Below are 57,671 nucleotides of genomic sequence, written 5' to 3'. Positions count from 1 at the left end.
ATCTCCCCAATATCCACTTGGCTACGGTTGCAAAGTTGCTCAGTGACGATAGAGGCAACTTGAAGACAATAATCGTCATCCTTAACATCCACCGCAGCGGCAGCGCGCTTTACGGCTTCTTGAATCCTCGGAAGGTCAAAATTGACCTGACAACCATCTCTTTTAATGACAACCGTTCCCACTGTCTCTCTCCTTTTTAAGTTATCCACAGTGATAACGGCGTTATCCGTTATCTTCCTACTGAGCGTTTTTCTGTGGATAAAATGTGAATAAATACTACATATTGTGTCTATGTTGGTAATTAAAGCACAATATATAGGTTATTGCTTTTTTTTAGCTGACATTAGTTTGATCCAAAACAAAGAAAATAATTAAGTGCCTGAATATCCAAAGCGGGGCGCTGAAAATAAATAATTTTATGGGTAATAAAAAAGTTTCACTTAAGTTTCGACGCGGTTAATGGATGTGACGCAGTATTTGAGAAAGGCAATAAGCAGGAATAAGGGGATTGGGGAGAACAACACCCCACAGATATCATGGGGTGTCTATATTGAATTAAGCGTTATTTGCGAACGGCAATGGCTTCAATTTCAATTTTCACGTCTTTTGGCAGACGAGCAACTTCAACACAAGAACGTGCTGGGAATGGTGCGTTGTGTTGTTTGAAGAATTCTTCATAGGTTGCATTGACTGTTGCAAAGTCATTTAAGTCTTTAACGAATACAGTGGTTTTAACGATATCTGCTGCGGTTAAGCCTGCTTTTTCTAAGATTGCTTTGACGTTAGCCAGTGATTGGCGAGTCTGTGCAGCGATATCTTCAGGCACTTCCCCTGTTTTTGGATCAACAGGGATTTGGCCTGAAGTGATAACCATGCTACCCAAATCAACGCCTTGAACGTATGGGCCAATGGCTGCGGGTGCGTTTTCTGTATTGATTTCGTATGACATAATTACTCCGTTTCATCACGTAAGAGAAGCGACTCACCTAATATAACCTAGACTGAGCCACATTTTTATGGCTATTAGGCGCTATTAAAACACGGATTGCGCCCAGACAACACCGAAGTCTACGCTGAAATAACCTATTGATTATTGATCACGGCGTCTCTATCGAACTCTTTTTCACAGAAACGGCAAGTCAGAGCGACTTCTTTGCCCACTTTTTTCACGCGGAAACTGCTTGAAACGGGTTCATTGTGGCTAATGCAGTTGCTATTTGGGCATACCAGTACGTTATCAATATGCTCTGGCAACGTTAATTCTAATTTTTCAACAACTTGGTAATCTTCAATACGGTTTACGGTCGCTTCAGGCGCGTACATCGCCAGTTGGTTGGCTTGTTCAGGGGTTAAAAAGGTATTCTCAATTTTGATAATGTCTTTTTTACCCAGATTACTAGAGGGTAAATTTAGCCCAATAGTTATGCGCTCATCTGTTTTGGTCAATTTAAATAATTTCAGTAGCTTAAAACCAATTTGAGCAGGAATATGGTCGATAACCGTACCGTGGCTAATGGCTTCAACTTGTAGTTTATGGTCGTGTGTCATGGTGTTGTCCTCCTCAGATAGCCAATTCTTTATTTAAAACCAGTGATAGCAACGCTTGGCGTGCATAGATGCCGTTACCTGCTTGCTGGAAGTAATACGCATAAGGGGTGCTATCAACATCGACTGTGATTTCATCGATACGTGGTAGTGGGTGCAAGACTTTTAGATTCGATTTTGCCGAGTGCAGGTCTTCAGCACGCAAGATAAATTGCGCTTTTACATTGGCATATTCAGATGGGTCGAGGCGCTCTTTTTGGACGCGAGTCATATACAGAATATCTAACTCTGGCATGACTTCATCAATGTTATTGTGCAGGCTGTAAGTCGCCCCTTTTTCTTCCAAAATATGCAAGATATGGTTTGGCATGGATAGTGCTTCTGGTGCGATAAAGTAGAAGTGATTGCCTTCAAACTTAGATAAAGCCTGCGTCAGTGAGTGTACTGTTCTGCCATATTTTAGGTCACCGACCATTGCCACTTGTAAGTTTTCTAAGCGGCCTTGTGTTTCTTGGATAGTAAATAAATCCAGTAGCGTTTGTGTGGGGTGCTGGTTAGAACCATCGCCCGCATTGATAACAGGGATTTTGCCAGCAAACTGGCTAGCTAAACGTGCCGCACCTTCTTGAGGATGACGCATCACGATTGCATCAACATATTGGCTGATAACCGAAATCGTATCCGCTAACGTTTCGCCTTTTTTCCCCAACGATGTATTTGTGCTATCAGAGAACCCTACGACTGAAGCACCTAAGCGGTGGATCGCCGTTTCAAATGATAAACGGGTCCTCGTTGATGCTTCAAAGAAACAACTCGCAACGACTTTATGTTTTAGAAATTCAGGTTGTGGCTGTTTTTTTAATGACGCAGCCACGTTGAGCACAAGCTCAAGGTCTGAGCGGTCTAAATCGTTAATCGAAATAATATCGCGAAGATATAAAGGATTCGGCATGGTTGTTCTCCTTTGTCAGCAAGACATGTTAGGTCTATAGGCCAAAAAAAAGCCCCTCAATGAGGGGCTTTTTTATGAATACGGAGGGGAAAAACAGGCTGTCCAGACCGCTCGAAGGCAGTGCGTTGGAGGTGTTCTGTGTAAAAAATACAACAGCAGCGTTCATGGTTTCTCCCGACAAATTGTGGCGCATTATACGCATGTCTCTCGCTGACGCAAGCGTTTGCATAAAGAAAAATAAATTTTTTTTATTTTTTGTTTTTAGATTGAAAATTAAGCAAGCAGATAAAAAATTAAAAATCAGCAAGATGGAAAAATTTCCGCCGTCGTTATAGTCGGGGAATTATTTATGGGTAATCTATCGCCAAATTTCCTGCGAGGTTAAACGAGTGTTCGCCATAATCTCCAACAGTATTTGGAGCGATTCTCACGAGTGCTGCATCGAGATAATAAATTTTTTGGTTTTGAGTCATCGTAATAGCAACGCTTTTATTTGGTAGGATTGCCTCTCCCTGCCAACTCAGTTTGACGGCGTGCGCTTTACTTGAAGTCTGGAATAGCTGACTAGAATGGACACTTGCAGGGGCTGTAAATGATAACTGCGCACTCACTGTTGTTCTGCAGTCAATCGAAAGCGGAATTTTGTGTGTTCCAGTTTCTTGCCCCATTTTTTTAGAGGAAATAGGCCCATGAGTAAAATTTGAAAAAGAAGAGTTATCGGTAATTTGACACAATAATGGGGCATTTGAAAATGTTCCATTAATACGGATAGGCATATTTTGTGTTGCAGATAAAGAGTAAGGTGTAATACCGAATAATAATATAGATGGAATAAATATTTTTAATTTAATGGCATGCATTATAAATATCTCAAATAAAATAAGCGTTATTACTCATTTATTAGTATCAAACATTTTGAACTGAGTGATAATGTTACTCAGTTCAAAATGTAGAGATGATATATTACTGGTAAGTAATAGCTAAATTACCGATGATATCAAAAGTATGGTTACCAAAATCATTTGGACTGTTGGCGGATAAGCGTTTCATACTTGTCTGGAAAGTAATATGGTTAGTACCTTGACTAATTTTAATATCATTAGACTGACCAGGTTTTACTTCAGTGCTGTTGTATTTTAATTTAACACCAAAAGCATCACTCGATGTTTTAAATACATCAGGTGCATTTGGTGCATTATTGGCACTGAACGTTAACTTTGCGTTGGCAGGAAATTCGCAGGTAAAGTTTAAATATCCTGAACTTCTGTAGGATGTTTCATCACCCACTTTTTCTAGCGTGTTAATCGCGCCGAAAGCCGTGGTACTTTCAAGCTTAGCATCAGTACAAGGTTGGGTAACATTAGAGAATGTGCCTTTAATATTAATTGGCATATTTTGAACAGCGGATAGAGCAGGTAAAGAGACACAGACAAGCAATGCTAAACCACTTTTTTTTAGCAAGTTCATGAAAAAATTCCTTTTAATTAATATTAAGATTAAATATTTTAGTCAATATATTATTTTTATTGAAGAGAGATAGTGAAAATAAAGATATAATTTTTGGTTTAATGAGCAATACAAGGTTAAATTCTTTTTTTAAACTGTAGTAGATTAGTTGGTTTAAATTTCTAGCATAAGTACTTAATGATATTTTTTTAATTTAATAATTTAATTTTAAATTGCACGTTTAATTACGTAAGTATTATTTTATCTTTTATGGTTAATTTTCATGGGTTATTTAAAATAAGTTAAATGTGTTAAGTTATTTAAACTGAAAACGATATTAAAATAGAATGCAAAAACCTTATAGTTTTTTTAGAGGGGATTTTTGACCCAATGCGGTTGTTGTTATCCCCTCAACCCAATAGCTGGCGTTGAGGGGGGAGTTTAGAAAATATTATTAGGTAACTCAGGTGCTAATGTTGCTACCATCACGGCCTTAATCGTGTGTAAACGGTTTTCTGCTTGGTCGAAAACAATGCTATAAGGGGATTCAAACACGTCCTCGGTGACTTCTAAACCGCCGTACATATTGAATTCTTTCGCCAATTGCGCGCCGAGTTTGGTGTCTTCATTGTGAAATGCAGGTAAGCAATGTAGGAATTTGACATTCGGGTTACCTGTTAACTTAATTACATCCATATTGACCTGATACGGTTTTAACAGGTTAATTCTTTGCGCCCAAACTTCCTTGGCTTCACCCATCGACACCCACACATCCGTGTAAATAAAGTCTGCACCTTTAACCCCTTCGGCAACATCTTCCGTGAGCGTGATTTTTGCCCCTGTGGTTTTGGCAACGTCTAGGCAAGTATCAATCAACGCTTGCTCAGGCCAGCAGCTTTTAGGCGCCACTAAACGTAAATCTAACCCCGTCAGTGCGGCAGCTTCTAACATAGAGTTACCCATGTTATTGCGTGCATCGCCTAAGTATGCAAATTTGATTTCAGAAAATGGGGTGTTTGGTCGGTGTTCTTGTACGGTAAGTAGGTCGGCTAATAACTGTGTGGGATGGAATTCGTTAGTTAGTCCATTCCATACAGGCACTCCCGAGTGTGAGGCTAGTACGTCAACGGTGCTTTGTGCGAAGCCCCGATATTGGATACCGTCATACATCCTACCGAGGACTCTTGCAGTATCTTTCATGGTTTCTTTGTGGCCAATTTGGCTGCCTGAAGGCCCTAAATAGGTGACTCTAGCCCCTTGATCAAAGGCACCGACTTCGAAAGCACAACGGGTACGAGTGGAGTCTTTTTCAAAGATCAGAGCAAAATTTTTCCCCGCAAGCAGAGGTTGCTCTGTACCTGCTTTTTTTTCTGATTTTAACCATGCTGAAAGCTTTAACAGTGAATGAATTTCGTTAGAGGTGAAATCTAATAATCTTAGAAAATGCTTACTATAGAGGGGATTCATAAAATGCAGCCTTTTTTGATTGAATTAATATTCAATTTATATTCATAAAAATTCAAAATCAACCCCCAATGAAAAAGAATTATTCTGAAAAGTATGGTTTCACTGTTAACCCTATGGGAGAATGGCGCAGAGAATAGCGATAATGGAATAAGGGGTGTGGATATGGTTGATAAAGCGGAACTCGACGCGCAGTACGAAGAAACTCGTCTAATTATCGAAGAATTACTGGAAGATGGCAGCGATCCTGACGCATTGTATGCCATTGAGCATCACTTTTCAGCGGATAACTTTGCGTTATTAGAAAAAGCTGCGGTTGAAGCGTTCAAACTGGGCTATGAAGTGACAGACGCAGAAGAGCTCGAAATCGAAACGGGTGAAACATTAATGTGCTGTGATGTAATCAGTGAAAGTGCATTAAATGCAGAATTAATTGATGCACAAGTTGAGCAATTAATGAAACTGGCTGAAAAAATGGGCGTCAACTACGATGGTTGGGGCACTTATTTTGAAGATCCAGATGCCGAATATGATGATGAAGACGGTGACGATATCGAACCAGAAGACCGCATTCATTAATTATTAGTCACATCGTTCAAATACTTAAAAGGATAGCTAAAAACTATCCTTTTTTGTTTATGACAGAACTATAACGCCTTCAACATGCGAATTTCACAGTCGCTATGGCCTGTGCTTCCGAGAGCTTCATCAATAAATTCAAAGCCTAACTTTTCATACAGCTTAATGGCTGCTTGTAGTTCTTTTGTGGTTTCCAAATAGCAGCGAGTATAGCCTTGTGATTTGGCAAACTCTAATGACATCAACACAATTTGCTTCGCTAAGCCTTTGCCACGTAGAACCGAAGACAAATACATTTTTTGTAGTTCAGCTGTTTTATCATCACCGCCTGCCAGTTGTGACACGCCGCCACCCCCGACAATCTCCCCATCCATTTCCACCACCCAATAAGCGCTACGTGGTTGGCTATAAACTTCAAATAAGGTGTCTAAAATAGGATCAGCCACTGCGAAGCCTTTGTCCGCGGTTAAACCATGTTCTGCAGAAACCTCACGGATTACTGCGGCAATCCCTGCATTGTCTTGTTGCTCGATAAGACGAACTTTGTAGTTTTGTGTTGTCATGTGAAACTCTTGATTATTATTGTGTACAACTCAGTGTAGAGAGAACCTGAAGGGCACTTCAATCTGAGAACTGCGAACGCAGTCTTTTAATGATACGCGAATTAGTCAGCAAGAAAAAGCCCTTATCCGCGAACGAATAAGGGCTTTCAAACTGATTGATTAATCAATGATTATAAAGAGGCGATCGTCACTTTCTGCGCTTCAATTTTCGCTTTCGCTTCAATATTGGCAGCGAGGCGCTCACGTTCTTTTTCGACAACCGCAGCAGGTGCGCGGCTGACAAAACCGTCATTGGCCAGCTTGCTTTCGATAGTGTCGATTTCTTTCGTGACTTTTTCCAGCTCTTTATCTAAGCGTGCTAATTCTGCGTCTTTATCGACTAAGCCCGCCATTGGGATCAACAGCTCTGCACCGTTAACCAGTTTGGTCACAGACACAGGAGCCTCTTCACCGTCCGCTAAAACACGGATTGTTGCAAGGCGAGCCATCGATTTGATAAAGTTTTGGTTCTCTTCAACGCGACGTTGTGCATCTGCTGAAGCGCCGCGCAGCATGACATCCAGTGGTTTACCTGGGGAGATATTCATTTCAGCACGAATATTACGTACTGCAATAATCGCTTCTTTGATCCACTCAAGGTCGTTGAGCGCTAGCTCATCCACTTTCGCCGCATCAAATTCAGGGAACGCTTGTAACATAATGGTATCGGCTTCGATGCCTTTAACCACTTTCACCCGCTGCCAGATAGTTTCAGTGATAAACGGAATGATAGGGTGTGCAAGGCGCAGTAAGCCTTCAAGCACTTCAATCAGCGTGAAACGTGCTGCACGAACTTGGGCTTCGTTACCTTTATGAACCGCAGGTTTAGACAGCTCTAAGTACCAGTCACAGAATTCGTTCCATGTGAAATCGTACAGGATATTCGCTGCGATATCATAACGATAGGTATCCAACGCTTCACGGTAAGCTTTAACCGTTTGGTTAAACTCTGCCATGATCCAGCGATCGGCTAATGAGAAGCTCATTTCGCCCCCGTTTTGGCCGCAATCTTGATTTTCTGTGTTCATCAGCACGAAACGGCTTGCGTTCCAAAGCTTATTACAGAAGTTACGGTAGCCAGATAACCGCTTCATATCCCAGTTGATGTCACGACCCGTTGAAGCCAGTGCAGCTAAGGTGAAACGCAGGGCGTCAGTACCATGAGCTTCGATACCTTCTGGGTATTCTTTGCGAGTACGTTTAGCAATTTTTTCAGCCAGTTGTGGCTGCATCATGTTGCCCGTACGTTTTTCTAGCAGGTCTTCCAGTGAAATCCCGTCAATCATATCCAATGGGTCAATCACGTTCCCTTTGGATTTCGACATTTTTTGGCCTTCTTCATCACGAATAAGACCTGTCATGTAGACGGTTTTAAATGGTACTTGTGGCTCGCCGTTTTCATCTTTGATGAAATGCATGGTCATCATGATCATACGGGCAATCCAGAAGAAAATGATATCGAAGCCGCTGACTAATACATCTGTTGGGTGGAATGTTTTCAGGGCATCGGTATTTTCTGGCCAGCCGAGTGTCGAGAACGTCCATAGGCCTGATGAGAACCAGGTGTCCAGCACGTCTTCGTCTTGGCGCAGTGCAACATCTGCCGATAAATTATTTTCACGGCGAACTTCGTCTTCATCGCGACCGACGTAAACATTGCCTTTTTCATCATACCATGCAGGAATGCGGTGACCCCACCATAATTGGCGAGAAATACACCAGTCTTGAATATCGCGCATCCAAGAGAAATACATGTTTTCGTATTGGCGTGGGACGAATTGAATTCGGCCATCTTCAACGGCTTTGATAGCGTCTTTCGCTAAAGGTGCAGTACGCACGTACCATTGGTCAGTTAGCATTGGTTCGATAACAACACCACCGCGGTCGCCATAAGGTACGGTTAAATCGTGTGGTTTAACTTCAACTAATAAGCCGAGTGAATCGAATTCAGCAACGATGGCTTTACGTGCAGCAAAACGCTCCATTCCACGGTAGTTTTCAGGAATTTCACAGCTGTACGCGGTAGATGGGTGCCCGTTAGTATCAAAAACTTCCGCTTCGTGACGAACGTTACCGTCTAAGTCCATCATGTTAATCATGGTTAACTGATGGCGTTTACCCACTTCATAGTCATTAAAGTCATGAGCTGGGGTGATTTTCACGCAGCCTGTGCCTTTTTCCATATCTGCGTGTTCGTCACCCACAATTGGAATACGGCGATTAATAATTGGTAGAATGATTTCTTTACCAATTAAATCTTTATAACGTGGATCTTCGGGGTTAACTGCAACACCCGTATCCCCTAACATGGTTTCAGGGCGAGTGGTTGCAACCACTAAATAATCTTTACCTTCAGCCGTTTTTGCGCCATCAGCCAGAGGGTAGCGCAGGTGCCACATGGAACCTTTGATTTCACGGTTTTCGACTTCAAGGTCAGAAATCGCGGTATGCAGTTTGGGATCCCAGTTAACCAGGCGTTTGCCACGGTAAATCAGATTTTCTTTGTACATGCGTACGAAAGCTTCTTTAACCGCTTTGGACAAACCTTCGTCCATGGTGAAGCGCTCGCGATCCCAATCAACAGAGTCACCTAAACGGCGCATTTGTTGGGAAATTGTGCCGCCTGATTCTGCTTTCCACTGCCAAATTTTGTCGATGAACGGCTCACGACCGTAATCGTAGCGAGTTTTACCTTCTTCTGCCGCGATTTTACGCTCAACCACCATCTGGGTTGCGATACCCGCATGGTCAGTACCCGTTTGCCATAAGGTATTTTTACCTTGCATACGCTGGTAACGGATCATGGTATCCATGATAGTTTGTTGGAAAGCGTGCCCCATGTGCAGGCTACCCGTGACGTTCGGTGGTGGAATGACGACACAGAAACTGTCCTGGGTGGTATCCCCATTAGGTTTAAAATAACCGCTTTTCTCCCAATGAGCATACAAGTTTTGCTCAATCTCTGCGGGGTTATAGGTTTTATCGAGCGAAGGCTCATTCATTGGGCTATCTGGTTTCTTTTCCATCGTCTTTATATTCAGTAAGTTGGCGGCGTCGCCATAGTCAAATTGAAGCCGACGCTACGGTATGTTTTATACCGTTCACGCGCCAACTGTTTTAAAGTTTCATCAATAGGTACGAAGTCTATCACTTCATGGAAAGCTGTTGCAAAATCTGCGAACTTCGACTGCAAATTAATCAAAATATCCCGCGGCGTATTACCCCGCTTTGCAGGCCAACAAATTTCAATAGGCGCACCATAACGTGGGCCTTCTCCAGCCAAATTATGCGGCACAAACTGATGAGGGTCACGTTGCCACAAAGCTTCATCAATCTTTTCGGCTTGCTGCTGTGTTTCACAAGCAATCAAAACCCGCTTCCCATGACGCCACATTTGTGCGGCAAGCTCACACGCTAACCATTCGTGGGCTTCGTATTCAGCTTGTGGGGAGGGCTGGTTAAGTTGATAGAATGTACCTTTTTTCATAATACCCGTTATACCCGTCATACTTAAATTTGTAGGGGTGTTGGCTTCGCGCTTTCACCTTAGTCACATACTTTTGTATGCTCCTAAGGCCTCAAGCCCTTGCCGCCTACCTACAAATTCAATTATTTAGGGTATAGCTAAAAATGCCATACTTAAATTTGTAGGGGTGTTGGCTTCGCGCTTTCACCTTAGTCACAGTCTTTTGTCTGCATCTAAGGCCTCAGGCCCTTGCCGCCTACCTACAAACTGAATTATTTAAGGTATAGCTTAAATGGCTATCCTTCAATTTGTAGGGGTGTTGGCTACGCGCTTTCACCTTAGTCACAGTCTTTTGTCTGCACCTAAGGCCTCAGGCCCTTGCCGCCTACCTACAAATTCAATTATTTAGGGTATAGCTAAAAATGCCATACTTAAATTTGTAGGGGTGTTGGCTTCGCGCTTTCACCTTAGTCACAGTCTTTTGTCTGCATCTAAGGCCTCAGGCCCTTGCCGCCTACCTACAAACTGAATTATTTAGGGTATAGCTTAAATGGCTATCCTTCAATTTGTAGGGGTGTTGGCGACACTTTTTAAGTCGCCTAGCGCAAGATGATATCTATGCTGAATTATATCCTTTTTTGTGGCTGCCTCAAAATGGCTTTATGCGTGTAGTGAAAACCAAAAAAACAATATCCCGAATCGCTATTGCTCATCGGGATATTTTTATGGACGAAGTACAGCGATTTCACCTAAACGGGATTATTCGTCACCATTTAAGCCAGCACGGTTCAATAAGAACTGCGCTAACATGGAAACAGGGCGACCTGTTGCCCCTTTCGCTGCGCCTGAACGCCATGCTGTTCCTGCGATATCGAGGTGCGCCCAGTTATATTTGGTCGCAAAACGAGATAGGAAGCAGCCCGCAGTGATTGCACCCGCTGGACGCCCACCCGTATTCGCTAAATCCGCAAAGTTCGGCGTGATTTGGTCAAAATACTCATCCGCTAACGGTAAGCGCCATGCTCTGTCACCTGCTTGCTCAGAGGCATTTAACAGCTCATGCGCCAGAGGATTATGATTCGACATCAAACCGGTGTAGTGGCTACCTAAAGCAATCACACACGCACCTGTTAGGGTTGCGATATCGATAACCAATTCTGGGTCAAAACGCTCAACGTAGGTCAGCGCATCACATAACACTAAACGACCTTCCGCATCGGTATTTAACACCTCAACCGTTTGGCCTGACATGGTTGTGAGAATATCACCAGGGCGATAAGCACGGCCACCTGGCATGTTTTCACAGCCAGCCAGTACCCCAATCACGTTGATAGGCAACTGTAACTCAGTGATGAAGCGCATCACACCGTAAACAGACGCGGCACCACACATATCGTATTTCATTTCATCCATGCCATCGGCAGGTTTGATTGAAATACCGCCTGAGTCAAAGGTTAAGCCTTTGCCTAACAGAACGATTGGTTTGCTCTCTGGGTCTGGATTGCCTTTATACTCCATGATGGACATCAGGGATTCATTCTGTGAACCTTGACCCACTGCGAGATAGGCATTCATACCCAATTCTTTCATTTGTTCTTCACCGATCACGCGAGTGGTCAGTTTGCTGTCTGAAAGGTCTGCTAATTGGCGTGCTTGAGACGCTAAATAACCCGCATTACAGATGTTTGGCGGCATATTGCTCAAGTCTTTAGCGGCTTTAACACCCGAGGCGATAGCCAGACCGTGAGAAATTGCACGCTCACCGCTGGTCAGTTCACGGCGAGTTGGTACATTAAACACCAATTTACGCAGTGGACGGCGATGTTCTGTTTTATTACTTTTCAGTTGATCAAACACATACAGCGATTCTTTTGCAGTTTCGACGGCTTGACGGACTTTCCAGTAGTTATTACGGCCTTTTACATGTAATTCAGTTAGGAAGCACACAGCTTCCATTGAGCCTGTTTCATTCAGAGTACTAATTGTTTTCTGAATAATTTGTTTAAATTGGCGCTCGTCTAACTCGCGTTCTTTACCGCAACCGATAAGTAGAATGCGTTCAGACAGAACGTTAGGCACATGATGGAGTAGCAGGGATTGACCTACTTTACCTTCAAGTTCGCCACGGCGCAGCAGGGCGCTGATATATCCGTCACTGATTTTGTCCAACTGTTCAGCAATTGGGGACAGACGGCGTGGTTCAAAGACACCGACAACGATACATGCGCTGCGTTGTTTCTCCGGGCTACCACTTTTTACACTAAACTCCATGCGTTCTCCTGAATCTTAAAGACAAAGGCCGATGCTCCCGCTAAAATTAGCGTTTCGCATGATCTACCTCATAGAGAATAAACTCTTTATGTTAAACTAACCATCTATACGCGAAATAACTCACGTTGTATGCTGTTTATCGCGAAACAACGTGAAGTATGGCAAGTATATCTGGTTTCACGAATATTAAGCATGTTCTGATATTTCAATCAGTATAGAGAATGCTTTTATATCATTCTAGCCATACAATAAACCAGAGTATATGTTAGTAAATGGCAGACATTTAACGAACTTAGCCATTTTCTTCCCAAAAGACAAGTTTTCACAGGCGTAATAAGCGTGATCATTATTAGATATTTGGTACGGGAAACCCTGAAAAGTCAGTTAGCCATACTTTTTGTATTGATGCTAATCTTTTTTAGCCAGAAGTCGATAGACATTCTGGGCGCAGCTGTTCAGGGCAATATTCCCTCAAACTTAGTACTTCCTTTGTTGGGGTTAGGTGTGCCTGAAATGGCGCAGCTTATCTTGCCTTTAAGCCTATTTCTTGGGCTATTGATGACATACAGTAAACTTTACACTGAAAGCGAAATTACGGTGATGCATGCCTGTGGCTTGGGCAAAAGTGTGTTAGTTAAAGCCGCGTTAGTTCTTGCCGCGATCACCGCCATGGTCGCGATTGCCAATATTACATGGATGTTGCCATGGTCATCGCAATATCAAGAACAAGTGCTTGCGGATGCAAAAGCAAATCCAGGGCTTGCGGCAATGGTGGAAGGGCAATTTAAAACCACAAAAGATGGCAACTATGTGCTGTATATTGGTGATGTTAAAGGAAGCAACTTTAAAAATGTTTTCCTCGCCCAGTTACGTGCGGCGAACGAACAGCGCCCTTCAGTTGTCGTGGCAGATAGCGGCTATATGAAAGAAGATCCAGACGGTCGCCAAGTGGTTGTTCTTAATGAAGGAACTCGCTACGAAGGAACGGCATTGCTGCGAGATTTTCGTATTACAGATTTTGTGAATTATCAAGCAATTGTGGATCATCAATCAGGTGAAACACGTAATGACCGTGTTGAGCAAAAAAATATGCTGCAACTGTGGGAGGAAAATACCCCAGAAGTCAATGCAGAGTTTCACTGGCGCTTGACGATTGTTTTCTCTGTGGTGGTCATGGCCTTGATGGTGGTGCCATTAAGTGAAGTGAACCCGCGTCAAGGGCGCGTGCTCAGTATGTTGCCTGCAATGTTGCTGTATTTAATTTTCTTCTTGCTGCAAAGTACCTTACGTAATAGTGCAGATAAGGGTGATATTGACCCGCGTTATACTATGTGGGCGGTGAATTTAGGCTACTTGGTCTTGGCGGTGATCCTCAATGCGTGGAACACAGTCCCAATGCGCCGTATGCGTCTTAAATTGAGTAAAGGGGCAGCTTGATGTTTGGAGTTTTAGATAGATATATCGGGCGAACCATCCTAAATTCCATTTTGGTGACGCTATTTTTATTGGTTTCGCTGTCTGGGATCATTAAATTTGTCGAGCAGCTTCGCAAAGTCGGTGATGGTGATTACACTGCATTGAGTGCAGGGGTGTTCACCCTCTTGACCGTACCAAAAGACATCGACATTTTCTTTCCGATGGCTGCGTTACTAGGTGCTTTAATGGGGCTTGGCGCATTGGCCTCGCGTAGTGAATTAGTCGTTATGCAAGCCTCGGGTTTTACACGCTTGCAAATCGCCTTGTCTGTCATGAAAACGGCTATTCCTCTGGTGATTGTCGCGATGTTTATTGGCGAGTGGGTTGCGCCCGCGGGTGAGCAATGGGCGCGAAATTACCGTGCAGAAAAAATTGTCGGTAACTCGTTAGTCGTGACAGATGAAGGAATGTGGGCGAAAGATGGTCGTGACTTCATCCATATTCAGCGCATTAACAATTCAACATCGATCCAAGACATCTCTGTTTATCGCTTTGATGAACAACAAAAATTAAAATCGGTGATGTTTGCTTCAAGTGGTGAGTATGATACCGCTAATCAGCAGTGGGTGTTATCTCAAGTGGATGAGTCAATTTTAAGCAGTGAGAAAAAAATCACAGGTTCACAACGACTTAGTGTTGATTGGAAAACGAATCTGACCCCTGAAAAACTGGGAATTGTCTCTCTGAATGCGGATTCGTTATCAATCCGCGGACTGTATCAATACGTCTCATACCTTAAAGAGAGCGGCCAAGTGGCGGCGGTATATGAGCTGAGTTTGTGGAAAAAAATCTTAGCTCCATTGTCTGCGGCGGTCATGATGTTAATGGCGGTTTCCTTTATTTTTGGGCCATTACGTACCGTACCCATGGGTGTGCGAGTCGTATCGGGGATTGTCGGCGGTTTCTTATTTTACGTGCTAAACCAAGGGTTTGGTAACTGGAGCCTTGTCTATTCGGTTCCACCCATTATTGCTGCTATCTTGCCAAGTTTACTGTTCTTAATTGTCAGTATTGTCTTATTAGTCAAACGAAAATAATCGTTTTGTTATTGATAAAAGGCTGTGGGTCTTCGGATTTCACAGCCTTTTTCTTTTATTGCCATTTACTCAGAAAATAATTACCCAAGTTGCTGATGAGTTCGAGTAATTTAGTTTGTGGCCGAAACAAGATGTATTGCTGCTTATTTCCTTCCGTTGCCCTGATATATTCCCCTTTAACGCCAATAACGTTCGAACCGCTTCTATTGGCTAATTGCTGCGCATAAGAGAAAATACCACCATTGGCTGTGTAGGATTGCTGAATAGAGTAGGCATTTTCCCACTCTTTTTTTGCAAATTCTTTCTGTACTTGTTGGCGTGTATCACTGACCAATTGCTTATATTCTTTTGTGTCTTCCAGCTTAATTTTACATGTTTTTAATTGATGACAATTTAATTGGTTAAGGTCTATTTCGATACTAGTGGGTTTCTTAGGGGCAGGAAAAGCATTTTGGTGATTGCAGATCTTTCTGAGCTGCTGCACTAATTCAGAGACGTTTCCTTGCTTAGTGGCGCTGGGGCGGAGTACATGAGGTAATAAAATAGAAGCGATTTTCATCTTGATTCCTGTCTTTGTCTTCGAAGAGGTTTCAAGAATATCGCTTAGATTGGATTACGTATTATACAAATCGCTAGAAGGAAAACAGCCTGAATGGATCAGGCTGTTGAGGTTGTTGACAAAGCAAGATAAAAGCGTGGTTTTTCCTGCTTTGTGTTATCAGCCGAAAATCAATAAATTGATTTTCCTAATTTATTTTCAAAACCTATCCAACCTGCAGTCAAACCTCATCGGTTTGTCAGCAGTCTGAACAGCCTGAATGGATCAGGCTGTTGTTGCAATTAACGTGAGAACTCGGGTAAATCCGCGTCTTAGGGTAGGGGTATAGCTCGCCATTGCCTGTAAAGCGTCGACGGTACCCTTTCAATGTTTTCCATACGCATGGTTAGATGAGAGGGATGCGACCAGGTCATTGACGCCAATAGTTAACTTACTAAATTTGCTGCTATCCTTGCGCGTCATCACCACAAAGACCCCAATATTTTGTTGTGGAATCATCGCCATATAGGTATTAAACCCACCACCACCACCTGTTTTTTGGTAAATGCCAGGAATGCCATTTTTCGGTTTCATATACACCCAACCAAGGCCTAACCCATCAGCATGACCCGCAACATCCATTCCTTTAATTTCTAACAGCTTTTCACGAGGGAAATAAATACCCTGTTCTCGCGCAGCTGTAGCTTTACGCAGGTTAGTATCAGTGGATAAAAACTGTTGCATCCACTTTTGCATATCCGCAGGGGTTGAGTACACACCGCCACTGCCAGCCGCCGCAAGGGTGTTATGACAAGGACTTGGTTTAGTCCCTTCCATTAAACGGGCGCATTGCGCATTACTTGGGGTATAGGTGGTTTCTGTCATTTTTGCAGGTGAGGTGACATAGTGGCTAAATAATTGCGGGTATGGCTGTCCAGTGGCTTTTATCATCGCGTCAGCTAATAAGTCGTAAGCAAGGTTGGAATAGGAGGCTTCTGTTCCTGGTGTTGCATCTAACTTGCCTGTTTTTAGCCATGTCCAGCGGTTATCTTGTGTCGGCCAAATAAACACAGGGCGACCCCATTTTCCACCAGGTTGTTCACGCGGCAAACCACTGGTGTGGCTAGCAAGATGATATAAGCGAATTGGCTGCCCACTGGCGTTATCAGGCACGGTAACACCTTGATAAGCATACTGTTGTAGTGGATCTGTAATTAGCAGTTTTTTGTCTTGCTCAAGCTTAATTAATATTTCGCTTGTCATTAATTTGGTAATTGATGCTATGCGAATTAATGAATTTGGGCCGGGTTTTTTTCCATTACCCGGTGCAGTTTCCCCATAATAACGAGATAACGTTTGGTTATTATCGATAACAATAATCGCCATACCTCGCGCATCACTTTCATTAAAAATACGATTAGCATATAAATCGACAATCTTAGCGACGCGCTCGTAAGTCCTTCTATCTCCCTCAAAAACCTGCCAATCTGAGGATTCAACATCATTACCTTGTAAAAACTTAGGTGTTTTCTCTGTCTTGGTTGAACATGCCATTAAAGCAAGGGACAACGCAGATACAGACAGAATTTTTAGAAATGATTTCTTCATGTTTGGAGCCAGCCGATATGATTGTTTGTAAGTGGCTTTTCAGCCAATCTTATTTTTTCTTAGCGAAAATCTTCATCACCACACCAATTAAGATGCCAATAAAGATACCTGTTGCTATCCACCCAACAAAACCCATGATAAAGCCTTTCAACATTGCACTAGATTGCGGTTAAACTAACAAAAATAATAGGCTATCGCTAGCCACCCAAGCATGGATACGATAAAAATAATTAGCAAAAAACTAACATACTCATAAATGAATATATAAACAAAAGAAGCTTTCCTACTCGCACACGATATTATTGTTCAATATGCTTTATTTTTAATCGAACAATCGCTCCTTGCACGAATAAGTGTTGCCAGTAGACACAAGGCAAGTATAATGGCAGCGTTTTCCAAGAAACACATCACTTCAGTGCCGGAGTGGCGGAATTGGTAGACGCAGTTGATTCAAAATCAACCGCCTTCGGGTGTGCCGGTTCGAGTCCGGCCTTCGGCACCATAAGAACATCAAGAGACGTCAACTGACGTCTTTTTTTGTATCTAAAATCCAGTATTTGCAAGGCTTCCCCCGCGTTTTCAGTCAATGTATGTCAACTTAACTCAACCCACATCAACCTCCGAGTGAGTATATAACTGAGTATATCTTCGCTTCGATAATGTTTGTATACTCATTATATCTCGAATTACCAATGCTAAAGCAATGCAGGCGCAGCCTTTGGCGTAGATACTTAGTTGTTTATGTAACTCGAAATCATCGACTGTAATCTGAGATATCTCGTTTATATGCTCACTCTGTGGTGAAGAGGATAAAGAATATGGCATTAACCGATACAAAAGTTCGTGCAGCTAAACCTGAAGATAAAGCTTATACACTGACAGACAGTGATGGCTTGTTTCTTTATATTCACCCCAATGGTTCTAAATATTGGCGTTTCCGTTTTCGCTTTGGCGGTAAACAACACTTGATGGCTTTTGGTGTATACCCTGAAATTTCTTTAGCGGATGCAAGAGAAAGAAGGGATGCTGCCAGAAAGCAAGTCGCTTTAGGTATCGATCCTCGCGAGCTCAAGAAAGAATTAAAGGAAGAACAGCAAAAGGAATTTAACACCTTTGAGAAGGTAGCTCGTGATTGGCATGCGACCAATAAAAAATGGATAGAGAGCCATAGTCACCGAGTACTCAAAAGTCTTGAAGACAATATCTTTGCTGCTATTGGTAAATGTAATATTGCCGAGCTGAAAACCCGTGATCTACTCGAACCTATCAAGGCCGTAGAGATGTCTGGACGTCTTGAGGTGGCGGCACGTTTACAGCAACGAGTGACTGCTATTATGCGCTATGCAGTACAAAGCGGTTTAATCGACTATAATCCAGCGCAGGATATGGCTGGCGCAGTCGCCACAGGCAAACGAGTCCACAGAGCAGCCTTAGAACTTAAACGCCTACCTGAGTTCTTACAACGTATTGATGATTATAAAGGAAGACCTTTAACTAAACTTGCAGTCAAACTCACCTTATTAGTCTTTATTCGTTCCAGTGAACTGCGTTTCGCCCGTTGGGATGAAATCGATTTTGAAAATGCCATGTGGACGATCCCCGCTGAACGTGAAGCGATAGAAGGGGTTAAATACTCCCATCGCGGATCAAAAATGCGCACAACCCATTTAGTTCCTTTAAGTAGACAAGCCATTGAGATCTTAAAACATATCTATCAATTCAGCGGTAACCACGAACTGATCTTTATCGGTGATCATAACCCTAGAAAACCCATGAGTGAAAACACGGTAAACAATGCATTACGTGTGATGGGCTATGATACGAAGACGGAAGTCTGTGGACATGGTTTTAGAACTATGGCATGTAGTTCGCTGATCGAGTCAGGGCTGTGGTCGAAGGATGCAGTAGAAAGGCAAATGAGCCACCAAGAACGTAATTCAGTAAGAGCTGCTTATATTCATAAGGCTGAACATATTGAGGAAAGACGACTGATGGTGCAATGGTGGGCTGATTATCTGGATGCGAATAGGGAAAGGGAAATTTCGCCGTTTAGTTTTGCTAAATTAGGCAATGAGATAGTGTGAGGCTTGCAGATACAGTTTTACATACCTTGCTAAATGCTCATCAAAGGCTGGTCAGTAAAGTAAGAATAAATCAGGTTATTGAATTGTTGGAATAGAAATGAAGGCTTACGGGACATAGCATCCGCCACGCGATGAGCACAATTTTGCATGAGAAGGGATATAACTCTGCATGGATTGAAAGCCAGCTCGCACATATAGATAAGAATACGATCCGTGGTAGGTATAATCATGTTCAGTATATGGATGGGCACAAAGAAATGATGCAGCGGTATGCGGATTACATGGATGAGTTGGAGGGGAGCTTGGATAATGTGGTTAGAGTGAATTTTAAGTAACTAAAATAGCCATCTGTACGCATTTACGTACAGATGGCTTTGTAAGATGGGTTATATTCGCGATTTCATGCAATTTATATCGAAAATTAGTGAAGCGGACTCCCTAAGCAGATGGTAATCCAAGTTTGTCAAAGAATGCTCGGTTACGCTCTCCTGCAGCTTTCACCAATTGATCAAAACTAATCACTTCGATATAAGCGTGGGAAGGTTCGTTATAACCGAAATAGCCCATCCCATCAGATGTGATCCGTAAATTGCCCCGACGACAGCGTCGGTGCATAGATTCAGTGAGGTCACAGAGAACGTAACAATAGCCAGGTATGTCATTATTACCTGGAATTGGGCGGCCATTCTTTGTAGTTACTTTCCCTTCACGTATCCGCTCTAAATAACTTAGCGCTTGATCAATAGGATCTTTATCTTCACCTTCTCGCATATCATTTCGCATTGGTCGTTTGATTTCGACAACGGTAATGGCTGCAAGTGGGAAGCTGCTTTGGTCATTAACAAGAAGTGGGTTGTCGAATACTCTCATGCTAAGTAAATCAGGTTCTTTTGTAGAATTATTACCAGTGATAGGCATTGAGTTGAGCGTTTTATCAGAAGCTAAATAGTTATGAAATGCCAAACGTTCGTCAATTAACCAAAGGTTGCAGGAATCAAGGAAAACCTCGCCGGAATCTTTGCGCATAGGCATGATAAGTTCATGGATCATATCTTCACGGGCGTATTTTCCATCTTCTAGCCGCTCAATAGATTTTTGTAGAAGGTCAATAATCACCTTGCGGTGAGAAACATAATTGGCAAGATCTGACTTTTTAAGGTCCCCGGCTTTGCGTAGGTACTCGCTTAGTCGTTCCTTATATTCTTCTACATGTTCTTTATTCTGGGGCTGCATGATATCGTGGCCTTCGCTCACCAGTTGACGCTCTACCTCGTACCATTGAGCATGTAAATGCAACTCTAGTTCTTTATCTGACTTCTCAGGGTCAACGATCAGTAAATCTTCTGGAACATAATTTGCAATAGGGCGATAGCGAGGTGCATGGTTGTCGATGAAATCATCCACTCTAACTTTTCCTGCTGACACATTTTTAGTTAGAACGTCTTGCAGGTACTCCTTGGTTCGAGCCAATATTGCTTCTCGAATATCTTTGAAAGTTACTTCGTTGAGCATGTCTTCAACATCTTCGGTAATATCAAACGAAGTTCGTTCACTGCGCACATGTTGATTTAGATATTCGGAAGATACATAGCAGGTATAGGTGAATTCACCGCAAGGGTCAGATATTTTTGCGTAGAGACCAGGAAGCTTGCCTTGTATAGATTCTTCCTTAACAAGTCGATTAGCGGCACAGAGTGCTAGCTGATGTTTTTTATTAACGGAGGCACGGAATTTGATATGAGTTAAGTCAAACTGATGGTCCCGAATTGTAATAGTTTCGATAAATGCGCTGGCATGCATATGTTCTTCGAGTAAATTATCAAGGTCAATAATCTCGCCCAAATCCTCTAAAAGAATCTTAGGAGCGCTTCCTTGCCGCACAAAGTACCAGAGTACATGTTCCAATAATTGGTTAGCTATAGACAGGCCTCTTGAAGGAACATGCTTGCGAAGGTTTTCATCAAAATTAATCAGTTTAATAATCGTACCTGGTTGTTGAGATGTGGCCTCAACAAGTTTTTCACCATGAATTCCTGATTTATCATTGAAGCGAAATATGCGTTTTTTAAGTTTACTGTTAATATCGAAAAAGTGGCTTTCTATTTCAACTAAATCAAATGCCTTTAACCACATCAGACGACCAACACCTCGGCATCCCTTGTCAATTTTATGGTCGGAATCTAGAGTTTTAAATGACTTAACGTTGATTTCATTAAAACCACAGCCATTATCAATTATGGTGAATCCGATAATTGGCGGCTGAGACTTTATATCTAAATCCAAGCTAACTTGCGTGGCTCGATTAATGCGGAGAGTGATCTTTCCATCAGGAAGATTATTCATCTCTTCAATTGAATGGATGGAGTTTACCACAGCCTCGAATACAGGCATTAAACCGTGATTTTTGGGCAGCGAAGTGTTTCGTAAACGGCCTTTTAAATTTGTTTGTAAACTCACAGCTCAGCTACTCCCTTTAATCGTTATTACAGAGAAATCATCTTTAGCAAAAATTTGATCTCATTTGCTTCCATGACTGCTTTCACTGATACTTAATGTTTCACAGTTAGGTGAAATTTCCAAGCAATAAGTAGTATATCGATAGCTAATTCTAGTTTGGATTTTTTGCAATAATCTTCCCTGTCGTATTATCTAGACGATATTGTGAAATCGAGCCATCCGCTATGTGTTGGATCACGGCAAGTGCTGTAGCCAAAGGAACATTAAACCATTCTCTTGGTGTGTAAATTTGTCCGGTATGGCTTTTTAGGGTGACATTAAGTCTGCGAGCAGCAAGAAATCCATGTACTAGATTTTCGAGTTTATGCGCGTTGAGATTGAAACACTGGCTAGTGGATACAATTCTGACGGGTGCCTCCAGAAAAGTGCGATCTTTTTCTGCATTTTTAATTCGTTGCTCAACTGTTGTTTCAGTAAAGCCTATTTTATAAAGATTCTGTTTATAAGGTGCAAGTACAGGATTTGTACTCATGGTTGCAAGCACATAAACTAAACCGGAGGGAGTGGGATCATTTGAAGGTTGTAATTTTTGACCATTCAGCAGCACTTTGCGCCCTTCATTATCTCTCACTAACCCATGAGTTAAAGACTGATAAAGCATATGCATTTCGGTGCCATTTTCAAATATGAGATGCAAGCGTGAATTGTAAGTACTGTACTGGTCAAGGCGCTCACCAGCGGTATAGACGTATCCAAGTAAGCCATTAAGAATGAAAAAATCACCTTCAGCTATTTTCAGTTTGTGTGTAAAGCGTTCTAAAGAAAAATTATTTTTTTTCAGACCATCATGTAATGCGTAGAATAAAGGCTCAAATTTTGGAAAATTAGCACATGGCTGTCGTTGAGCTATTTCGTCTGGCTGCTCTTTCTTCTCAACTGAAACATACTTCATACTAAAAATATCGGGTTCAGCGAAGTCGAGCAAACCGCTATCATCGTCAGCAAAGATATCGTCTAAAGAAGTAACCAGTTCAGATTTATTTATTTCAGCAATGGTACTGGGCTCTGCTGAGAAATCACTATCAGAAGATTGAAAGTTATGTGGCTGTAATAAGCCATATTGATCAAGTTTCTGTAGCTGGGTACTCTGGTCTGGATTATTTTTAAAAATACACAGTCGTCGCGCTAATCGTTTTTCTTCAAGTGATGAGTCATCTGTTTCACTGGGTAATCTATTATTTTTTTCATAAAAAGAAACAATTTCGATAAATTGATTTCCAACTAAATCAATGGGTAATACTTTTTGCTTTAAGGGCTGTACGTCAAGCAGCCCAAAACCATCATCTTCGCCAAAGATATCATCGAGTGTTAATTTATCTGCTAAATGTTTTGTCGATAATCTGATCATTTAACTAGCCTGTGTGGATATTGATTGCTGCTTCATTTTACGCAGGTATGCCAGTGTTTCCGCGTAGCGGACTTCAATGGGATCGCTGGAGTTTAATGATGGTTCTCGCTGAAACTCTTGTCTGAATTGTTTGATTTTAGGCCAAAGAATAATTGCTTCTTCCTCTGATATTTGTGATTTATTGGCACTCACCGCTTCTTGAATAGTTTTCAGCATAGGCGCCGTGACTGATTTAGATAATATTTCATAAGCACCGTGGAAGGGATTAACGGCATCAATCAGGTCAATATCCAAATTATCAATACACAGAAATTTTTCCCCCATTTTGATAAACTGCTTACTTGCAATATTAGTTGATGACTCATCACTATCATTGCCCATTTCTATATAAGCATTATCGGGCAACATTTTCCCTTCAATCAAACCGCCCTGTTGGGTAATTAACATGCTTTGTAAGATCCCTTGTCTAACCTGCTCTTGCTCTTCTTCGGTTAAATTAGGATAAAGAGTTTGGATCACTGAAGGTAAAGCAACTTGTGTGATGGTTTCTGCTGGTACGATTTCACTAATGGCTTCTTTTACTAGTTGCTCATTTGCCATCAGTGTTGCCATAATCTCGTTTTTATCACCGTTCAAAATATCCAGCACATTTTGAGATACAGGCGTACTAGCACTGTCATCAACTAACAGGGTATTCGGCGGAAGCGGGTGACCATCCCATTGTGAACGGGGTTTAAATTGAATACTAGGCGCTAATATTTGCTCCATCAATAATGAGGTTGTGATAGCTTTAAGCATATTATTAACGGAGGTTCTGACATCATCATCTTGCGCATCAGGTTGAGCGATAAGATTAGTAAACTGAGCGTGTTTTTTACCTACGCTATCGCGTGTTGCTCGACCAATAATCTGTACGATCTCAGTCAGCGAACTACGATAACCAATGGTTAATACATGTTCACAAAACGGCCAGTCAAAACCTTCTTTTGCCATTCCTAGCGCTATAATAATGTCCATATCATCTGCGGTTTTGATATCACGTAGATAAGCTTGAACTTTAGGACGCTCAGCAGGATTATCATCGACTAAATTTGCCACTTTTAATTGGCGACCATCTTTGCCATCAATATGATATATCCCTGTTATTGGATCACGTTTTACCACTGTACCGAGAACATCTAATATCGCGTCGACCTCACCATGTTTGTCTTTCGTCGATTCACCAGAGTTAACATTAGGAATATGAATAATGGTTTTTTTACTGGAGTCAAGAACCGAGGAAAGTGCATCTATATAGCGGCCTTGGTAAAAATGATAGCCGATCCCAAGGGATTTTAGATATTGGTATCCATTGAGCTGTTCATAATAGGTATAAGTAACTTTGGTGAACAGAGCTTCATCTTCTGGCAATAAAATAGGAACCGTATCACCACGAAAATAAGAGCCTGTCATCGCAATGATATGCGCGGTTGAGTGTTTCATTAGGTCGTCAATAAGACCACCTAAACGGCTATCCTCATCAGCGGAAACGTGGTGAAATTCATCAATAGCAACCACACAATGATTAAAATCTGTGATGGCTAATTTTTCGAAGGCAAAACGTAATGTTGCATGGGTGCAGACCATAATAGCGTCATCGCCAGACATAAAACGTTTAAAAGCATTCACTTTGCCATCTTCACCACCATCGATACATAAATTATTTTCAGGCTTAACTATCCAGTCAGCAAAGAAGCCATATTGAGTCAGTTTGGTATCTTGGAAAGAGCCACCAATTGATTTTTCAGGCACTGCCACAATCACTTTATTCAGATGTTGGTTTTCTAATTTATCTAAGCCTAAGAACATTAATGCGCGTGATTTACCACTGGCTGGTGGTGCTTTGATTAATAAATACTGGTTATTGCGCTCATTAAAGGCGCGCGCCTGCATTTCACGCATACCCATGGTATTGAGGCTAGCACTTTTCCCTGTTTGCCCATATTCAACATGCAGTATGTTAGTCATCATAGTTCCTTAAAATTTATTAGGGTTAGAGTCTTATAGCTATTTCTTGCAGATTGACTTAGTTCTTTATTTATCGTTTTTAGTCAATGTTTCATAGCGCGCTAATAAACAACTTAAACGTTCAGTGGCATCTTTAAATGGGCGCTCACGATAGAGTTTATCAACCGCTCTATCGAGAGTCTGATGAGCGGCTAATAGTTTCTCAGGCATTTTATTAGGGTCATAAAGTTCAGCCAAAGTATGACCAGGAAACTCTTCACGAGTCAGTATCACATCTTCAGCAAGTTGTTCAATTTTTTTACGTTGGTTGTCGGTTACATCAGGCCAAGGGAAGGTGTTATAAACCACAGATGAAGAATAGCGATAATCACTTTTTAAGCGTCCAGCAACTAGTCTCATCCAATCATTATGTATTAACGAGGTTAGAATACCGAATTCATATAGGGTACCGTTGGGAATAAACATATTTGCATCTGAGCAGATAGTCGTATAATCAAAAAAACCTATTGGAATATATGTTCTGCGTTCAGATGATACTCTGGGAATAAGGATATAATTACCCGATATTGGCTGACTAACCTGTATAAATAAATGAGGTTGTTCTGCCATTTTAAGAGCTGATGGGTGACCCGCTTTTAGTCTTAATTTTTTTATAGCTTGGAGTCTTTTTTCCACTAAAGGCATAGCAGCTAAGTCTTCTGGTTTTGCATCAACGAGCCACAAACACCACCGTTCTTTACCATTTAAAAATTCAGTAGCACCTAATACCTTTTTGAGCCAATATTTGGCCTTAGGTTCTTTTTCTATTAACAGGTCACGCTCGCTTCGATTTAGTAACAGATGGCCTCCATCTGTTGGTTTATTACCAAAAAGTAAAGGTGGAATATTATTTACTATCGGCTTATTCCTAGGAATAACGACAGTATTATTACCCTCTAGTAAATATGGATTAATATTATCAACTAGTTCACTATGCCACTCGCTATTATAATAATGGAAAAGTTTACGAATTTTATTATTTGATGACATTCCAATTATGACAACATGAACCGCTGCTTTGTCACGCGCGTTATTTGACCATGTAAAAGTTGGGTAAGCGAAATGTATATTTAAACCCATTTTAAATATAGATGGCCAAAGCGTTGCAACCTGTTCTCCCTGACACAGGGAATTAGTTGCAACAAAGGCTAATTCAGCACATGAATTTTGAATATACTGAGCACCTTTCCAAAACCAACAAGCCACATAATCAAGATAACCTAATGCTCTAAATCCATTAAAAACAGATTGCATATCTAATTTTTGTTCATCAGAACGGCCTAGTGTTCCTAAGAAAGGTGGATTACCAATAATATAAATCTCGTCTCCTCGTTCTTTTGGACATATCTGTTCCCAATCTAGGCGTAAACTATTTTCACTATAAATGTTACCACTTTCACGTAACGGTAATGCGGCTGGGGCAGAACCAAAGGCAGCTGCCCATTGGGTATTGAGCTGGTGCTCAGCAAGCCAAAGAGATAAGCGGGCAATCTCACAGGCAAAGTCATCAATTTCGATACCGTAGAATTGAGATAGATGCAACCCGCTTAAATAAAAACTTTCAGGCTCTAGTTGGTTTAATGCCTCTATAACTTGCATTTCTAGTTTGCGTAACTCTTTGTAAGAAACAATTAAGAAATTACCTGAGCCGCAAGCTGGATCAAAGATCTTAATTTTACCAATACGTACTAATAGGGCTTTTAAGCCTTTAATACTGCGACTCTGCTTAGTTAATTCAGTCTCAAGCGGTTCAAGAAATAACGGTTTAATCACCTTCATAATATTGCTATATGAGGTGTAGTGTTGGCCTAAACGACTACGTTGCTCCACATCAATAACGGCTTGAAACATGCTGCCAAAGATATCTGGGTTAATTTCACTCCAATCCATGGCGCCACATTCCAATAATGTTTTACGCCCTTTTTTTCCAAGCTCGGGAATAGGTTCATCAGAAGAGAATAAACCCCCATTAACATAAGGGAAGGCAGCAATATGGGCAGGTAAATATTGGCGATTAGGGCTGTTAGGCGCGCTGTTGAGTACAGTGAAAAGTTGATAGAGAAATGTATCGAGATCGTTACCATCTTCTTCTGTATAGCTTTTGATTGCAGAAGTAAATTGGCCTGACGCAAAAATACCCGTATCTTCAGCGAAAAGACAGAAAAGTAATCGAGTCAAAAATACGTTTAGAGCATGAATATCTTCGGGTTTACTGAGATCGTTGCTTATACGAATAAGATCAAAGAGCTTCCCCATTTTTTCAGCAGCTTTAACATCTGCTGGGTTTTCACTATTAATTATTGCTTTTTCTAAACCCACCAGCGGTAAAAAGAAACCATAGTTGCTGTACAACTCATCCAGTTCAATATCTAGTCTTTCTTTGCTTAAGGTATCCCAAGCTAAAAATCGAACAAAATCGGTGACGATAATAAAACGGATCTTATTTTTTGTCATTGCAGGGTTGGCAATATGCTCGTTAAGTAAATCATCAAGATCATCATTAACGGTAGCACCTTGAAAATAAAGCTTATTTTTTAATCCTATATGTCCAGCTTCTTTAGCGATATTACGACTACTGCCTTGTCGTACTTGTGTAATAGTCGCTTTAGGAAAGTTAAAAGCGGCCATAAAGCCATAGATAAACTCATCAGGATCCAGTTCTTTCGTTAAGTATTCGAGTTGTTCAAAAATCTTTGCCTGATTGATGGCCATTATAAATCTCTTTATGAGTATAATTAATGAGTTACCTAAATGAATTAAAGGTATTGATATATTGAAACTTTACTATGATGAAAAAAGTTAATCAAATGCATAATTAGTGGGCTAGATAGTATTGATAGAGTCCCAATGTTTTGCATGCATGAATAGTGGTATTGAGTATTATCACTAATTAAACAACACATAATCATCCATTATCCTCGTTAGCCCCCAGCTCTCTGTTTATCTGACAATTATCCATTCCACCAGCTATTCTTTAGTTTTCATCTTCAAGGTATTTAGCCAATCGCCTAACGAAAAACTCGGCATCAAATCATACCAGCACAGCCACATTAGTTTGGGACGTAGTTCAGGTTTATTGAATTGGTTAAGCAGGGTAATCAGTCTTTTGGCAAACGAACATTACCTGAGCAGCATGCATTCACCAAGTAGGATACCCTCCAGCATCGGATTGTAGTTTAACAGGCAGTTATCGATGATTAAGCTGACATGCATATCAGTTTGGACAAATAGCGGCTCAGGAAGCGTTTTACCGTGTATTAGCCGGTACAGGCACACGGGCACAACAGCGGGCATGCTGTCTGTATCAGGAAAGCGTATATTCGCTACCATCCAGCCCACTCTGGTAGTGATGTAGCTATGATTCATGAGAGTCATAATACTTTTTTACTGTTGAATTTTTAGGGGGATTTAAAGATTGATATTATTGGCATGGAAGGAGTGTAGTGAGGTGATGACTAAGCTCTGGACTCAGTAATTCGAGCCTTTAGCCAATCTTCGACTTCACTTTTCAGCCAACGTGAGCTACGTCCTAATTTGATAGGCTTAGGAAATTCACCGTCTTGTATTAGCTTATAAAACCACTTATCCGTTAAGCCCGTTAGTTTAGTGATGAATTTCATATCAATGAATTGGTCGTATAGCAGAGGAGTGTCAGTTGTTTGAATCGTCATTGTTTATGTCTCCGATAATTGAAAAGGAGAAGGATTCGAATAGCAAAAATGGGTGTGGTGGGAATCCTTCAAACAATAACTAACTGGCATTATTTTTGACTCAGCATAAAAGATTAGGCCGAGCTTAATTACTTTTGTTCATATATAAAAATTATCCCATGAGTTATTATTACTAGTTTATAACTCTAGTTATTATCATGTTATAAATATAAGTCGTCGAGGTAGAGAGTTAGTGTGGTGGAGATTGTAAGGGTTAATGCAAAGATAGTTTTAGATGATTAAGGAGTGTTTACTGAAATCTTGTATTACTTGATCAGAACAAAGAACCAGTTAAACCATTAATCGAGTATGCTTTGAAGTAGAAACCTGATGGCATGACTCATTCACTAGTAATTACATCAAGGCAATTCAACTTACATGTCTGAGAATGCGAGTGGATTTGATTTGCCGCAATCATTGTTTGAGAGTTACAGTAGTCGATTATATACAAGAGCTATTGGAGATGATGGTTTAGATTCATCGATCTTGTATTGGTCGCCTTGCAGTAAACAAGCCGTGAGATTATGAATCAATGCGTTAAGCAAGATTACTGATTAGTTAGCTGAAAAATATGGTTCAATTTCAATGAACCTACTCGTTGAGGTTGACTGTTTGACACAGTGCCTTAACTACGTAGCTTGGTTTCGTAAGAATCAGCATAACTTCCTAGGTTACATCAAAGATAATCACATTAATTCAACCGTCCGATTGAAATAGGATAAATATTAGGATTGTTTCGCTGCTAATATACAATTACGAGAAGACAGCGAGGCTCTTATTGAATAGATAAGTATTGGAGGCTTAACCGGCAGTGAATGTTTATCGTCAGCTTGTAGTTTAAATCAAGTTAAAGATAGTGTTTACTGTGTCAATCATCTTTAAGAAGGTGATAGCATGCTAAAGTATTTAACAAGTTTAGCAAGCTGGACTGCTAAAAATGTGACTTAGCCACAACGCAGCCCCTTTGAAATAAGTTATGCATCCGAGCAAATTATCTTTGTGATCTTTTAAAAGGAATAAATATTCAATGAAAGTGTTTTATCAGAAAGGCTCCAATTGGCGCGCAACTCCGGCGAGGCTACCATCTGAAGATACCATGCTTTCACTATCATTCAACAATTGGGATGACTATGGGGTAAGTACTACTCTCAATGCAGCCTTATATGTTGATGGTGAAGTTTTTATTGAATTTGGCCTTAAGTTGTTAATCGAAAATGACAATTATTCACCAAAGAAACTAAACGAATTATGTAATAATGGGTGGGATGGATTTTTCCCGATACCAGAAACTAATTATGTATCGGTCCCAAGCGATATTGATTTTTATAATTTTTTGATTGCAAAGATTGGAATAGATGAGGCTAAAAATGTTCTTAGCCTAATAAGAGATGCTGGTTATTTAAAGAATGTTATTAAAGATGAAAATGCTATCAAATTGATTGAACATGATGATTTTTCTACATCACCTCTTAGAGAGGCGGGGGCAAGGAAAGCTTATGAAGACGGCTGGAAGCTGTTTAATGAAAAGGTATCAAGCATTAAAGACTTCACACTTAACACTATAAGAAGAGATGGTTTGATTGAACCAATTCGTTTCAAGTTCAATTCGGATTTACTTCCTTATGATATTAATGTTCTTATTGGTGAAAATGGTATAGGGAAATCTTATACATTAAAGTCTTTAGTTGAATACTGGTTAGGTGTTGAACGAGGAAGCAAACTTTCCCTGGATGAAAGCCAGCATAAACCATTTGATCACTATCCAAATATTTCTAAGTTAATCCTTATATCGTATAGCCCATTTGAAGAATTCACAATTGATTTATCCAAGACAAATTTGAATGACAAAGATGCTTATAGGTATTTTGGTTTTCGTAGGATCATTAAGGACCTAGATGGAAATCAGAGGGTAGGTATTAGTAGAAATCTACCAGCGAGCGATTCTGTATCGTCAATATTGAAGTCACTACATGATGATTTGAAGTTTGGTTCACTTCCTAATTGGACATATAAATTCGAAACCATATTGTCTGTCTTGATGTCGGCTATTGATTTTGATTTTATTGCATTTGAAATAATTAAAGATTTTGATCTGCTTAATCAGATTCCAGATTTCTCTAATTTTTTAGTTGGTGAAGGCAAGAAATACCTTAAAATTGATAATCATGTTATTCAAAAAATAGATGAATGGAATATTGATTTAAAAAGTTGCATTAAGTTTGAATCTGGCACTATCTTTATTAAAGAAAATAAGGCAATTGAAATCAGCTCTGGTCAAAGGCTGTTCTGCTATATTGTGGTAAATGTGGTTGGACAAATAAGGAAAGATAGTTTAGTTGTTATTGATGAACCGGAACTTTTTTTACATCCAGCACTTGAAATAGAGTTTATTGAGTTGCTTAAAAAGGTTTTGAAAGCTTTTACATCTAAAGCGATTTTGGCTACTCATTCTTTAGCTATCACTAGGGAGGTTCCGGCTAAATGCGTGCACGTTTACCGAAAGCAGAATGATCAAGTCGAAGTCGAATATCCACCATTTGAAACATTTGGTGGTGATATGCAGAGAATCTCATCATATGTTTTTGGTGATAATTCCATTACTAAACCGTTCGATAAATGGATAGAAGAGCAGCTAGCAATATATGAAGATCCTCAGGATATTATTAACAAACTTGGGGATGAGCTAAATGAAGAAATGTTGATAAAATTGCTTAATTCAAGGAAGTCTCATGGTATCTAAAATACAGCTTCCCGAAGAGGATTCTCTCGAAATTTTGAGAAAGGTGATAAACGAAAGGCAAAAATATAAAGGATTTTACGCTCGGATTACGAATGACCTTATAAACCAAGCAAAATTGTTCATAGAGCATCATGGAAGCCCGTTAGGGATTACTCCTCTTAACTTGAATGACTATACAGATTCCGAAGAAGAAGCTAGTGAGCGAAAGAAATCTTTGGTTGGCCTATACACACCTAAATCTGAAAAGTTACCGTTCAAGCAACTGGAGGCTATGCGGAAGCATAATGGACTAGTTGTTTGTCCTAGCTGTGGGGAGGCTGGAAGGCCGAGAACGCTTGATCACTATCTTCCTAAAGATATATTTCCTGAACTATCAGTTTTGTTACTGAATTTGACACCAATGTGTGATTGGTGCCAAGGCGAGAAACTTACAGACTATGTCACTGAGGATGGACAAAAGAGATACATTCATCCATATTTTGATGACGTAAACAAACCTTTGTTTTCGATAATATTTACACCTCCATTTTCGACTCCGGCAATAGATATAGCTGTTAAGGATGAATTACCAGAAGAGCTAAAGATATTGGTAAAGTCTCATTTGGAAGGAATTGATTTTCTTACTCGTTTCAAAGAGTACTTTAAGACAAGGTATATAAGTGTTCTGCGGAGAGCTAATAACTGTCGGCAACCTGATACAAAAAACTTGCGAGATGTTTTAGCTTTGTGTATGGATATGGAACAAGAAAAATCTATTAATTCATGGGATGCTGTACTATACAGATCTATTCTTGAAAATAATGAATTAATGGAATACCTAGAGAATGGTCAATTGCCTGATAATTTATAGAGTATTCTACAGTAGAGTATAACAAACTCATTGAATCTGGCTCTGTATTTTATGTAGGCGTTAACCCATAGAAATTTTAATCCTAAACTGACGAGTTAGAGTAAAGTGTCTATTACATTCATACCCCAAAATGAACTAGAATAAGTACCAACTTTTTTGAGCCTAATGTTTAGTAGAGTGTATTTTTTACATATAAAAAAGCAGAAAAAGACAATCAATTAATATTAAATGGTTTTTCTGCTTTTTTATTTTATACACTTTCAACTAGATAGATCTTCAGCGGTAATAAATTATGATGTCAGTTTTCAATCACCCATTTTTATTTCGTTTTCTTCCAATTTGTTTTGCAGTAGGAATATCGCTGAGCTGATAAATACGGCGTTCTGTACGCTGACTGTCTTTGCCTAAATAACTTAATATATATTTCATATCACTACGACCATCCTCGTCGGAATATTCAATAACACGCTCACCAGGAACTGGATAATATGGTTTGGGTTCACAGTGGTGTGCATAACCTTCACTTTCAGTAACTTCTTCCCATATATCGCGAATATCTTTCCAAAAACTCCATACCTTCTGATGACGCTGGCCATTAATGTAAAATGCTGCGTGAATATGATAGCGATGTTGTTCTCCGTATTCTAATACCCAGGCAAAACCCACAATGCCAGAAATACCGTTTACCTGTTCAATCAGCCATGTCATATCAGCTGTAATTTGATAAGTATCGGCATATTTAAATGATTTACTGTCTTTGCGATAAGCAAAATCGATACGAAACATTAGGAGTTTTGAATAATGCTCAAATAGGTCATCTTGATGATTAAATAAATCATGTTGTAATAAATAGTCCGGTTTGTGATTGAAATTAATTGTGATTTTCATAATGGTTGCCCTCAGTGATTAATGTTTCTCATGGGATAACGGCATTATTTAAATTTTGAATGAAATAGGCCATGATGGTTCTATGAGGGAACTTATCATCAATCATGAGAACACTAAGGAATTTTATTCAATCAGTGAAAATTAAAAAATCAGTAGGTAATGATTCAAATATTTCTTCGAGTTTAGTTTAATAGCATTGAGATGAGAGAGTGGATGCTGCACTCATCTTTTATTAATCTGATAATTATTATTCATAGTAATGGTAGTGAATAAGCAACTAGATTGAATTCACCATTATTTGGGGTAGATAGATTAGTCAATTACCTTCTTTATTAAATAATACTAATTAACCTTAATGAAATATTTTAATTAAAAAATGGATAGGAAAAGCATTGATTGACTTACCTAGGATTTGAGTGCTTTGAATGTTCAGACTTTGACTAAGCGCTCCTTGATGACAAGTAGGTACTACATTAGAATTGTTTTCTCCCATAAAAAGCATTTTTTGTGATGGAATACCTGGGCTTTAGCTTGTTTTCATTAAAATTAGTCATGAATAAATCATGGAAATTTGATGTGAAAAACAAGTGTAAATCATGAAATTTTAATGGTAATATCTTGTCATTATCACGGCGTGATTTGGTGGGTGTAATGAATTCAAATGAAAGTAGTAAACAATTGAAATACGATTGCAATAGACTATTGCAAGGAAGCGAAAGAGAGTTAATTTATTATCTTAATTATTTGCAGGAAGATATAAAAAGTTGTAAGTATATATCAGGTGTTAACTATAAAAATTTAAAAGATATAAAGATTAAGATTCAGAATGCATTAGATAAGCTTTTTATACATAAAATAAATGTGGAAAATTTAATGAATGACATGCAGGATGATTTTCTGAATTTAGCATTTGAAGAACAGTATTTTTCGTGGATAAAGAACAGTGATCGTGCCTGTTATTGGTTGTTGCTTAATATTTTAATAATTTACTCAAAAGAAAATGAAAGAGAAATAAATAAACTAAAAAATGAAGATTATATAAATCTAAATTCTGGAACGATGTATTATTCAATAATTTCATGGTTTGATAAAATGGTAAGTTCTTATGATGATTATGATGATAGTAAAAATAACATCAAATCACTAATGGATGATTGGTATCATATCACGGATCATTCGGCCTTTATATGGGTTTCTAAAATTAACAGCCCAGTTGAAATAGACTATTGTTTTAATTACATACAAGAATTAGGTATAAATACGATTGATGTTTTTATATTGCCTGAGCATATTGATGCTTTTATTCTTTTAGGTAAGAAAGAGCTCATTGGAAAAAAAGATATTATAATCGCTTTTTTTGACTATTTATTTTTATCATCAAGAAACGGTATTCTTGCGGCTGAAAATTTAAAAATGAAAATGGCTAATGCGCTTTCCTCTTGGAGAAATAGAAGGAATAAAGAAGGTTATGTTGATGTGCATTTTGATATCAAAAAGGAAAATATTCCAAAGTTAGAAGCACTTAAAAAACGCCTTAATTTGATGTCAAAAAAGGAAGTCGTCAATGCCTTGATAGAGCGTGAGTATGATAAAAAAGGATAGCCTTTCTATTTATATTCAATGGCTAATTTAAAATTTTTTCAGATATATATCATTTTAGTGATATCTCATCCTTGATATCTCAATAAACCACCAGCCATCCATTATGATGGCTGATTTGTTTTGAGGCTAATATGAAAAAATTATCAGGCTATGCCCTTATTCGTCGCCATCTGCGGCGCTACCCGCGTTCACTGCGTCAATCCTTATTAAAAGAGCTCAATCAGCTTGTTACCTATCAGCCTGTGATTGGCATCATGGGAAAAACTGGCGTGGGAAAATCCAGTCTGTGTAATGCCTTATTTCGCAGTCAAGTTTGTGCTGTCAATGCTGTTGAAGCTTGTACTCGGCAGCCCCAACAGGTCAAATTACGTTTTGGACGGCACACACTAACGCTAGTCGATTTACCGGGTGTAGGAGAAAGCCAACAGCGTGATGAGGAGTATCGTGAGCTCTATCGTGAGTGGATACCTAAACTCGATATGGTGCTTTGGGTTCTGAAAGCCGATGATCGCGCATTTTCTATTGAAGAACAGTTTTATCAAACAGTATTCACGGAGTATAACGGAGAGCTACCGGCTATTACTTGGATTTTGAATCAAGTCGATAAGATAGAGCCTGTAGAGCAGTGGCACTGGGAATCCGCACAGCCTTCAAAACAGCAGCAAGTTCATATCACATTGAAACGGCATGCTATCGCCAAACAAATGCATATATCTGCAGATACCATCATTCCAATATCTGTTAAAGGCAGATATCACCTTCCCCAATTAGTGGAGGCGATTATTACTCGTCTCCCAAAGCAGGCGCGTAGTCCCTTAATCCCACATCTACAAAACACCTATCAGACCACAACGGTTATCAATCATGCGAGTAGCTCTTTCGGTGATACGGTCGTAGATATCATTGAGCGAGTGATTGATTTCGCTCCACTTCCTCAAGTCGCTCGGCACGCTCTCAAATCAACAACTCATCATATTGCTCGAGCAGCGCGCTCTGTCTGGTCATTTTTCTTTAGTTAATTCAATGAAATGATTGTCATATTGAGCCATCAGTAAACGATTTTACGTTGTCATGATCGAATTTGTCGATCGAACCGATCGGTTTTTTTCATTATCCATACGGAAATGATGGCTATACAATCTTTCAGAGGTATCAATGACTTAAATTTATTTATAAAAATCAATGCGATAAAACGCAGGGTTTGTCACGTTATTAAGAATGGAAAACCATCAGCCTCTTATTTAGAGCTTATTCTTTGTTCGCATTAACGAGTTCTTACGACCCCATATCTGAATAGGAAAAATAACTAATTGGAAAATATTATGAAAACAAAACTTATTATTTCTGCACTTTTTATTTCGGCTTTAACACCGACATTCACTCACGCTTTTGGTAACTCACACACTTGGACGAGTAACAAAACACAAGGCGTGACCGAGTTTGTCATTTTGGGTCAGGGCAAATCTCAGCTTTATCTGTCTTGTGAAGACAAAGGGGATAAACCCATTCAAATTATGTTTACGGATATCAATGGTCATCAAACCCGCATGGATACGGGCCAATATTTGGAAATGAAATTTGACGGAAAGGAGGTATATCAAATCAGTGACAGCGCAAGCAGAGCCGGCTCAAGTCACGTCGAAGTCGCTTGGGATAATTTACGTCATGAAAAACAGGTCACCGTCTCCGCTGACGGCGGCCAGCCCGTGACCTTTACCTTAAAGGGGGCCGCAAGCGTTATCCCTGAAATCGGGGATAACGGCTGCTGGACTCAATTTATCCTCTAAGTACCCTTTGGGCTCAACGATAAGATACCTAACTCACTAAAGCCACGGGATAGTAAAAACCGTGACAGCATTGATCGAGTGGGGGATGTCTCCTTATTCGAGCTCAAGTCCGACATATCCGTGATTTTTACGCTCATTCCATCATAAGGATACTCATTATGAAAAAACTCATTTTTGCACTTTCGCTGGGGCTGATGACGTGTTTCGCCTATGCAGAAAAGGCGCCTATTCGACTCAGTGAAGGGCCCAGCAATGCCGGGCGTTCATACAGTAAAATCTATATCACCTCAAACGTTGATAGCGTGGTCATCAAAAAAATTTTAGTTAATCGCGGAAACTGTAAGGATGCGGAATACCGTCCTTGGAAGCCCATTAGGCTGAATTTTGGTAATACCTACACACGTCTATTTACGGGTAAAAGCCCAGGAGTACCGTGCAATGTCATCGAGGTCGCCGTGGATACCAACCAAGGCGTTTGGACATTTGATTTCAATCCCTAATGTGATCATGTCAATTCTTACCACTAAAGGCCTGCTGCTTATCAGCAGGCCTTTTTGTTTACTGTCGTCATGACACTTCTTAGGTATCGGTAGTCAAACAGGTGGTTTGTAGTCCTGTTCACTCATCATTTTTATTACCCGTTATTGATTTATTAACAGGAGAAATCATATGTCTTCCTCTTATTCTGCTTCTGCGCTAGAACCAAACTCATTTATTCTCGCTAATGTCGTGCCGCTTTCAGCTAGACCAAATTTCTGGCAAAGCCACTTTGGTACAGTGAAAGGCTTCGCCACGTTTGAAGTAGTGATATTCACTATCATGGGCCAGTTTTGTGATGAATATACGGGCGGCTATTGGGAGTACTGCACTTTACCCAACGGTGGCGCATTTATTTATCCTGATTTGGGCTCTGAAAAACTCACACTGTTCAATATGCACAATGGCAATGAAGAGATTCTAAGCCCTGAAGCGGCTGGCGTTGCCATCTGTTTGATGCTGTACAGCCAGTGGTCATTTAGAACCGAAAGTGAAGTACTGGTCGAGCGTTTCTATCAGCTTCGTGATTACGCTATTCAACACCCTGAAAGTTCAGCTATTTTCCATCTTATCGATTAACTCCCTCTTAATTCACTCTTTCAGTTTTACCTATCTTATTTATTTTAAAGGAAATTTATTATGACTCGTTTAGCTTCTCGCTTTGGTGCGGCGAATAGCATTCGTCGTGATCGCCCGTTAACAATTGAAGAATTGTTTCGTACTGTCCCAAGTGTTTTCTCTGAAGAGAAACACGAATCTAGAAGTCAGCGTTACACTTACATACCAACCATTACCTTACTCGATAGTTTACAAAAAGAAGGCTTCTATCCGTTCTTTGCCTGCCAGACTCGTGTGCGTGATGCGAGTCGTCGAGAGCATACCAAGCACATGTTACGGCTAAGAAGACATGATCAAATTACAGGAGTGCAAGTGCCTGAAATTATCTTACTTAACAGCCATGATGGCTCAAGCAGTTATCAGATGTTACCGGGGCTATTTAGAGCTGTATGTCAAAATGGTTTGGTTTGCGGAGATACGTTTGGTGAAGTACGTGTGCCACACAAGGGCGATGTGGTAGGTAAGGTAATTGAAGGGGCTTATGAGGTGCTAGAAACGTTTGATTCTGTTGCTGAAAAGCGTGAACAGATGCAGTCACTATTGTTACCGCCACCAGCACAGCAAGCTTTGGCACAAGCGGCGTTGACGTATCGCTTTGGTGAAGAGCATCAACCGATTACCGAGGAACAGGTTTTACAACCTCGCCGCTGGGAAGATAAGAAAGATGATCTTTGGACGGTATATCAACGCTTGCAGGAGAATTTAATCAAAGGGGGATTATCAGGTAGGAACGCTAAAGGTAAACGTGCTCGCACTCGTTCTGTGAATGGGATTGATGGGGATATCAAGTTGAATAAGGCGCTGTGGGTGATGACGGAAAAGATGCATGAATTTTTACGGTAGCATTTTTTTCATTTAAATAATCATGTTAAAAAATGCTGGGTATCTTTTATAATATCCAGCAAATAAGTAATTTTTTTGTTTAAGTGATCGGACTGAGAGAATTATTAATGAGTACGGTATTGAGATTATTAATAATTGATTTTTTTAATTTATCAAAAGCATCTGCTTTATATATTGCTTTTGAATTAAAAGTGTTGTTTTCAAGATCGATATCTGAGTTTCTTACATGTAAATTAAAAAGTTCTCTTAATATTCTTAGGCTTTCTGCTACTGATTTTAATTCATTTTTTATATCAATATCATCTATCTGAAATCTACTTTTTGTTATTGGTTTTTCTTGTAAAATTCCAGTGTTCATTAAGGTAATTAAATCAGTTAAGGCTGCCTTAAAAGCAGTGAAATCTCCTTCGGCAGCCCATGCGTCTTTAAGGGCAGGACGGTCAAAATAATTTTTATATATTTTGAGAACATCTAAATCAGATTGCTTTAGTGAAAGTTCAACGTCTCGTCTTGGGATAACATCTTTTTTTATAAGGGAAATTATTTTGTGCAGTTTATCTATTGATAGTGATGAGATATCACTTATTAGAGTTGTATCATCTAGAATATCATTTTTAGCATTAAAATTAATTCCTAAAGGTAAATTTAAAGTTGAGTTAAGCCTTGTTTTTTCACCAATAATAACTATTTTTAGTGTAGAGTACTCTTTAGATAAATTATGTTCATTAAACAAATTAATTGTTTTTTGTAGTTTGTCTTTTCTTCTATTTGATGTTATCTGCACTGCTATTTTTTGTTGTCTATCACCTAAGTCAATAGCTGCTCTGTTTAGCTCGGCATGATTTAGATTAACTAAATTCCATCCATATATGATATTTAATAAATCAGCATAAAAATCTTCAGCAACAATATTTAGATCAAAAAAATGTATTTTACCTCCTAATTTTGCTGATGTTGAAAGATGAGTTATCCAGTATATGATTTCTTTTATTGCTAGTTCTTTATTTAACATAACGCTTCAACTTATCTTAATTATCAGGGGTTAATGATCTTGGGTTTGTTATTTTATAATTATCTTTTCTCACGGAGTAAAAAATTTATTTCATTTAATATGTGAATTTGCCTTGCTTCAAATTCAGTAGGTGTATCAGCTTGCTCTAGAGTTTTAAAAGCTATTAGCATGGACATTCCACTTATTACTATGCTAACTATATCAAACTTTTCATTTATGAAATACCAAATTGCAGAAATAAGAAGCAAAAGCAAGCAAAATCCAAAAACTCTAAATGTTCCTTTTTGTCTTTGAGATTTTTCTTGCCTCAGGAGATTTTGTCGATGAGATTTTTCATCAAGTAGTTCTTGAATATCACAATCAATTAAAGGTTTGTAATTTTTTTGCTGGGAATTATCATTGATAAAGACATTACCGTTGATATGATTTGAATTAAAATCTCTCATTTCTACCTCGAGTATGTTGTTAATCTAAAAGCGACGTTTATGAATATGTATAACTTATGCTAAATTATGCTACTACGTTATAAAAAACAAGTGGTTCCTAATGGTTATGTGTTGTGAACTAAAAATTTTGTTCATGCTTGGCGAGCAGAAGTGTTAAGTATACATTTAAGTATACAAAAAATTATCTTTAAATTTATATCAAATAAAAACAATATATTGTATATGAAAAGCGAGTCCGGCCTTCGCACCATAAGAACATCAAGAGACGTCAATGGACGTCTTTTTTTGTATCTAAAATCCAGTGTTTGCAAGGCTTTCCCCGTGTTTTCAGTCAATGCATGTCAATCTAACTCAACCCACATCAACCTCCGAGTGAGTATTGTAGTGGCATAGTTAATTTGGTCACCAACTCAGAGGTGATATCATCACTTCATAAACAGATAGGTGGCAATGATGGCGAAACGTATAAGATGACTTTTCAGTACTGAATTTAAACTTGAAGCGGCTTAACTGGTGCTTGACCAAAGCTACTCCGTCGTCGAGGCCGCCAACGCCATGGGCGTCGGTAAATCAACTGTAGTGGCATAGTTAATTTGGTCACCAATTCAGAGGTGATATCATCACTTCATAAACAGATAGGTGGCAATGATGGCGAAACGTATAAGACGTCTTTTTAGTGTTGAATTCAAACTTGAAGCGGCTCAACTGGTTCTTGACTAAAACTATTCCGTGGTTGACGCTGCCAACGCCATGGGCGTAGGGAAATCAACCATGGACAAATGGGTTCGGCAACTCAAATTAGAGCACAAAGGAATTTCACCGAAAGCGTCACCCATGACGCCTGAGCAAGTTGAAATTCGTGAATTGAAAAAGAAAATTGCGCGACTTGAAGAGCATAATGAGATCTTAAAAAAAGCTACTGCGCTGGTGATGTCGGACTCTCTGAACAATTCTCGCTGATTATCTTATTTTTGATGCATAAAAAGAATAAGAGGGTTATAGATAAAAGGTAAATAGTAAAAATGATACTCAATAAGGTTTGATGTTGAAATATAGGTACTGTATTCATTGCTTTCGGATACAGCCTGAAAAAACTCATGAGCCATTTTAAGGTAATAGAATAAAATAGCTAAAGATATTGATATATGAGTCGGCATTTGATGTTTTTCAGCTGTTTTCCTTTAAATTAATCCTATGGATTCCAAGAGTATCAGTTACGCAAAAACTCTAATTTTTTTATCAGATAAACGCTAATAAATAAAATAATTACGGAAGAGATAAGGAAAAACCAATTAAAAAAGCTACCACCTTCTAATTCAGTTATGAGTAAGATTCCCCATGCGGATATAATATAAAGTGACACTATTAATAATCTTCTAGTATAGATGATTTTTCGGTTTCTTTTTTCCAGAGGTCTGTAGTAACTCTTTATGTTAAAGTACACTATTACACTGATAATAAATGATAAATAATAAAGTAAATGAGCGGTCATTCTAGGATATCTCCATCTCCACTAACGTTAATTATTTTACTGCTATCAGCGGGGTTAGGGTATTCGTAATAAACGGAACCACCAGTTTGACTCTCTATACCAATAATTAAATGGCAATCATCGGTGATGATGTGTTTCACATTAGTGACTTTTTCTGGCTCTCTTACAAACATCATTACCTCGCCAGATTTTTTATCTAAAAAGAAGGCATTTTTGATGTCATCTTTTAGTTTATAAATAGCAACAGCATCAAGGCCTAATTCAAATGTTAAAAGATAATCTCTCATTTGTTTGTAGGCACGTTCTGTATCTTGTCGAGCATGTTTATTTAAATATAATGGTGTTTCAATCTCGCCGAATGCGTTTAGCTTTGGTAAAAGCTTTAATTTGCCATGAAGTGATAAGCCAAAATCAGCAATGTCATAAGCCAATACTCCCATCGATTTATCAAAACCTAACCCTGTCGCTGCTGCTATATAACCTTCACGCAAAGGGCCTTTAGCATCAGTATTACCTTCATAAATCCCCATAGCGCCTTCATAAATATTATTTGAACCATGAGCTATTAATACAGCACCAATAATGCAACCACCTCCAGTTGCGCATAATGCTCCACCAGCCCAAACTTGAGCTGCGCCGCCTAAGATAGAAAGCCCATTAAGGATCCAAAATTTAGATTGCTCAAATAAATTTGACTCTTCTTGTTTGAGTTCGGCAGCTCCTTGCTCATAGCTTTTTTGGCCTGATTCAACCTCATGTACAATCTGGTCAGCTACAGATTTTATATCGCTTTTAAATGATTCTTTTGTTTCAGGGAAATAGAGGTGTTTCTCACATAACTCATCAACACAATCAATTAGTTGTTGCGCATCAATTCTAATTTTGTTGCTGTCATTGGCAATAATAGGAGGTGCGTAATGATTACTTGGCTGGCTAATTAGTTGCTGAGTAGGAGTCTCGGGAGCTACAGGGCTATATGCGCGAGACATCGGTTCATCTTCTTTACTGTAGCAATCAGTGATGGAGTTTATCAGTCTTGCTTTGCATGGGCAGGAGCTAAAGCTATCCAGTGTTCCTGCCATCATTCTACCATTACCCCATACATTGCTAGCGCCACCTAGTATGTTGTATGTTCCTGAATGCTTGCCACAGGTAACCAGATCGCCCTGACGTGCAGCAGATCTTCCATGGAATATAAAAGTATTATCTCTAGTTAAAATCTGACCGCCACAGGTGGTTTTATCGCCAACTCGTAAAAAATAGCCTGTTGCCATGAACATCCTTTTATTTAGCTTAAGTTTGATTGCATTGTTAGTTAGCAATAAAGGATTGATAAGTTATTTTTAATAATTTTTGCTAATTACAATAAATAAGAGCGGCTGGCGATTGTTTTATATAATATTAATATCTAAAACAAATAGGGAATTATGGTAACGACTTATTTAAGGCAGTAATGGAAATAAGTAAATCAGTTTTCAAACATCAAACTACTAAGTATAAATTTAAGTATCAAAAATAATTTTGAATTTATAATCAATAAAAGCAATGCATTACTTATAGAAGATAAGTCCGTCTTTTCCATAAAAATAAAGGGACGTCAATGGATATAATTTTATGCTTTAATTTATTTTTTTATCATTATTTTAAGTTGGTAGGTATCAGATTGACTAAACCGACATCAGATATATCAGGTTCTATTGCTTTATATTCCGTAAAAGAAACTAATGAGAACATATAACTCAATAATAAAAATGAAGAATGGAATTTGTAAAAAATAATAAATTGATTACAGCTTTGGCGTTTTTATGAATTTTGAAAACCTAAATTTATAAATATATCGCAGGAATGAAGATGACTAAAACTTATTAATATTGATAAAAACAGCGTATATTAGTTAAAATACGCTGCTCAAATATCAAGTTGGTGAATGGTTGGGTTTTAAGTTTCTTATTAACTAATTAAATGCAATGATGACTACGGCATTGCCAGTGTAATATCCAGGGGTTACCGTTCCTGATGAATGTAATTCAGACGTGAATGTAAATGGATTCGATGCATTATTTCCAGAAATATTCATATTGGCACCATTCCAACCACTTTGATTATTAATTAATGGATCTGAATAAAAGTTAGGCGTCGAATTTAAATATACATAACGCTCACCCGTCGTTGAACGAGCAAATAAGTTGATATTTGTAGCCTGTGTACAGGTGATATTGCCAGAAACTGAGTTTCTCTTACCATTTAAGCTTGTGTTACTAATTGCCCCGTGATCAACAAAGGAAGGTAAAGAAATACTGCATGTTTGATTTGTCGGTGGAATTTTACCACAGACGCTACCAGGCCATTGGATTGCATTCCTAACACCCGCAGTTGGTCTATGGTTAACATAGAATAATCCTATACAAGTTGCATTTGGGCTATCAATAACAAATGATGCACGATAAGGGATCCCTTTTGCAGATCGAAAAGCCTCAGCGACTTCTTGCGCTGTTCGATATTGGTTAATTCGAATGCAGTTACCATAATCTAAGCAAGAACCACTCAACGATGGTGCGCCAGATGCATACAGAACATCTGGGCCTATCCAGCATTCTGTTGACCCATAGCAAGGGTTAGTTATACCACTTGCTTCAGACCAAGAAAGAATATCCATCTCAACACGAGGCCAAGCTCCAGAGGTCATACTTACAGGCATTACATACGCGATCGCATTGGCTGGGCGAGATGGGAATAGAGATGCTAACGCGATGATTAATAATAAAATACTCAAACGGCTTGTATTTAACATTCCGTATATTTTTGTTTTTTTCGCATACATAATGATTTACTCATAATCTAATTTGAATGTGGCACTCGCAGCCCATGAACCGAGCACAATTGATTTATTTTGCAATGCAACTGGCTCAGCCCTTACATACGCTTGAAATCGTAGGTCATTATTATTTCCGGTATACAACCCTTGGGTATAACTGCCACTATTAATTTTGATTGCCGCACCGGAAACACTTTCAATACCAACTGCCACACCTGTTGCTTGGCTTCCTGCATCTAACGCCAATAAACCAGGTAAAGCTGAACTTTCTGCGCCCATAAATGTGACTTTTACTTCATGGCCTAATGCTAAATCACAATTAATTAATCGAATGGTAAAAGGTTGGCTATTTGTTTGAGTATTCAGATACAGGTATTTATCCACTATCGTACCGAAATCTAATTCAATAGATTCGTCGCCTGGATAAACATCACAAGCATCCTCAATCAACGTACCATCAAATTCCACATTTGCAGAAAATGCGGTGGTGGCACCCAAAAACCATAAGCCAAAGGCAAAGCTCATATTACGTTTAATATTCATAGTGATGACAGCTGCCTCCTATTCAAAAATAATGGTTAACGTGCCTGATGCGGTAAAATTATCCCCTACGAGTTCGCTTCCTGATCGCATGACAGGTACGGCTGAAAGGGATGGCAGTGAAGCCGCATTAATCAAAAAGGCTTCATTCAATGGTTGAGGTTGGCCATTTTTCTGAATTTGAATTCCTAATTTGCCATTATTCAACGGTGTCACCGTTCTTAATGTCGCATTATCAAATCCACTTCCTGCCGGTGTTCCTCCGAATATCAAGCTGATATCCCACGGTTGTGTCATATCGCCAACACAATTTAATTGAAAAGGAATAGGTTGCTTGAAGGCGGTACCATTGATTTTTCGTACGCCCACTTTACCGAATGAAACTTTTATCGGGTCGTCATGGCTTAATTGGCAAACAGGAGGAATAATTAACGTGCCATCAAATGCCCAATTTGCTTGCGCTGAAGATATGGACATCACCATTATAAACCCTGCCATCCAATGCTTAATTTGCTTGTTATTCCACATAATCATTCTCACTGATACTCTATTTTCAGTGTTGCCAGCGCGGTAAAAAATCCGCCATCGGTATTCGTAAAATCGGCGTTACTGTTTTTTACCGGCGCAACCTCCAAGGTTGGCAGCGCTGTATATAACACATTGAAAGGCTGGTTAATAACTTGCTTAGCATTGTTCACATAAAAGGAAAGCCCTAGTTTTGGGTTACTCGTTTTCAATGCGCCATTGCTATTAAATGATGTATCATCACCGATAAGCGTGAGCTTTATAGCGTTTTTCGCTAGGTTTGTGCAGCTGAGTCTCATCGGTACAATACGCTTGTATTGGATTCCATCGATACGTGGGAGCAATATATCGCCAAAATGTATAGCTTCTTGTTGGTTGTTATTCAAAATGCACTCGGGCGGTGTCACCAATAATCGACCTTTTAGCTGGATACTAAGTGTTGATGCTTGGCTTTGGCCAAACAGGCTAAGCATCATGCAGACCGAGAGAAGATAACGGAATAATTTCATTGATATCATCCTATTGGTAATCCAATACCATCGTAAGATTGCCCGTAAAATCACCACCCGATGTTAAGTTTACCCCTGTAGGTTTAACGGGGACGGCATATAAAGAAGGTGAACTCCCATAATTAAAATTGAGTGTCGCGCCATTACTGAGTCGGGTTCCATCACGGTAAATGGCAATACCTAAATCTGGGAGATTGGTGGTCACCGATGAGGCACCATTAATTTGCCTATCAGTCCATTTCAGCGTCATCTTTAATGTATTTTTATATAAGCCATTACATACCAAATTGTAATTAATAGGTGAGCGCCCATAAGTGCCGTCAATCTTTGCCTGATGTATATCGCCAAAATCTACAGAAGTCGTTGTTGCACCGCCAAGGGTGCATTCTGGCTCACCGTATACTGTCACACGAATTTGAATATTAGTGCTTAAGTTTGCAGCGATAACTTTGTAAGAAAAGCTGAGTGAAATCAGAGCACCAAAGAGTATTACCCCTGAGAGGGCAAGCGCTTTAAAGCATATCGTAAGAAAATAAGCTTCTCTCATCTTCATGCCCCTATTCATAACTTACCTGGAATCTAATTAACGCCTGATAAGCCCCTGCATTTAGTTGGGCGGAGGTACGCACTGGCGTCACATAGTAAGTTAATTGGTTTTGCCCAGGTGAAACCAACTGTGGTGTACTGTACTCACCTAAGTTAATTGGTGAACGCGAGGCATCACTTAATTGCAGGCCAATTCCTTGAACACCAATAACCTCTGCCAAGCGCGGGTCTTGAATATCGATAGGCGCTAAAAAGCGAATTTTCATCGCTGGCATCTGCTGGCTCCACAACAAATTCCCCTGTGCAGTGCGGCTGCGGCTTTCACCACTTAGACAATCTTCTAAACGCAGTTCAATCGCAACAGGGTTACCTGTTTGCCCGACATGTTGAAGCTGTCCTGTTCCCACAGTACCTAAATTAATAGTTTGATACGCTGATGACATTGCTAAGCGACAAGCACTTTCCGTCAGGGCTCCATGGACATATAGCGTGCCATGTGAACCATCGACATCCCAGTTATCAACTTTATTTAGGGCGGTTCCCATCGCCATACTACTGAATAAATTCAGCGCTAAACTTCCTAAGCCCACATAACGGAGCATCCTGCTTGTGTTTGCCATGATATTCTCCTGCTATCTCATCGCGCATTTCAAATCAGTCTATTTTTTTTCAGGTACCACATGGCAGCTATTTCCCTGACATGTAAACGACAACGTTGGACGACCACCATAATCATTGATATAGGTCAGCACAGGTTTATTACCTAATGCATCTGCACTGACGTTCAGTGCTTTGCTACTTTTGGGAGCAACCATCACTGGCTCAAATCCTGCGACCGTTTGTCCATTTTTGCTTGGAACTGCATCGACAAAAGAAACGTAATATGCGGTTGGATTATTAATCGTATATTGGTTACCTTGGCGCGTAAGAGTCACTTTTTCCTGCCATGGGTTATCCATTTGTTCACGTGTTGGAATAATTGATTTTGGTCGGTAAAACAATTTAATACGTGTCTGTAATGCCAATTGCAGCGTATTGGGTTTATCACTTTTCGGTGGGATTTCCCGCAAATTAAAGTAATACACAGATTCTCTGTCTTGTGGCAGTGAAGCAGCACTTGGCAGTGCTTGGATTTTGATTTGGCTTTTTGCGCCAGGTTCAACACGCTGCACTGGTGGCAATACCGTAAATGGGTCGCTTATTTTTTCACCTTTCTCGTTTTCCACCCAACCTTGAGCGAGATAAGGTAATTGTTTGTTTTCATTGCTGATATTTAAACTGATCGATTTCTCATCTCCCGTGATAATCGCTCGAGTTCTGTCTAATGCAACCGCCGCTTGAGCAGAAGATAGCGTTGCTGAAGTTAATACAACGCCAACCAACGCTAATGCTGTTCCATGGGCATTTTTTCTATTCATCATTTTATTTTTCATCATGTTATTCATCATATTGTTATCTTCTATGGTTAAGGAGCATTCATCGCTCTTTGCGTACCACCATTTTTATTATTTTTGTAACCAGCGACCTGATGACTTTGGCGCAGTTCTTTCAACAACAGGCACAACAAGTTCTGCTGCTTTCGGCATTGCTTCTAATGCACGGCTGGCTGATGGTGTCTTTATGGTCGCTGGCGATGCGGCTTTTGCTCCCGGTTTATGGCACGGTAATAACCAGCTTGCCTGTAAATATTCATCTTCTGGCAAGGTATCAGGGAGTGTGATTTCACACTGCACTTGGTCATCCCAACGGACTTGCAAGGTATCTTTTGCTTTTAAACCAGTGAGATAGGTATTTCCATCATCACCCACCATACCGACTTGTTGGCCACGGCCATTTAATACGATTGCTCCGAAAGGCGGTGTGCTATTGTCCGACAGCCTTAACAACGCCATTGCACTGCTTCCAGCGACAACATCAAATTGACGGTAACCAATCGCCCCTTCGGTTAAAGTACCTTGCTTTATTGATTGGGAGACTTGTGCTTCATCTGGTAATGCATTCAAATCAACACTAACTTGATTACGGTAGTAACTATTCACATCACTAATAACGGCTTGTCCAAAGCGGTTAGTACGTACAATAGAGCCATAACCACGTAACGGGATATTAGGTACACCATCGGTATCAACAAATATGCGAGTACCGCCAATTTGGCTGCTACGATGTAGTACGGCGCCTTTTTCCGTTGCTGTGAAGCCACCTTGTAAAGAGAATCCCGCTGACCGATAACGGTCTTGCTGGTAAGTTGCATTCGCATTGAGCTGTGCTAAATCTCCTTGATGGGTGTAATAGCCACTCACGAGTGCACCTGAACGCGCCCACCCCGTACTTAGTTGATAATTATTTCTTTCATCGATAGTGCTGTAGTAATTCACACGCTGTGAGTTATCATTTTTATCCCAGCTACTGTTGTAACTAACAGAGCTTTTTTCTCCCCAAGGCACAGTTAGCGACGCGTATACACCATCATCATTACTTTCACGGTAACGATTTCGATATGCCGTCAAATTGAGACTGAGATTTTTCCATTTACCAATATCAAAATAGCGCGCTAGCGAAATACTATAGCGGTCGTTATCGGGTTGATCCCAATAGGTTTGATGGTAATAGTTGATAAATGCACTTAGCCCTAACTCTGAAAATTGTTGGTTATAAGAGATGGTATACATTTCTTTGCTGTTGTATTGGCGAGCACCTGTTTCCTGCGCATCCAAATACTCAGACATACTCATAAAACCTTGTTCAGAGAATCGATATCCTGCAAATGTCACTTGGCTGTTATAAGTGTCAAAACGCTTTGAGTAACTTAAACGGTATGAACTTCCGCGATGCGTTTTATTGCCAATATCACTTAAGTTGGTTAAATGCGCTCGAGCATGGGTTATATCAAATGATAATGCACCAAATACCATTAAGTCACGACCAATCCCTATAGCTGCGGATGCATAGTTTTTCGCACCAATTCCACCACCATACAGTGACCAGCCGTTGTTAACCCCCCAAGAGAATTCGCCACTTGCAAAAGTATCGCCGCTCACATGATGGCGCCAGTTTGTTGGGCGCCCAGTGGCTAATTTGTAACGCAGTTGTCCCGGGCGCGTTAAATAGGGAACACTTGCAGTATTTACAGTGAAATTCTGTGTTGAACCGTCTTGTTCTTTAACTTCAACATCGATTTGCCCAGCTAATGCATCATTCAAGTCTTGGATGCGAAATGGGCCCGCAGCGACTTGAGTTTGATAAATAATTCGTCCTTGCTGGCTCACAATAACTGTCGCATTACTTTTTGCGACCCCAGTAATTTCTGGTGCGTATCCACGCAGATTAGGCGGTAGCATATTGGTATCAGTAACCAAGCTAAGCCCTGTAAATCTGAAACTATCAAAAATATCAGAGGTTAAATAATCTTCGCCTAAGGTGAGTTTTGCGCCTAATGATTTGATGGCTCGGTAGACATAATAACGAGTCCAATCTAGTGATGTGGTCGTGCTTTGTCCTTGCTGCTTATCAATACGCATTTGCCAGTCAGCGCGAGCACGCCAAGCACCCAAGTTAACACCAGCAACACCATTACCGCTGGTACTGTAGTTGGTTTGTTGCCCTGAACGAGTTTGTTGGCCGACTTGGGCATTGAGGTTGTAATCAAATAGTGCACCGGGTAACCCTTCTTCCCAGCGAGCAGGGGGATCCCAATTCTCAGCGGTATATTCGAGGTAGGCTTGCGGCAAACTAATGTACATAGCGGATGTCGCAAGATCAGCTTTAACCTCAGTTCCTGGTAAACTTTCAAGTGATAAACACTGCCCATCGTGCCACCACTTTAATGTCGACATCAACTCAGGCTTGATACCGAATTTTTCAACTAAAGTGGGGCTCAGACAAGGTAGGCTTTCATCCGATTTATCTTCAGGTGCATAATAAAAGACAGTTTCTTCAGGCATACTTTGCTTATTTAAGAAAACTGTAAAACTGTATTCGCCAGGCATGAGGTAGCCAGGGCGTGAAAATTGGCTTAAATCAATGTTGCTACGATCATTGACGTCTAGCATTTCCATATTAAATTTAATATCGGATGCGTGACCACCAAAGCTAATTGCCAATGCGACTAAAAGCCCTAATCTGCAAGGCCGAGTTATCCGTAACACAGGCGTGTGAATGAAATTCAGGGTCATCATCTCGACCTTCTTTTGCGTTCTTTTATCCGTAATGTCATTTCGCTCGTGAAGCTCACCTGTTAAAGGCGATCTTCATTGATGAGAGGAACCGACTATTCATAATCCAGTTTGAAACGTAATTGACTGTAGTATTGACCTGATGCTAATGGGCGATTATTCGCCACCAATCGCAGCCGATAGGTGAGATCTTTTGTTCCTGCCGTCAGTGAATTCACGGACATTCCTTGGCCTGGTATGGCAATTTCACCATCCCCCTCACGTTGAATTTGTAATCCAACACCTTGAGCTTGTCCGTTAACACCAAATAACCCTCTATCATGGGAGCCATCAAATGTTATACGAAAGTATTGCCAATTCGGCTTATCAGGATTTTGGCGTTCAAGAACACAATTCACTAATCGGATAACAAAAGGGCGAGCAGGTCCTTGCCCATCACGGCGAATTTGAGTCAGTGCAATACTTCCCATATCAATAGTTTGATCACGGCTGCCGACATCAATAGCACATGCTGTTTCAATAATGCTTCCATTCATATTCACTGAGCCTTGAGCCTTTGCAGTTGATACCGCGGTTAACAGGCTTAAACTTAAGATCAATGAAAACATTCCAAAGGTTATCGAATTATTCATTGCTTCCTCTCTTACACTCAATTCAGTCGAAATGAGCCAACAAATGAATTTTGTTGGCTCAGGATGAATTACTCGTAAGACAGAGTGAAATCCGCTACTGAGCTAAAGTCACCAGCAGTGATCGTACTGATATCGCCACCATTACCTTTTAAGTAAGCTGCGAAATTCAAGGTGTTATTACCATTTTGAATTTGTTGGAATGGTGCCGCTGTTCCTAAAGTCACCACATCACCGCTACCATTAGTGATCTGAACACCAGCGCCAGCACCAGTACCAACAATACCCAGTGTTTTATTGGTATTGTCGAAAGATGCAGCAGCACCACTAAAGGTTAATTGAACACCTTTAGTCAGTTTAGTGATATCACAGTTCTCTAAAGCGATTTCAAATGGACGTGGCGTTGATTTACCACCATCAACTAATGCCATATTAGAAATTTGGCCTAATTCAACAGTTTGGTCGATTGAGTTAGGAGAGATTGAGCATGGAGCATCGATAATAGCGCCTTTAAACGTTACTTTACCGTGGCCTTGATCTGCTGCATTTGCTGCAGAAGCTAATCCCAGAGCCATAAAAGTTGCCATTGCAATAGATTTCATTTTCATGAATATAAAGTCCTATGTTTTTGTTAAATAAAGAATGAGTGTCAGTTTTCATTGCTCATTGCAGACACTCTATTTGCAATGAACTGGAAAAAGCAAAGCCCGAGGACTTGATTCAAAAAAATCAAATCCTAATAAATAAAATTGAGTTATTAATTAAAAATTAAAAATTAAAATCAAAAAATATATTTAGTCGTCTGTTAAAAAAACTTGAATTGGCACCTTAAATAACTCTGAAAACTGAGCTAGAAAATCAATGTTTATATGGTTTGCGCCTGATTCATAACGAGAAATTTGTTGCTGGCTTACGCCAATATATTGCCCTAACTCCTCAGCGGTTAATTTCATTTCCTTTCTATATTTTTTTATTTTCTTTCCGACAATAATATTAAATTTTTGTGTTTTTGTGATTATTAACATAATGTCAAACCTATTTCAGACATTGACTAGATAGGGAAAACAACCCTTCAGATTTAAAATAACACTCCATATTATGGATATAATTTATTGAGCTATTTTGAAATCCAACGCCATCTAATAAATAATTAATATCGACATCAAGCGAGCTAGCAATTTGCTGAATTTGTTCTAAATGCAGCCGAATAACTCCACGCTCAATACGTGACACATGTTGTTGTGAGCATAAAAGTAAATCAGCTAGATCAGAACCACTTAAGCCTTTTGCTCTACGGGCTCTAAGTATATTGCTCCCAACAATTTCCTTAGGAGATAAGTTAGATGGCATAAAATTCTCTCCGTGAAATAAATAAGTTATCTATTAACGGTTGTTTAACTATTGTCAAAATGCACCAAATTGACAACAGTAATGCTTTGTTAGAGTAATATTTTCAATATTGATTATTATTTTGTATTTAATTTTTTATTTAATGAATTATTGGTTAAATAATTCAAAAAAGTTATTTCAAAATATTACAGCGTGTAAGCTTGGAGTGTTACGAAGAGTTTAAATAGATGAAAAAATTAATGAATTCAATGATTTTTCATAATGAGGTGTACTTGATTTTAGTAATATATACATAGCGTTATTTACACGCTACGTATTTGACGAGTATTTTCATTTAACTTAAGATGCACCTAATTCGTTACGTTTGTCAATTTGGTGCATTTTGACAACTCTTCTAGTGGTTTTCTCTTACCATACCCCCCGAAATCTTGCTGGGTTACTTGCTGTATATCGCACTGTATGTTGTATATTCGTGTGTCCCAAATAATCCTGAATTAAACGTGTATCGGCGCCTTTATCCGCTAATGCATAACCGCATGCATGCCGTAACATATGAGGATGAATACCTAAAGTCAGCTTAGCTAGCTCACCGAGTCGTGAAAATAGTTGATAAAAGCGCTGGCGAGTCATGGCAGTCCCTCTTTCAGATAAAAATAACCACTGATTTTCTTCTCCTTTCCATGTACGCCTTACATTTAACCAAGCTTTAATAAGCGGGATTTCTTCATCAATCAGTGGGTGATTAACAGAAAAACCGTTCTTTAAGCGATGTACATATAGCTCTTTACTTTCTAAGTTAAGATCAGATAACTTTAGCGATAGAGCTTCACTTGCTCTTAATCCATGTATAAAGCACATATAAATTAAGCAAGAATTACGTTCGGGATGACGAGATAAACGACAAGCAGCTAAAAGACGAGATATTTCTTGGTGAGTTAAATATTTACGAGTGGACATGAACATTTCCCATTTTAATCAGAAAAAGCCAATCATATCTAACTTATTCCATCTAACACATTACTTTTTAGATAAATATAATTATTTTATTCTATAGGTGAAATAAAAGTTCATTTTCTATCCGCTGAAATAGTAATAAAAGTTTAATTAACTAAATTTAATATTTGTAAAATCATTTTTCACATATTTTTTGAATGAACGTTTATTTGGATTACCGTATTCATCTGGCTTTGAAGCTAGCTTTAATTACCTAAAACTAATATACCTAAATCAATAAGACCATAGGCTAGATTTTCAGTAGGTTCATTAAAGCCTAGCAGCTCGGCTGCTGCTTTGTCGCCTTCACATAAAGGGGTTTTGAACACTGCTATTTTCTTGGTCGATTCTCATTTTTTCTTCATTACTCCTATTAGCTCAGTCGGTTACTAGAGGCACAATCATTTTAAAATACGGCTTCTATGTAACTTATTGAAATAAAATTATTTAATGTTGATTTCTGAATCAAGGTCACCCTCCTTACTTTTGTCATACATTATTGATCGCGCACAATACCCATCTATATGCCCGCTATAAAATAACGATTGAAATCAGAGAAGTGAAAAATACCAAAAATAAATTTCAAAAAAAATTATTTATAACGTTAAGAAGCAATGTTAAGTGAGGCAGATATGGATAAAGCATTATCTGATGGATTACTCCAATCGGAGATCAGCCGTCGAAAACTAGTGCAAACCAGTACGGTGGGCGGGCTCGCGCTTGCTAGCGGTGCATTAAGTTTACCTTTTAGCAATGTTGCCAATGCCAATGAAGCGACGCCAACCCCTGAAGAAAAAATTGTCTGGAGTGCGTGTACCGTTAACTGCGGAAGCCGTTGCCCGCTGCGTATGCATGTGGTGGAGGGGGAAATTAAATACGTTGAAACCGATAACACGGGTGATGACGTGTATGGCGATAAACACCAAGTGAAAGCCTGCCTGCGTGGTCGCTCTATGCGCCGCCGCGTGTATAACCCTGATCGTTTAAAATACCCAATGTTGCGTGTGGGCGCGAGAGGGGAGGGAAAATTCAAGCAAATCACTTGGGAAGAAGCTTACGACCTAATTAGTGGTAACCTCAAGCGCATTATTAAAGATTACGGTAATGAAGCGGTCTATTTAAACTACGGTACAGGTACTTTAGGGGGGACAGTTGCGCGTTCATGGCCGCCAGCGAACTCGCCAATTGCGCGTTTAATGAACTGCACGGGTGGTTATTTAAACCATTATGGAACATACAGCACAGCACAAATTAGTTGTGCAATGCCATATACTTATGGCAGTGGTGCGGGTAATAGCGTGTCCGATATCGAAAATTCAAAATTGGTGGTGTTGTTCGGAAATAACCCTGCGGAAACACGGATGAGCGGTGGGGGGATCACTTATCAATTAGAGCAAGCCCGTGAACGTTCTAACGCACGAATGATTGTTATCGACCCTCGTTATACTGACACTGCCGCAGGGCGTGAAGATGAGTGGATCCCTATTCGTCCAGGTACTGATGCCGCATTAGTGGCAGGGCTTGCCTATGTGTTGATCACTGAAGATTTGGTTGATCAGCCATTTTTAGACAAATATTGTGTTGGATATGATGAAAAAACACTCCCCGCGAATGCGCCTAAAAATAGCCATTATAAAGCGTATATTTTAGGGCAAGGGGATGACGGCATTGAAAAAACACCTCAGTGGGCAGCAAAAATTACGGGTATTCCAGCCGATAAAATCATCAAATTAGCACGAGAAATCGGTAGTGCGAAACCTGCTTATATTAGCCAAGGCTGGGGGCCACAACGCCATTCTAACGGGGAACAAACCGCACGCGCGATTGCTATGTTGCCGATTTTAACGGGGAACGTGGGGATCAGCGGAGGTAATACAGGGGCGCGTGAAGGAAATTACGATATCCCCTTTGAGCGAATGCCAACCCTTGAGAACCCAGTTAAAACCAGTATTTCGGTGTTCTTATGGACGGATGCTATTGAACGTGGCCCTGAAATGACCGCAACTCACGATGGTGTGCGTGGTAAAGATAAGCTGGACGTACCGATTAAATTTATTTGGAACTACGCTAGTAACAGCTTGATTAATCAGCATTCTGATATTAATAAGACTCACGACATTCTTCAGGATGATAAAAAATGTGAAATGATTGTGGTCATTGATAACCACATGACCGCATCGGCAAAATACGCGGATATCCTTCTGCCCGATTGCACGGCTTCTGAGCAAATGGATTTCTGTCTCGATGGTGCTGCAAGTAATATGGGCTATGTGATTTTTGCCAGCCAAGCCATTGAGCCACGTTTTGAAAGTAAAACTGTGTATGAGATGTGTACGCAAATCGCACGCCGTATGGGGGTTGAAGAAAAGTTCACTGAAGGGCGCACTCAAGAAGAATGGCTGCGCCATTTATATGAAATTTCAAGGGAAAAACTGCCTGAGTTACCAGATTTTGAGACCTTCCAGCAGCAAGGGATCTACAAAAAAATGAACCCGCAGGGGCACGTGGTGGCACATAAAGCGTTCCGCGAAGACCCGATTGCGAACCCATTAAATACCCCATCAGGCAAAATTGAGATCTACTCCGACCGTCTAGCCGATATCGCTAAAACATGGACTCTTGAAGAAGGGGATCTTATTTCGGCTATCCCGATGTATTCCCCTGGCTTTGAAAGCCATGAGGATAAACTGACTAAGCAATACCCACTGCAGCTGAGTGGCTTCCATTATAAATCCCGTGTTCACTCTACATATGGCAACGTAGATGTGATTAAAGCCGCTTGCCTACAGGAAATGTGGATCAACCCAATTGATGCTGCGCGCCGTAATATTAAAAATGGCGATATGGTACGTATATTCAATGACCGTGGTGAAGTGCATATCAATGCGAAAGTGACGCCACGAATTATTCCAGGTGTTGTGGCAATGGGGGAAGGGGCATGGTATGCGCCAGATGAAAACAAGATAGACCACGGGGGAAGCCTTAATGTCCTGACCACGCAGCGCCCGTCGCCGCTGGCAAAAGGCAACCCGCAGCACAGCAATCTTGTTGAAGTGGCTCGGGTATAGGGAGGAGATAAATTATGACAACACAATATGGTTTTTATATTGATTCAGCCCGTTGTACGGGGTGTAAAACGTGCGAATTAGCGTGCAAAGACTACAAAAATTTATCTCCCGAAGTGAATTTTCGGCGTATTTATGAATATACAGGCGGTGACTGGCAAGAAGATAACGGCGTCTGGCACCAAAATGTTTTCAGTTATTACCTGTCAATTTCGTGTAATCACTGTGAAGACCCTGCGTGCGTCAAAGTGTGCCCAAGCGGGGCGATGCACAAGCGTGAAGACGGCTTTGTGGTGGTGGATGAAAGTGTCTGTATCGGTTGCCGTTACTGCCATATGGCTTGTCCATATGGTGCACCACAGTTTAATGCTGAAAAAGGGCATATGACAAAATGTGATGGCTGTTATGAACGTGTGGCCGAAGGGAAAAAACCGATTTGTGCTGAATCTTGCCCGTTGCGTGCATTGGATTTTGGCCCAATCGAGGAGCTGCGCAAAACGTATGGCACCTTGGCGGAGATCGCGCCATTGCCTGAAGCGCATTACACCAAGCCAAATATTGTTATTAAGCCGAATGCGAATAGCCGCCCTGTGAACGACACCACGGGTCACTTAGCTAACCCAAGGGAGGTATAAGATGGGCAACGGATTACATGAATGGCCGCTGATCCTGTTTACAGTATTAGGACAAAGTATTGCGGGGGCAGTGATTGTGACTGGCCTTGCGTGGTTATCGACAAATGATAAACAGCAAAAACAGCGTATTGTGAATGCAATGCTGGCTTTGTGGGTGCTGATGGGGTTAGGTTTCTTGGCGTCCATGATGCATATGGGGTCGCCGTTACGTGCATTTAACTCAATGAACCGTGTTTTTTCATCATCACTGAGTAATGAAGTGCTGTTTGGCTCCCTCTTTTTTGCACTGGGGGGCTTATGGTGGCTGCTGGCTGTGCTGAAGAAAATGCCTGAAGGGCTCGGTAAAATTTGGTTGCTTCTCACCATGGCGATGGGACTGTTATTCGTC

General features: G+C 40.0%; 52 protein-coding genes, 1 tRNA gene and 2 pseudogenes (2 of these 55 running past the window's edge). 19 read left to right on the top strand and 36 right to left on the bottom strand.

The features are described 5' to 3' along the window. The 4 genes from nrdD to pyrB form a co-directional block, all read right to left on the bottom strand. On the bottom strand, positions 1–182 hold the 5' end (the start) of the coding sequence (gene nrdD / locus ACE2AL_RS18545; RefSeq protein WP_206083261.1) for an anaerobic ribonucleoside-triphosphate reductase. 1,957 nt of this gene lie to the left of the window's left edge; the window shows 182 of its 2,139 coding nt (coding positions 1–182); its start codon is at positions 180–182; its stop codon lies off the left edge, out of view. A 380-nt stretch (positions 183–562) separates the two neighbouring features. Beyond that, positions 563–949, bottom strand: a complete 387-nt coding sequence (ridA, locus tag ACE2AL_RS18540; RefSeq protein WP_206083262.1) for a RidA family protein — start codon at positions 947–949, stop codon at positions 563–565. Positions 950–1,083: 134 nt separating this feature from the next. Continuing rightward, positions 1,084–1,548 carry an aspartate carbamoyltransferase regulatory subunit gene (gene pyrI / locus ACE2AL_RS18535; protein WP_206083263.1) on the bottom strand — a complete coding sequence of 155 codons (465 nt, stop codon included), beginning with the start codon at positions 1,546–1,548 and terminating at the stop codon, positions 1,084–1,086. A 13-nt stretch (positions 1,549–1,561) separates the two neighbouring features. Then, complete coding sequence (gene pyrB, locus ACE2AL_RS18530; protein ID WP_206083264.1) at positions 1,562–2,497, bottom strand: aspartate carbamoyltransferase; 936 nt, start codon at positions 2,495–2,497, stop codon at positions 1,562–1,564. 74 nt (positions 2,498–2,571) lie between these two features. Here pyrB and ACE2AL_RS18525 point away from each other — a divergent pair, with 74 nt between their 5' ends. Next, positions 2,572–2,832 (top strand): hypothetical protein, encoded by a 261-nt coding sequence (locus ACE2AL_RS18525; protein ID WP_206083266.1) that lies wholly within the window; start codon positions 2,572–2,574, stop codon positions 2,830–2,832. A 12-nt stretch (positions 2,833–2,844) separates the two neighbouring features. Here the strand turns inward: ACE2AL_RS18525 and ACE2AL_RS18520 are convergent, their stop codons facing one another. From ACE2AL_RS18520 to argF, 3 genes are all read right to left on the bottom strand, one after another. Beyond that, entirely contained in the window at positions 2,845–3,357 is a 513-nt protein-coding gene (locus tag ACE2AL_RS18520; RefSeq protein ID WP_206083268.1) for a hypothetical protein, read from the bottom strand. 103 nt (positions 3,358–3,460) lie between these two features. Beyond that, entirely contained in the window at positions 3,461–3,964 is a 504-nt protein-coding gene (locus ACE2AL_RS18515) for a fimbrial protein (protein ID WP_206083270.1), read from the bottom strand. Between the two features lie 420 nt (positions 3,965–4,384). Then, positions 4,385–5,410, bottom strand: a complete 1,026-nt coding sequence (argF, locus tag ACE2AL_RS18510; protein WP_375083758.1) for an ornithine carbamoyltransferase — start codon at positions 5,408–5,410, stop codon at positions 4,385–4,387. 162 nt (positions 5,411–5,572) lie between these two features. Between argF and rraB the strand changes: the two genes are divergently transcribed. Next, entirely contained in the window at positions 5,573–5,986 is a 414-nt protein-coding gene (gene rraB, locus ACE2AL_RS18505; RefSeq protein WP_375083757.1) for a ribonuclease E inhibitor RraB, read from the top strand. A gap of 68 nt (positions 5,987–6,054) precedes the next feature. Here rraB and ACE2AL_RS18500 read toward each other — a convergent pair whose 3' ends face one another. The 4 genes from ACE2AL_RS18500 to pepA form a co-directional block, all read right to left on the bottom strand. Then, on the bottom strand, positions 6,055–6,549 hold the full coding sequence (locus ACE2AL_RS18500) for a GNAT family N-acetyltransferase (protein ID WP_272682139.1): 495 nt from the start codon (positions 6,547–6,549) through the stop codon (positions 6,055–6,057). A gap of 170 nt (positions 6,550–6,719) precedes the next feature. Further along, the gene (locus tag ACE2AL_RS18495; RefSeq protein ID WP_206083783.1) at positions 6,720–9,590 is read right to left on the bottom strand and encodes a valine--tRNA ligase; all 2,871 of its coding nucleotides are present in this window, start codon (positions 9,588–9,590) and stop codon (positions 6,720–6,722) included. A 35-nt stretch (positions 9,591–9,625) separates the two neighbouring features. Then, positions 9,626–10,075 carry a DNA polymerase III subunit chi gene (locus ACE2AL_RS18490; RefSeq protein ID WP_375083756.1) on the bottom strand — a complete coding sequence of 150 codons (450 nt, stop codon included), beginning with the start codon at positions 10,073–10,075 and terminating at the stop codon, positions 9,626–9,628. A gap of 738 nt (positions 10,076–10,813) precedes the next feature. Continuing rightward, positions 10,814–12,325: a leucyl aminopeptidase gene (pepA, locus tag ACE2AL_RS18485; RefSeq protein ID WP_206083278.1), complete on the bottom strand. Its 1,512-nt coding sequence runs from the start codon at positions 12,323–12,325 to the stop codon at positions 10,814–10,816. A gap of 339 nt (positions 12,326–12,664) precedes the next feature. Between pepA and lptF the strand changes: the two genes are divergently transcribed. Beyond that, positions 12,665–13,762 (top strand): LPS export ABC transporter permease LptF, encoded by a 1,098-nt coding sequence (gene lptF / locus ACE2AL_RS18480; RefSeq protein ID WP_375083755.1) that lies wholly within the window; start codon positions 12,665–12,667, stop codon positions 13,760–13,762. Next, entirely contained in the window at positions 13,762–14,838 is a 1,077-nt protein-coding gene (gene lptG / locus ACE2AL_RS18475) for an LPS export ABC transporter permease LptG (protein WP_206083281.1), read from the top strand. The genes lptF and lptG overlap by 1 nt, the downstream gene beginning before the upstream one ends. Before the next feature lie 55 nt (positions 14,839–14,893). Here lptG and ACE2AL_RS18470 read toward each other — a convergent pair whose 3' ends face one another. Continuing rightward, positions 14,894–15,397 (bottom strand): hypothetical protein, encoded by a 504-nt coding sequence (locus tag ACE2AL_RS18470; protein WP_375083754.1) that lies wholly within the window; start codon positions 15,395–15,397, stop codon positions 14,894–14,896. A gap of 363 nt (positions 15,398–15,760) precedes the next feature. Continuing rightward, positions 15,761–16,984 carry a D-alanyl-D-alanine-carboxypeptidase/endopeptidase AmpH gene (gene ampH, locus ACE2AL_RS18465; protein WP_206083283.1) on the bottom strand — a complete coding sequence of 408 codons (1,224 nt, stop codon included), beginning with the start codon at positions 16,982–16,984 and terminating at the stop codon, positions 15,761–15,763. A gap of 417 nt (positions 16,985–17,401) precedes the next feature. Here ampH and ACE2AL_RS18460 point away from each other — a divergent pair. The 3 genes and pseudogenes from ACE2AL_RS18460 to ACE2AL_RS18450 all read left to right on the top strand — a co-directional run. Next, positions 17,402–17,486 (top strand) — tRNA-Leu (locus ACE2AL_RS18460). 316 nt (positions 17,487–17,802) lie between these two features. After that, positions 17,803–19,068: an integrase arm-type DNA-binding domain-containing protein gene (locus ACE2AL_RS18455; protein WP_206083284.1), complete on the top strand. Its 1,266-nt coding sequence runs from the start codon at positions 17,803–17,805 to the stop codon at positions 19,066–19,068. A 101-nt stretch (positions 19,069–19,169) separates the two neighbouring features. Beyond that, a pseudogene (locus ACE2AL_RS18450) lies at positions 19,170–19,403 on the top strand (tyrosine-type recombinase/integrase); the annotation flags it as partial. Positions 19,404–19,506: 103 nt separating this feature from the next. On the opposite strand, the gene ACE2AL_RS18445 reads toward ACE2AL_RS18450, so the two are convergent. The 6 genes from ACE2AL_RS18445 to ACE2AL_RS18420 all read right to left on the bottom strand — a co-directional run bounded on the left by ACE2AL_RS18445 (position 19,507) and on the right by ACE2AL_RS18420 (position 28,650). Beyond that, on the bottom strand, positions 19,507–21,525 hold the full coding sequence (locus ACE2AL_RS18445) for an ATP-binding protein (RefSeq protein ID WP_206083285.1): 2,019 nt from the start codon (positions 21,523–21,525) through the stop codon (positions 19,507–19,509). Positions 21,526–21,676: 151 nt separating this feature from the next. Beyond that, positions 21,677–22,933, bottom strand: coding sequence for a GIY-YIG nuclease family protein (locus ACE2AL_RS18440; RefSeq protein WP_206083286.1), 1,257 nt, complete (start codon positions 22,931–22,933; stop codon positions 21,677–21,679). Beyond that, on the bottom strand, positions 22,934–24,943 hold the full coding sequence (locus ACE2AL_RS18435) for a DEAD/DEAH box helicase (RefSeq protein ID WP_375083753.1): 2,010 nt from the start codon (positions 24,941–24,943) through the stop codon (positions 22,934–22,936). Positions 24,944–25,006: 63 nt separating this feature from the next. After that, the gene (locus ACE2AL_RS18430; RefSeq protein WP_206083288.1) at positions 25,007–27,691 is read right to left on the bottom strand and encodes a DNA methyltransferase; all 2,685 of its coding nucleotides are present in this window, start codon (positions 27,689–27,691) and stop codon (positions 25,007–25,009) included. A 408-nt stretch (positions 27,692–28,099) separates the two neighbouring features. Then, positions 28,100–28,309, bottom strand: coding sequence for a hypothetical protein (locus ACE2AL_RS18425; RefSeq protein ID WP_206083289.1), 210 nt, complete (start codon positions 28,307–28,309; stop codon positions 28,100–28,102). A gap of 125 nt (positions 28,310–28,434) precedes the next feature. Next, a complete protein-coding gene (locus tag ACE2AL_RS18420) occupies positions 28,435–28,650 on the bottom strand; it encodes an AlpA family transcriptional regulator (RefSeq protein WP_206083290.1) in 216 nt (71 codons plus the stop codon). 1,066 nt (positions 28,651–29,716) lie between these two features. Between ACE2AL_RS18420 and ACE2AL_RS18415 the strand changes: the two genes are divergently transcribed. Together ACE2AL_RS18415 and ACE2AL_RS18410 are read left to right on the top strand one after the other, a co-directional pair. Beyond that, positions 29,717–31,429: an AAA family ATPase gene (locus tag ACE2AL_RS18415; protein ID WP_206083291.1), complete on the top strand. Its 1,713-nt coding sequence runs from the start codon at positions 29,717–29,719 to the stop codon at positions 31,427–31,429. Next, positions 31,419–32,279 (top strand): hypothetical protein, encoded by an 861-nt coding sequence (locus tag ACE2AL_RS18410; RefSeq protein ID WP_206083292.1) that lies wholly within the window; start codon positions 31,419–31,421, stop codon positions 32,277–32,279. Before ACE2AL_RS18415 ends, ACE2AL_RS18410 begins: the two co-directional genes overlap by 11 nt. Before the next feature lie 309 nt (positions 32,280–32,588). Here the strand turns inward: ACE2AL_RS18410 and ACE2AL_RS18405 are convergent, their stop codons facing one another. Continuing rightward, positions 32,589–33,167 carry a hypothetical protein gene (locus tag ACE2AL_RS18405; RefSeq protein WP_375083752.1) on the bottom strand — a complete coding sequence of 193 codons (579 nt, stop codon included), beginning with the start codon at positions 33,165–33,167 and terminating at the stop codon, positions 32,589–32,591. A gap of 651 nt (positions 33,168–33,818) precedes the next feature. On the opposite strand from ACE2AL_RS18405, the gene ACE2AL_RS18400 reads away from it, so the two are divergent. From ACE2AL_RS18400 to ACE2AL_RS18375, 6 genes are all read left to right on the top strand, one after another. After that, positions 33,819–34,769 carry a hypothetical protein gene (locus ACE2AL_RS18400; protein WP_206083294.1) on the top strand — a complete coding sequence of 317 codons (951 nt, stop codon included), beginning with the start codon at positions 33,819–33,821 and terminating at the stop codon, positions 34,767–34,769. Positions 34,770–34,900: 131 nt separating this feature from the next. After that, on the top strand, positions 34,901–35,788 hold the full coding sequence (locus tag ACE2AL_RS18395) for a GTPase family protein (protein WP_206083295.1): 888 nt from the start codon (positions 34,901–34,903) through the stop codon (positions 35,786–35,788). 303 nt (positions 35,789–36,091) lie between these two features. Beyond that, the gene (locus tag ACE2AL_RS18390) at positions 36,092–36,556 is read left to right on the top strand and encodes a hypothetical protein (protein ID WP_102138154.1); all 465 of its coding nucleotides are present in this window, start codon (positions 36,092–36,094) and stop codon (positions 36,554–36,556) included. 158 nt (positions 36,557–36,714) lie between these two features. Continuing rightward, positions 36,715–37,056, top strand: coding sequence for a hypothetical protein (locus ACE2AL_RS18385; RefSeq protein WP_004907556.1), 342 nt, complete (start codon positions 36,715–36,717; stop codon positions 37,054–37,056). A 169-nt stretch (positions 37,057–37,225) separates the two neighbouring features. Beyond that, complete coding sequence (locus ACE2AL_RS18380; protein WP_241016801.1) at positions 37,226–37,672, top strand: antirestriction protein; 447 nt, start codon at positions 37,226–37,228, stop codon at positions 37,670–37,672. Between the two features lie 60 nt (positions 37,673–37,732). Further along, entirely contained in the window at positions 37,733–38,554 is an 822-nt protein-coding gene (locus ACE2AL_RS18375; RefSeq protein WP_206083296.1) for a DUF932 domain-containing protein, read from the top strand. Between the two features lie 79 nt (positions 38,555–38,633). Here ACE2AL_RS18375 and ACE2AL_RS18370 read toward each other — a convergent pair whose 3' ends face one another. Beyond that, entirely contained in the window at positions 38,634–39,566 is a 933-nt protein-coding gene (locus ACE2AL_RS18370; protein WP_206083297.1) for an SMEK domain-containing protein, read from the bottom strand. A gap of 59 nt (positions 39,567–39,625) precedes the next feature. Continuing rightward, a complete protein-coding gene (locus ACE2AL_RS18365; RefSeq protein ID WP_206083298.1) occupies positions 39,626–40,012 on the bottom strand; it encodes a hypothetical protein in 387 nt (128 codons plus the stop codon). Between the two features lie 611 nt (positions 40,013–40,623). Between ACE2AL_RS18365 and ACE2AL_RS18360 the strand changes: the two are divergent. After that, a pseudogene (locus ACE2AL_RS18360) lies at positions 40,624–40,974 on the top strand (transposase); the annotation flags it as partial. A 526-nt stretch (positions 40,975–41,500) separates the two neighbouring features. Here ACE2AL_RS18360 and ACE2AL_RS18355 read toward each other — a convergent pair. The 14 genes from ACE2AL_RS18355 to ACE2AL_RS18290 all read right to left on the bottom strand — a co-directional run bounded on the left by ACE2AL_RS18355 (position 41,501) and on the right by ACE2AL_RS18290 (position 53,547). After that, a complete protein-coding gene (locus tag ACE2AL_RS18355) occupies positions 41,501–42,778 on the bottom strand; it encodes a DUF4225 domain-containing protein (protein ID WP_375083751.1) in 1,278 nt (425 codons plus the stop codon). A 680-nt stretch (positions 42,779–43,458) separates the two neighbouring features. Continuing rightward, positions 43,459–44,295, bottom strand: coding sequence for a hypothetical protein (locus ACE2AL_RS18350; protein WP_375083750.1), 837 nt, complete (start codon positions 44,293–44,295; stop codon positions 43,459–43,461). A gap of 36 nt (positions 44,296–44,331) precedes the next feature. Beyond that, on the bottom strand, positions 44,332–44,862 hold the full coding sequence (locus ACE2AL_RS18345) for a fimbrial protein (RefSeq protein ID WP_272573937.1): 531 nt from the start codon (positions 44,860–44,862) through the stop codon (positions 44,332–44,334). Between the two features lie 18 nt (positions 44,863–44,880). Further along, positions 44,881–45,393, bottom strand: a complete 513-nt coding sequence (locus ACE2AL_RS18340; RefSeq protein WP_206083786.1) for a fimbrial protein — start codon at positions 45,391–45,393, stop codon at positions 44,881–44,883. A 2-nt stretch (positions 45,394–45,395) separates the two neighbouring features. Next, positions 45,396–45,893: a fimbrial protein gene (locus ACE2AL_RS18335; RefSeq protein ID WP_241016803.1), complete on the bottom strand. Its 498-nt coding sequence runs from the start codon at positions 45,891–45,893 to the stop codon at positions 45,396–45,398. Positions 45,894–45,903: 10 nt separating this feature from the next. Next, the gene (locus ACE2AL_RS18330) at positions 45,904–46,440 is read right to left on the bottom strand and encodes a fimbrial protein (protein ID WP_241016804.1); all 537 of its coding nucleotides are present in this window, start codon (positions 46,438–46,440) and stop codon (positions 45,904–45,906) included. 10 nt (positions 46,441–46,450) lie between these two features. Continuing rightward, positions 46,451–47,059 carry a fimbrial protein gene (locus ACE2AL_RS18325; RefSeq protein WP_272539517.1) on the bottom strand — a complete coding sequence of 203 codons (609 nt, stop codon included), beginning with the start codon at positions 47,057–47,059 and terminating at the stop codon, positions 46,451–46,453. A 39-nt stretch (positions 47,060–47,098) separates the two neighbouring features. Further along, on the bottom strand, positions 47,099–47,887 hold the full coding sequence (locus ACE2AL_RS18320; RefSeq protein WP_353168573.1) for a fimbria/pilus periplasmic chaperone: 789 nt from the start codon (positions 47,885–47,887) through the stop codon (positions 47,099–47,101). Between the two features lie 57 nt (positions 47,888–47,944). After that, complete coding sequence (locus ACE2AL_RS18315; RefSeq protein WP_272539515.1) at positions 47,945–50,614, bottom strand: outer membrane usher protein; 2,670 nt, start codon at positions 50,612–50,614, stop codon at positions 47,945–47,947. Positions 50,615–50,706: 92 nt separating this feature from the next. Further along, positions 50,707–51,243, bottom strand: a complete 537-nt coding sequence (locus ACE2AL_RS18310; protein WP_206083307.1) for a fimbrial protein — start codon at positions 51,241–51,243, stop codon at positions 50,707–50,709. 68 nt (positions 51,244–51,311) lie between these two features. Then, positions 51,312–51,848 carry a fimbrial protein gene (locus ACE2AL_RS18305; RefSeq protein WP_272539514.1) on the bottom strand — a complete coding sequence of 179 codons (537 nt, stop codon included), beginning with the start codon at positions 51,846–51,848 and terminating at the stop codon, positions 51,312–51,314. A gap of 186 nt (positions 51,849–52,034) precedes the next feature. Further along, positions 52,035–52,265 (bottom strand): helix-turn-helix domain-containing protein, encoded by a 231-nt coding sequence (locus ACE2AL_RS18300; RefSeq protein ID WP_206083309.1) that lies wholly within the window; start codon positions 52,263–52,265, stop codon positions 52,035–52,037. 10 nt (positions 52,266–52,275) lie between these two features. Beyond that, on the bottom strand, positions 52,276–52,590 hold the full coding sequence (locus ACE2AL_RS18295) for a helix-turn-helix domain-containing protein (RefSeq protein WP_206083310.1): 315 nt from the start codon (positions 52,588–52,590) through the stop codon (positions 52,276–52,278). 408 nt (positions 52,591–52,998) lie between these two features. Then, positions 52,999–53,547, bottom strand: a complete 549-nt coding sequence (locus tag ACE2AL_RS18290) for a tyrosine-type DNA invertase (RefSeq protein ID WP_206083311.1) — start codon at positions 53,545–53,547, stop codon at positions 52,999–53,001. Between the two features lie 668 nt (positions 53,548–54,215). Between ACE2AL_RS18290 and ACE2AL_RS18285 the strand changes: the two genes are divergently transcribed. The 3 genes in view from ACE2AL_RS18285 to ACE2AL_RS18275 are tightly spaced (at most 14 nt apart) and all read left to right on the top strand, a layout consistent with a single transcriptional unit that may run on beyond the window. Next, on the top strand, positions 54,216–56,651 hold the full coding sequence (locus ACE2AL_RS18285) for a DMSO/selenate family reductase complex A subunit (RefSeq protein WP_272539375.1): 2,436 nt from the start codon (positions 54,216–54,218) through the stop codon (positions 56,649–56,651). 14 nt (positions 56,652–56,665) lie between these two features. Beyond that, complete coding sequence (locus ACE2AL_RS18280; protein WP_206083314.1) at positions 56,666–57,283, top strand: DMSO/selenate family reductase complex B subunit; 618 nt, start codon at positions 56,666–56,668, stop codon at positions 57,281–57,283. A gap of 1 nt (position 57,284) precedes the next feature. Then, positions 57,285–57,671, top strand: partial view of a DmsC/YnfH family molybdoenzyme membrane anchor subunit gene (locus ACE2AL_RS18275; protein ID WP_272573940.1) — the 5' end (the start) only. The gene runs 465 nt beyond the window's last position; only the first 387 of its 852 coding nucleotides appear in the window; its start codon is at positions 57,285–57,287; the stop codon falls past the right edge of the window.

This window comes from Providencia xihuensis (assembly GCF_041953405.1).
Taxonomy (GTDB): Bacteria; Pseudomonadota; Gammaproteobacteria; order Enterobacterales; family Enterobacteriaceae; genus Providencia; species Providencia vermicola.
Note: the sequence above shows the minus strand (reverse complement) of the source record. Positions and strands in the feature narration are given on the sequence as shown.

What these genes read in the sequence shown, in the direction of transcription:
- rraB (WP_375083757.1), top strand. Translation starts at nt 5,573, where the DNA reads ATGGTTGATAAAGCGGAACTCGACGCGCAGTACGAAGAAACTCGTCTA.
- ACE2AL_RS18290 (WP_206083311.1), bottom strand. Translation starts at nt 53,547, where the DNA reads ATGTCCACTCGTAAATATTTAACTCACCAAGAAATATCTCGTCTTTTA.
- pyrI (WP_206083263.1), bottom strand. Translation starts at nt 1,548, where the DNA reads ATGACACACGACCATAAACTACAAGTTGAAGCCATTAGCCACGGTACG.
- ACE2AL_RS18500 (WP_272682139.1), bottom strand. Translation starts at nt 6,549, where the DNA reads ATGACAACACAAAACTACAAAGTTCGTCTTATCGAGCAACAAGACAAT.
- ACE2AL_RS18325 (WP_272539517.1), bottom strand. Translation starts at nt 47,059, where the DNA reads ATGGCAAACACAAGCAGGATGCTCCGTTATGTGGGCTTAGGAAGTTTA.
- ACE2AL_RS18365 (WP_206083298.1), bottom strand. Translation starts at nt 40,012, where the DNA reads ATGAGAGATTTTAATTCAAATCATATCAACGGTAATGTCTTTATCAAT.
- ACE2AL_RS18395 (WP_206083295.1), top strand. Translation starts at nt 34,901, where the DNA reads ATGAAAAAATTATCAGGCTATGCCCTTATTCGTCGCCATCTGCGGCGC.
- ACE2AL_RS18340 (WP_206083786.1), bottom strand. Translation starts at nt 45,393, where the DNA reads ATGATTATGTGGAATAACAAGCAAATTAAGCATTGGATGGCAGGGTTT.
- ACE2AL_RS18520 (WP_206083268.1), bottom strand. Translation starts at nt 3,357, where the DNA reads ATGCATGCCATTAAATTAAAAATATTTATTCCATCTATATTATTATTC.
- ACE2AL_RS18380 (WP_241016801.1), top strand. Translation starts at nt 37,226, where the DNA reads ATGTCTTCCTCTTATTCTGCTTCTGCGCTAGAACCAAACTCATTTATT.
- pyrB (WP_206083264.1), bottom strand. Translation starts at nt 2,497, where the DNA reads ATGCCGAATCCTTTATATCTTCGCGATATTATTTCGATTAACGATTTA.
- ACE2AL_RS18470 (WP_375083754.1), bottom strand. Translation starts at nt 15,397, where the DNA reads ATGAAAATCGCTTCTATTTTATTACCTCATGTACTCCGCCCCAGCGCC.
- ACE2AL_RS18355 (WP_375083751.1), bottom strand. Translation starts at nt 42,778, where the DNA reads ATGGCAACAGGCTATTTTTTACGAGTTGGCGATAAAACCACCTGTGGC.
- ACE2AL_RS18350 (WP_375083750.1), bottom strand. Translation starts at nt 44,295, where the DNA reads ATGTTAAATACAAGCCGTTTGAGTATTTTATTATTAATCATCGCGTTA.
- ACE2AL_RS18405 (WP_375083752.1), bottom strand. Translation starts at nt 33,167, where the DNA reads ATGAAAATCACAATTAATTTCAATCACAAACCGGACTATTTATTACAA.
- ACE2AL_RS18420 (WP_206083290.1), bottom strand. Translation starts at nt 28,650, where the DNA reads ATGACGATTCAAACAACTGACACTCCTCTGCTATACGACCAATTCATT.
- ampH (WP_206083283.1), bottom strand. Translation starts at nt 16,984, where the DNA reads ATGAAGAAATCATTTCTAAAAATTCTGTCTGTATCTGCGTTGTCCCTT.
- argF (WP_375083758.1), bottom strand. Translation starts at nt 5,410, where the DNA reads ATGAATCCCCTCTATAGTAAGCATTTTCTAAGATTATTAGATTTCACC.
- ACE2AL_RS18285 (WP_272539375.1), top strand. Translation starts at nt 54,216, where the DNA reads ATGGATAAAGCATTATCTGATGGATTACTCCAATCGGAGATCAGCCGT.
- ACE2AL_RS18495 (WP_206083783.1), bottom strand. Translation starts at nt 9,590, where the DNA reads ATGAATGAGCCTTCGCTCGATAAAACCTATAACCCCGCAGAGATTGAG.
- ACE2AL_RS18300 (WP_206083309.1), bottom strand. Translation starts at nt 52,265, where the DNA reads ATGTTAATAATCACAAAAACACAAAAATTTAATATTATTGTCGGAAAG.
- ACE2AL_RS18310 (WP_206083307.1), bottom strand. Translation starts at nt 51,243, where the DNA reads ATGAATAATTCGATAACCTTTGGAATGTTTTCATTGATCTTAAGTTTA.
- ACE2AL_RS18440 (WP_206083286.1), bottom strand. Translation starts at nt 22,933, where the DNA reads ATGATCAGATTATCGACAAAACATTTAGCAGATAAATTAACACTCGAT.
- ACE2AL_RS18430 (WP_206083288.1), bottom strand. Translation starts at nt 27,691, where the DNA reads ATGGCCATCAATCAGGCAAAGATTTTTGAACAACTCGAATACTTAACG.
- ACE2AL_RS18455 (WP_206083284.1), top strand. Translation starts at nt 17,803, where the DNA reads ATGGCATTAACCGATACAAAAGTTCGTGCAGCTAAACCTGAAGATAAA.
- ACE2AL_RS18400 (WP_206083294.1), top strand. Translation starts at nt 33,819, where the DNA reads ATGAATTCAAATGAAAGTAGTAAACAATTGAAATACGATTGCAATAGA.
- ACE2AL_RS18525 (WP_206083266.1), top strand. Translation starts at nt 2,572, where the DNA reads ATGAATACGGAGGGGAAAAACAGGCTGTCCAGACCGCTCGAAGGCAGT.
- ACE2AL_RS18515 (WP_206083270.1), bottom strand. Translation starts at nt 3,964, where the DNA reads ATGAACTTGCTAAAAAAAAGTGGTTTAGCATTGCTTGTCTGTGTCTCT.
- ACE2AL_RS18390 (WP_102138154.1), top strand. Translation starts at nt 36,092, where the DNA reads ATGAAAACAAAACTTATTATTTCTGCACTTTTTATTTCGGCTTTAACA.
- ACE2AL_RS18435 (WP_375083753.1), bottom strand. Translation starts at nt 24,943, where the DNA reads ATGATGACTAACATACTGCATGTTGAATATGGGCAAACAGGGAAAAGT.
- ridA (WP_206083262.1), bottom strand. Translation starts at nt 949, where the DNA reads ATGTCATACGAAATCAATACAGAAAACGCACCCGCAGCCATTGGCCCA.
- ACE2AL_RS18410 (WP_206083292.1), top strand. Translation starts at nt 31,419, where the DNA reads ATGGTATCTAAAATACAGCTTCCCGAAGAGGATTCTCTCGAAATTTTG.
- ACE2AL_RS18335 (WP_241016803.1), bottom strand. Translation starts at nt 45,893, where the DNA reads ATGAAATTATTCCGTTATCTTCTCTCGGTCTGCATGATGCTTAGCCTG.
- ACE2AL_RS18295 (WP_206083310.1), bottom strand. Translation starts at nt 52,590, where the DNA reads ATGCCATCTAACTTATCTCCTAAGGAAATTGTTGGGAGCAATATACTT.
- ACE2AL_RS18345 (WP_272573937.1), bottom strand. Translation starts at nt 44,862, where the DNA reads ATGAATATTAAACGTAATATGAGCTTTGCCTTTGGCTTATGGTTTTTG.
- ACE2AL_RS18370 (WP_206083297.1), bottom strand. Translation starts at nt 39,566, where the DNA reads ATGTTAAATAAAGAACTAGCAATAAAAGAAATCATATACTGGATAACT.
- pepA (WP_206083278.1), bottom strand. Translation starts at nt 12,325, where the DNA reads ATGGAGTTTAGTGTAAAAAGTGGTAGCCCGGAGAAACAACGCAGCGCA.
- ACE2AL_RS18385 (WP_004907556.1), top strand. Translation starts at nt 36,715, where the DNA reads ATGAAAAAACTCATTTTTGCACTTTCGCTGGGGCTGATGACGTGTTTC.
- ACE2AL_RS18490 (WP_375083756.1), bottom strand. Translation starts at nt 10,075, where the DNA reads ATGAAAAAAGGTACATTCTATCAACTTAACCAGCCCTCCCCACAAGCT.
- ACE2AL_RS18425 (WP_206083289.1), bottom strand. Translation starts at nt 28,309, where the DNA reads ATGGTAGCGAATATACGCTTTCCTGATACAGACAGCATGCCCGCTGTT.
- lptG (WP_206083281.1), top strand. Translation starts at nt 13,762, where the DNA reads ATGTTTGGAGTTTTAGATAGATATATCGGGCGAACCATCCTAAATTCC.
- ACE2AL_RS18305 (WP_272539514.1), bottom strand. Translation starts at nt 51,848, where the DNA reads ATGAAAATGAAATCTATTGCAATGGCAACTTTTATGGCTCTGGGATTA.
- ACE2AL_RS18375 (WP_206083296.1), top strand. Translation starts at nt 37,733, where the DNA reads ATGACTCGTTTAGCTTCTCGCTTTGGTGCGGCGAATAGCATTCGTCGT.
- ACE2AL_RS18330 (WP_241016804.1), bottom strand. Translation starts at nt 46,440, where the DNA reads ATGAGAGAAGCTTATTTTCTTACGATATGCTTTAAAGCGCTTGCCCTC.
- ACE2AL_RS18315 (WP_272539515.1), bottom strand. Translation starts at nt 50,614, where the DNA reads ATGATGACCCTGAATTTCATTCACACGCCTGTGTTACGGATAACTCGG.
- ACE2AL_RS18280 (WP_206083314.1), top strand. Translation starts at nt 56,666, where the DNA reads ATGACAACACAATATGGTTTTTATATTGATTCAGCCCGTTGTACGGGG.
- ACE2AL_RS18415 (WP_206083291.1), top strand. Translation starts at nt 29,717, where the DNA reads ATGAAAGTGTTTTATCAGAAAGGCTCCAATTGGCGCGCAACTCCGGCG.
- ACE2AL_RS18320 (WP_353168573.1), bottom strand. Translation starts at nt 47,887, where the DNA reads ATGATGAATAACATGATGAAAAATAAAATGATGAATAGAAAAAATGCC.